Source organism: Mycobacterium sp., assembly GCF_035570115.1.
Taxonomy (GTDB): domain Bacteria; phylum Actinomycetota; class Actinomycetes; order Mycobacteriales; family Mycobacteriaceae; genus Mycobacterium.
In genome coordinates this window covers 1-48,755 of sequence record NZ_DATMLH010000254.1, presented here as the reverse complement: position 1 = coordinate 48,755, position 48,755 = coordinate 1, and the positions used below count along the sequence as shown (strand labels likewise).

General features: G+C 64.9%; 52 protein-coding genes and 3 pseudogenes. 28 read left to right on the top strand and 27 right to left on the bottom strand.

Features of this window, described 5'->3' with window-relative positions; genetic code table 11:
- The 5 genes and pseudogenes from VNW74_RS23840 to VNW74_RS23820 all read left to right on the top strand — a co-directional run.
- Nucleotides 1-226: pseudogene (locus VNW74_RS23840) on the top strand (ACP S-malonyltransferase); the annotation flags it as partial.
- A 100-nt stretch (nt 227-326) separates the two neighbouring features.
- A complete protein-coding gene (gene acpM, locus VNW74_RS23835) occupies nt 327-674 on the top strand; it encodes a meromycolate extension acyl carrier protein AcpM (protein ID WP_325681396.1) in 348 nt (115 codons plus the stop codon).
- A complete protein-coding gene (gene kasA / locus VNW74_RS23830; RefSeq protein ID WP_325681394.1) occupies nt 671-1,921 on the top strand; it encodes a 3-oxoacyl-ACP synthase KasA in 1,251 nt (416 codons plus the stop codon). The genes acpM and kasA overlap by 4 nt, the downstream gene beginning before the upstream one ends.
- Before the next feature lie 35 nt (nt 1,922-1,956).
- Nucleotides 1,957-3,225, top strand: a complete 1,269-nt coding sequence (kasB, locus tag VNW74_RS23825; protein WP_325681392.1) for a 3-oxoacyl-ACP synthase KasB — start codon at nt 1,957-1,959, stop codon at nt 3,223-3,225.
- Between the two features lie 30 nt (nt 3,226-3,255).
- Nucleotides 3,256-4,677 (top strand): acyl-CoA carboxylase subunit beta, encoded by a 1,422-nt coding sequence (locus VNW74_RS23820; RefSeq protein WP_325681390.1) that lies wholly within the window; start codon nt 3,256-3,258, stop codon nt 4,675-4,677.
- A 13-nt stretch (nt 4,678-4,690) separates the two neighbouring features.
- On the opposite strand, the gene VNW74_RS23815 is transcribed toward VNW74_RS23820, so the two are convergent.
- From VNW74_RS23815 to VNW74_RS23785, 7 genes are all read right to left on the bottom strand, one after another.
- A complete protein-coding gene (locus tag VNW74_RS23815) occupies nt 4,691-5,440 on the bottom strand; it encodes an SDR family oxidoreductase (RefSeq protein ID WP_325681388.1) in 750 nt (249 codons plus the stop codon).
- Nucleotides 5,441-5,451: 11 nt separating this feature from the next.
- Nucleotides 5,452-6,561: an amidohydrolase family protein gene (locus tag VNW74_RS23810; RefSeq protein ID WP_325681386.1), complete on the bottom strand. Its 1,110-nt coding sequence runs from the start codon at nt 6,559-6,561 to the stop codon at nt 5,452-5,454.
- Nucleotides 6,558-7,337 carry a class I SAM-dependent methyltransferase gene (locus VNW74_RS23805; RefSeq protein WP_325681384.1) on the bottom strand — a complete coding sequence of 260 codons (780 nt, stop codon included), beginning with the start codon at nt 7,335-7,337 and terminating at the stop codon, nt 6,558-6,560. Before VNW74_RS23805 ends, VNW74_RS23810 begins: the two co-directional genes overlap by 4 nt.
- Nucleotides 7,318-8,046 (bottom strand): helix-turn-helix domain-containing protein, encoded by a 729-nt coding sequence (locus tag VNW74_RS23800; protein WP_325681382.1) that lies wholly within the window; start codon nt 8,044-8,046, stop codon nt 7,318-7,320. The genes VNW74_RS23805 and VNW74_RS23800 overlap by 20 nt, the downstream gene beginning before the upstream one ends.
- A 91-nt stretch (nt 8,047-8,137) precedes the next feature.
- A complete protein-coding gene (locus VNW74_RS23795) occupies nt 8,138-9,754 on the bottom strand; it encodes an FAD-dependent monooxygenase (RefSeq protein ID WP_325681380.1) in 1,617 nt (538 codons plus the stop codon).
- Nucleotides 9,755-9,817: 63 nt separating this feature from the next.
- Nucleotides 9,818-11,359: a glycerol-3-phosphate dehydrogenase/oxidase gene (locus VNW74_RS23790; protein WP_325681378.1), complete on the bottom strand. Its 1,542-nt coding sequence runs from the start codon at nt 11,357-11,359 to the stop codon at nt 9,818-9,820.
- A complete protein-coding gene (locus VNW74_RS23785; RefSeq protein ID WP_325681376.1) occupies nt 11,356-11,925 on the bottom strand; it encodes a helix-turn-helix domain-containing protein in 570 nt (189 codons plus the stop codon). Before VNW74_RS23785 ends, VNW74_RS23790 begins: the two co-directional genes overlap by 4 nt.
- A gap of 41 nt (nt 11,926-11,966) precedes the next feature.
- Between VNW74_RS23785 and VNW74_RS23780 the strand changes: the two genes are divergently transcribed.
- From VNW74_RS23780 to VNW74_RS23775, 3 genes and pseudogenes are all read left to right on the top strand, one after another.
- Nucleotides 11,967-13,556, top strand: coding sequence for an FAD-binding oxidoreductase (locus VNW74_RS23780; RefSeq protein ID WP_325681405.1), 1,590 nt, complete (start codon nt 11,967-11,969; stop codon nt 13,554-13,556).
- Between the two features lies 1 nt (nt 13,557).
- A pseudogene (locus VNW74_RS31970) lies at nt 13,558-13,638 on the top strand (hypothetical protein); the annotation flags it as partial.
- A 3-nt stretch (nt 13,639-13,641) separates the two neighbouring features.
- The gene (locus tag VNW74_RS23775) at nt 13,642-14,562 is read left to right on the top strand and encodes a diacylglycerol kinase (RefSeq protein ID WP_325681374.1); all 921 of its coding nucleotides are present in this window, start codon (nt 13,642-13,644) and stop codon (nt 14,560-14,562) included.
- A gap of 6 nt (nt 14,563-14,568) precedes the next feature.
- Here VNW74_RS23775 and VNW74_RS23770 read toward each other — a convergent pair whose 3' ends face one another.
- A complete protein-coding gene (locus VNW74_RS23770) occupies nt 14,569-15,081 on the bottom strand; it encodes a DUF3145 domain-containing protein (RefSeq protein WP_325681372.1) in 513 nt (170 codons plus the stop codon).
- Between the two features lie 134 nt (nt 15,082-15,215).
- Nucleotides 15,216-16,040 (bottom strand): serine hydrolase domain-containing protein, encoded by an 825-nt coding sequence (locus VNW74_RS23765; protein ID WP_325681371.1) that lies wholly within the window; start codon nt 16,038-16,040, stop codon nt 15,216-15,218.
- A gap of 39 nt (nt 16,041-16,079) precedes the next feature.
- On the opposite strand from VNW74_RS23765, the gene VNW74_RS23760 reads away from it, so the two are divergent.
- Together VNW74_RS23760 and VNW74_RS23755 are read left to right on the top strand one after the other, a co-directional pair.
- Nucleotides 16,080-17,165 carry an S-(hydroxymethyl)mycothiol dehydrogenase gene (locus VNW74_RS23760; RefSeq protein WP_325681369.1) on the top strand — a complete coding sequence of 362 codons (1,086 nt, stop codon included), beginning with the start codon at nt 16,080-16,082 and terminating at the stop codon, nt 17,163-17,165.
- A complete protein-coding gene (locus VNW74_RS23755) occupies nt 17,165-17,788 on the top strand; it encodes an MBL fold metallo-hydrolase (RefSeq protein ID WP_325681367.1) in 624 nt (207 codons plus the stop codon). Before VNW74_RS23760 ends, VNW74_RS23755 begins: the two co-directional genes overlap by 1 nt.
- Before the next feature lie 14 nt (nt 17,789-17,802).
- On the opposite strand, the gene VNW74_RS23750 is transcribed toward VNW74_RS23755, so the two are convergent.
- Nucleotides 17,803-18,576, bottom strand: coding sequence for an SHOCT domain-containing protein (locus VNW74_RS23750; protein ID WP_325681366.1), 774 nt, complete (start codon nt 18,574-18,576; stop codon nt 17,803-17,805).
- Nucleotides 18,577-18,867: 291 nt separating this feature from the next.
- On the opposite strand from VNW74_RS23750, the gene VNW74_RS23745 reads away from it, so the two are divergent.
- Nucleotides 18,868-19,107 carry a hypothetical protein gene (locus VNW74_RS23745; protein ID WP_325681365.1) on the top strand — a complete coding sequence of 80 codons (240 nt, stop codon included), beginning with the start codon at nt 18,868-18,870 and terminating at the stop codon, nt 19,105-19,107.
- Here VNW74_RS23745 and VNW74_RS23740 read toward each other — a convergent pair.
- The 4 genes from VNW74_RS23740 to VNW74_RS23725 form a co-directional block, all read right to left on the bottom strand.
- The gene (locus VNW74_RS23740; RefSeq protein WP_325681364.1) at nt 19,104-20,828 is read right to left on the bottom strand and encodes an Hsp70 family protein; all 1,725 of its coding nucleotides are present in this window, start codon (nt 20,826-20,828) and stop codon (nt 19,104-19,106) included. The genes VNW74_RS23745 and VNW74_RS23740 overlap by 4 nt on opposite strands.
- A gap of 57 nt (nt 20,829-20,885) precedes the next feature.
- Nucleotides 20,886-21,959, bottom strand: coding sequence for a dihydrodipicolinate reductase (locus tag VNW74_RS23735; protein ID WP_325681362.1), 1,074 nt, complete (start codon nt 21,957-21,959; stop codon nt 20,886-20,888).
- Between the two features lie 124 nt (nt 21,960-22,083).
- Nucleotides 22,084-22,653, bottom strand: a complete 570-nt coding sequence (locus VNW74_RS23730) for a cytochrome b (protein ID WP_325681360.1) — start codon at nt 22,651-22,653, stop codon at nt 22,084-22,086.
- The gene (locus tag VNW74_RS23725; protein WP_325681358.1) at nt 22,650-23,738 is read right to left on the bottom strand and encodes a catalase family peroxidase; all 1,089 of its coding nucleotides are present in this window, start codon (nt 23,736-23,738) and stop codon (nt 22,650-22,652) included. The genes VNW74_RS23730 and VNW74_RS23725 overlap by 4 nt, the downstream gene beginning before the upstream one ends.
- Before the next feature lie 123 nt (nt 23,739-23,861).
- On the opposite strand from VNW74_RS23725, the gene VNW74_RS23720 reads away from it, so the two are divergent.
- The gene (locus tag VNW74_RS23720) at nt 23,862-24,242 is read left to right on the top strand and encodes an MmpS family transport accessory protein (RefSeq protein ID WP_325681356.1); all 381 of its coding nucleotides are present in this window, start codon (nt 23,862-23,864) and stop codon (nt 24,240-24,242) included.
- Nucleotides 24,243-24,264: 22 nt separating this feature from the next.
- Here the strand turns inward: VNW74_RS23720 and VNW74_RS23715 are convergent, their stop codons facing one another.
- Both VNW74_RS23715 and VNW74_RS23710 read right to left on the bottom strand, forming a co-directional pair.
- Nucleotides 24,265-24,654 carry a hypothetical protein gene (locus VNW74_RS23715; protein ID WP_325681354.1) on the bottom strand — a complete coding sequence of 130 codons (390 nt, stop codon included), beginning with the start codon at nt 24,652-24,654 and terminating at the stop codon, nt 24,265-24,267.
- Nucleotides 24,651-25,007: a PadR family transcriptional regulator gene (locus VNW74_RS23710; RefSeq protein ID WP_325681352.1), complete on the bottom strand. Its 357-nt coding sequence runs from the start codon at nt 25,005-25,007 to the stop codon at nt 24,651-24,653. Before VNW74_RS23710 ends, VNW74_RS23715 begins: the two co-directional genes overlap by 4 nt.
- Nucleotides 25,008-25,167: 160 nt before the next feature.
- Here VNW74_RS23710 and VNW74_RS23705 point away from each other — a divergent pair, with 160 nt between their 5' ends.
- From VNW74_RS23705 to VNW74_RS23685, 5 genes are read left to right on the top strand one after another with little or no spacing between them, the layout of a single operon-like run.
- A complete protein-coding gene (locus VNW74_RS23705) occupies nt 25,168-26,790 on the top strand; it encodes an FAD-dependent monooxygenase (protein WP_325681350.1) in 1,623 nt (540 codons plus the stop codon).
- Nucleotides 26,787-27,545: an SGNH/GDSL hydrolase family protein gene (locus tag VNW74_RS23700; RefSeq protein ID WP_325681348.1), complete on the top strand. Its 759-nt coding sequence runs from the start codon at nt 26,787-26,789 to the stop codon at nt 27,543-27,545. The genes VNW74_RS23705 and VNW74_RS23700 overlap by 4 nt, the downstream gene beginning before the upstream one ends.
- 40 nt (nt 27,546-27,585) lie before the next feature.
- Nucleotides 27,586-28,869: a cytochrome P450 gene (locus VNW74_RS23695; protein WP_325681346.1), complete on the top strand. Its 1,284-nt coding sequence runs from the start codon at nt 27,586-27,588 to the stop codon at nt 28,867-28,869.
- Between the two features lie 41 nt (nt 28,870-28,910).
- Nucleotides 28,911-29,381 (top strand): hypothetical protein, encoded by a 471-nt coding sequence (locus VNW74_RS23690; RefSeq protein WP_414686757.1) that lies wholly within the window; start codon nt 28,911-28,913, stop codon nt 29,379-29,381.
- Nucleotides 29,382-29,430: 49 nt separating this feature from the next.
- Nucleotides 29,431-29,961 carry a hypothetical protein gene (locus VNW74_RS23685; protein WP_414686756.1) on the top strand — a complete coding sequence of 177 codons (531 nt, stop codon included), beginning with the start codon at nt 29,431-29,433 and terminating at the stop codon, nt 29,959-29,961.
- Nucleotides 29,962-29,983: 22 nt separating this feature from the next.
- Here the strand turns inward: VNW74_RS23685 and VNW74_RS23680 are convergent, their stop codons facing one another.
- A complete protein-coding gene (locus tag VNW74_RS23680; RefSeq protein WP_325681342.1) occupies nt 29,984-30,250 on the bottom strand; it encodes an ANTAR domain-containing protein in 267 nt (88 codons plus the stop codon).
- A gap of 232 nt (nt 30,251-30,482) precedes the next feature.
- Here VNW74_RS23680 and VNW74_RS23675 point away from each other — a divergent pair.
- Together VNW74_RS23675 and VNW74_RS23670 are read left to right on the top strand one after the other, a co-directional pair.
- A pseudogene (locus tag VNW74_RS23675) lies at nt 30,483-30,804 on the top strand (low molecular weight phosphatase family protein); the annotation flags it as partial.
- Nucleotides 30,805-30,861: 57 nt separating this feature from the next.
- Nucleotides 30,862-32,454, top strand: a complete 1,593-nt coding sequence (locus VNW74_RS23670; RefSeq protein ID WP_325681340.1) for a Na+/H+ antiporter — start codon at nt 30,862-30,864, stop codon at nt 32,452-32,454.
- Between the two features lie 14 nt (nt 32,455-32,468).
- On the opposite strand, the gene VNW74_RS23665 is transcribed toward VNW74_RS23670, so the two are convergent.
- On the bottom strand, nt 32,469-33,158 hold the full coding sequence (locus VNW74_RS23665) for a sensor domain-containing protein (RefSeq protein WP_325681338.1): 690 nt from the start codon (nt 33,156-33,158) through the stop codon (nt 32,469-32,471).
- A gap of 223 nt (nt 33,159-33,381) precedes the next feature.
- Here VNW74_RS23665 and VNW74_RS23660 point away from each other — a divergent pair, with 223 nt between their 5' ends.
- Both VNW74_RS23660 and VNW74_RS23655 read left to right on the top strand, forming a co-directional pair.
- On the top strand, nt 33,382-33,894 hold the full coding sequence (locus VNW74_RS23660; protein WP_325681336.1) for a nitroreductase family deazaflavin-dependent oxidoreductase: 513 nt from the start codon (nt 33,382-33,384) through the stop codon (nt 33,892-33,894).
- A 99-nt stretch (nt 33,895-33,993) separates the two neighbouring features.
- On the top strand, nt 33,994-35,139 hold the full coding sequence (locus VNW74_RS23655; protein WP_325681334.1) for a glycosyltransferase: 1,146 nt from the start codon (nt 33,994-33,996) through the stop codon (nt 35,137-35,139).
- 28 nt (nt 35,140-35,167) lie between these two features.
- Here VNW74_RS23655 and VNW74_RS23650 read toward each other — a convergent pair whose 3' ends face one another.
- Together VNW74_RS23650 and VNW74_RS23645 are read right to left on the bottom strand one after the other, a co-directional pair.
- Nucleotides 35,168-35,572 (bottom strand): hypothetical protein, encoded by a 405-nt coding sequence (locus VNW74_RS23650; RefSeq protein WP_325681332.1) that lies wholly within the window; start codon nt 35,570-35,572, stop codon nt 35,168-35,170.
- 112 nt (nt 35,573-35,684) lie between these two features.
- On the bottom strand, nt 35,685-36,446 hold the full coding sequence (locus tag VNW74_RS23645) for an SDR family oxidoreductase (protein ID WP_325681401.1): 762 nt from the start codon (nt 36,444-36,446) through the stop codon (nt 35,685-35,687).
- A 212-nt stretch (nt 36,447-36,658) separates the two neighbouring features.
- On the opposite strand from VNW74_RS23645, the gene VNW74_RS23640 reads away from it, so the two are divergent.
- Nucleotides 36,659-36,940 carry a hypothetical protein gene (locus VNW74_RS23640; protein ID WP_325681330.1) on the top strand — a complete coding sequence of 94 codons (282 nt, stop codon included), beginning with the start codon at nt 36,659-36,661 and terminating at the stop codon, nt 36,938-36,940.
- 30 nt (nt 36,941-36,970) lie between these two features.
- A complete protein-coding gene (locus VNW74_RS23635; protein ID WP_325681328.1) occupies nt 36,971-37,942 on the top strand; it encodes an aldo/keto reductase in 972 nt (323 codons plus the stop codon).
- A gap of 16 nt (nt 37,943-37,958) precedes the next feature.
- On the opposite strand, the gene ngg is transcribed toward VNW74_RS23635, so the two are convergent.
- The 3 genes from ngg to VNW74_RS23620 form a co-directional block, all read right to left on the bottom strand.
- Nucleotides 37,959-39,746 (bottom strand): N-acetylglutaminylglutamine synthetase, encoded by a 1,788-nt coding sequence (gene ngg / locus VNW74_RS23630; protein WP_325681398.1) that lies wholly within the window; start codon nt 39,744-39,746, stop codon nt 37,959-37,961.
- Nucleotides 39,747-39,942: 196 nt separating this feature from the next.
- Nucleotides 39,943-41,031 carry a dihydrodipicolinate reductase gene (locus VNW74_RS23625; protein ID WP_325681326.1) on the bottom strand — a complete coding sequence of 363 codons (1,089 nt, stop codon included), beginning with the start codon at nt 41,029-41,031 and terminating at the stop codon, nt 39,943-39,945.
- A 5-nt stretch (nt 41,032-41,036) separates the two neighbouring features.
- On the bottom strand, nt 41,037-42,089 hold the full coding sequence (locus VNW74_RS23620; RefSeq protein ID WP_325681324.1) for a Rieske 2Fe-2S domain-containing protein: 1,053 nt from the start codon (nt 42,087-42,089) through the stop codon (nt 41,037-41,039).
- Nucleotides 42,090-42,200: 111 nt separating this feature from the next.
- Here VNW74_RS23620 and VNW74_RS23615 point away from each other — a divergent pair, with 111 nt between their 5' ends.
- Nucleotides 42,201-42,836, top strand: coding sequence for a TetR/AcrR family transcriptional regulator (locus VNW74_RS23615; RefSeq protein ID WP_325681322.1), 636 nt, complete (start codon nt 42,201-42,203; stop codon nt 42,834-42,836).
- Nucleotides 42,837-42,955: 119 nt separating this feature from the next.
- On the opposite strand, the gene VNW74_RS23610 is transcribed toward VNW74_RS23615, so the two are convergent.
- Entirely contained in the window at nt 42,956-44,170 is a 1,215-nt protein-coding gene (locus VNW74_RS23610) for a cytochrome P450 (RefSeq protein ID WP_325681319.1), read from the bottom strand.
- Between the two features lie 195 nt (nt 44,171-44,365).
- On the opposite strand from VNW74_RS23610, the gene VNW74_RS23605 reads away from it, so the two are divergent.
- Complete coding sequence (locus tag VNW74_RS23605; protein WP_325681317.1) at nt 44,366-44,920, top strand: helix-turn-helix domain-containing protein; 555 nt, start codon at nt 44,366-44,368, stop codon at nt 44,918-44,920.
- Between the two features lie 309 nt (nt 44,921-45,229).
- Here VNW74_RS23605 and VNW74_RS23600 read toward each other — a convergent pair whose 3' ends face one another.
- Complete coding sequence (locus tag VNW74_RS23600; protein WP_325681315.1) at nt 45,230-45,427, bottom strand: hypothetical protein; 198 nt, start codon at nt 45,425-45,427, stop codon at nt 45,230-45,232.
- Between the two features lie 133 nt (nt 45,428-45,560).
- Here VNW74_RS23600 and VNW74_RS23595 point away from each other — a divergent pair, with 133 nt between their 5' ends.
- Both VNW74_RS23595 and VNW74_RS23590 read left to right on the top strand, forming a co-directional pair.
- Nucleotides 45,561-45,905, top strand: a complete 345-nt coding sequence (locus tag VNW74_RS23595) for a hypothetical protein (RefSeq protein WP_325681313.1) — start codon at nt 45,561-45,563, stop codon at nt 45,903-45,905.
- 48 nt (nt 45,906-45,953) lie between these two features.
- Complete coding sequence (locus tag VNW74_RS23590) at nt 45,954-46,496, top strand: GNAT family N-acetyltransferase (protein ID WP_325681312.1); 543 nt, start codon at nt 45,954-45,956, stop codon at nt 46,494-46,496.
- Nucleotides 46,497-46,628: 132 nt separating this feature from the next.
- Here VNW74_RS23590 and VNW74_RS23585 read toward each other — a convergent pair whose 3' ends face one another.
- Nucleotides 46,629-47,207: a TetR/AcrR family transcriptional regulator gene (locus VNW74_RS23585; protein ID WP_325681310.1), complete on the bottom strand. Its 579-nt coding sequence runs from the start codon at nt 47,205-47,207 to the stop codon at nt 46,629-46,631.
- Nucleotides 47,208-47,288: 81 nt separating this feature from the next.
- Between VNW74_RS23585 and VNW74_RS23580 the strand changes: the two genes are divergently transcribed.
- Nucleotides 47,289-47,714, top strand: coding sequence for a nitroreductase/quinone reductase family protein (locus tag VNW74_RS23580; RefSeq protein ID WP_325681308.1), 426 nt, complete (start codon nt 47,289-47,291; stop codon nt 47,712-47,714).
- 315 nt (nt 47,715-48,029) lie between these two features.
- On the opposite strand, the gene VNW74_RS23575 is transcribed toward VNW74_RS23580, so the two are convergent.
- Entirely contained in the window at nt 48,030-48,512 is a 483-nt protein-coding gene (locus VNW74_RS23575) for a MarR family winged helix-turn-helix transcriptional regulator (protein ID WP_325681306.1), read from the bottom strand.
- Nucleotides 48,513-48,755 lie beyond the last annotated feature (243 nt).

The window sequence follows — 48,755 nt, the reverse complement described above, 5'->3', positions numbered from 1 at the left end:
GCCGGTATCGTCGGCCAGTGATGCGATAGAGAAGGTTGTCGCACAGTTGACTCGCCCGGTGCGCTGGGATTTGTGCAGCGAGACTTTGCGTCAGCGAAATGTCACGGCGATTGTCGAGTTCCCGCCTGCGGGCGCTCTGAGCGGCATCGCCAAGCGTGAACTTCGGGGGGTACCGACGCGTGCCGTCAAGACTCCCGCAGACCTGGATGGTTTGGCAGAGCTGTAAAAACTTGGCCCCAAAGCCAGATCACCAACCCGTCCGCCCTACAACCGCATACCGCACGTCAAATTAACAGTTACACAACACATTACGAAGGGAACTGAACGTGTCTGTCAGTCAGGATGAAATTATCGCCGGTATCGCCGAGATCATCGAAGAGGTCACCGGTATCGAGCCCTCTGAAATCACCCCGGAGAAGTCGTTCGTCGATGACCTCGACATCGACTCGCTGTCGATGGTCGAGATCGCGGTGCAGACCGAGGACAAGTACGGCGTCAAGATCCCCGACGAGGACCTGGCGGGTCTTCGCACCGTGGGTGACGTCGTCAACTACATCCAGAAGCTCGAGGAAGAGAACCCCGAGGCCGCCCAGGCGCTGCGCGCGAAGCTCGAGACCGAGAACCCCGAGGCCGTCGCGCACGTCAAGTCGAGGCTGGAAGCCGACCACCAGTGACCAAACCTTCCACTGCTAACGGCGGTTACCCCAACGTTGTGGTAACCGCCGTCACGGCGACGACCTCGATCGCGCCGGACATCGAGAGCACGTGGAAGGGTCTGCTGGCGGGAGAGAGCGGCATCCGCGTGCTCGAAGACGAGTTCGTGACCAAGTGGGATCTGCCCGTCAAGATCGGCGGGCACCTCAAGGATTCGGTCGACGATCACATGGGTCGACTGGACTTGCGCCGCATGTCCTACGTCCAGCGACTGGCCAAGCTGCTTAGCGGTCAGCTCTGGGAGAACGCAGGTAGCCCCGAGGTCGACCCGGACCGTTTCACGGTCGTTGTCGGCACGGGTCTCGGCGGCGCCGAGAAGATCGTCGAAAGCTACGACCTGATGAACGAGGGCGGCCCCCGCAAGGTGTCGCCGTTGGCCGTACAGATGATCATGCCGAACGGCGCCGCGGCGACCGTGGGCTTGCAGCTTGGAGCCCGTGCCGGGGTGATGACCCCGGTGTCGGCTTGTTCTTCGGGCTCGGAGGCCATCGCCCACGCGTGGCGGCAAATCGTCATGGGCGACGCCGACTTCGCCGTGTGCGGCGGCGTCGAGGGCAACATCGAGGCACTGCCCATCGCGGCGTTCTCGATGATGCGCGCCATGTCGACCCGCAACGACGACCCCGAAGGCGCATCCCGTCCGTTCGACAAGGACCGTGACGGCTTCGTGTTCGGCGAAGCGGGTGCGCTGATGATCATTGAAACCGAAGAGCACGCCAAGGCCCGTGGCGCCAAGCCGCTGGCCCGGTTGATGGGTGCCGGCATCACGTCGGACGCTTTCCACATGGTGGCGCCGGCAGCTGACGGCGTGCGTGCCGGACGGGCGATGGCCCGCTCGCTGGAGTTGGCGGGTCTGTCCCCCAAGGACATCGACCACATCAACGCGCACGCAACCGCCACACCGATCGGCGACACGGCGGAGGCCAACGCCATCCGGGTCGCCGGATGCGAACAGGCCGCGGTCTACGCGCCCAAGGGGGCGCTGGGCCACTCCATCGGCGCGGTGGGTTCCCTGGAATCGATCCTGACGGTGCTTGCCCTGCGCGACGGCGTCATACCGCCGACACTTAACTATCACACGCCCGATCCCGAGATCGACCTCGACGTCGTCGCGGGCGAGCCACGTTATGGCGACTACCAGTACGCCATCAACAACTCGTTCGGCTTTGGCGGACACAACGTCGCGCTGGTCTTCGGGCGGTACTGAACCGGACGAGTAGGAAAGGAACGTTAGCGAGACCCATGTCAACATCATCATCGTTGGCTACGGGGAATGGTTTCCCCAACATCGTCGTCACCGGCACTGCCTTGACGAGCGCCCTCGCAACTGACGCCGAGACCACCTGGAAGTTGCTGCTGGACGGGCAAAGTGGGATCCGTACGCTCGACGACCCGTTCGTGGAGGAGTACGACCTGCCGGTCCGCATCGGTGGACATCTGCTCGAGGAGTTCGACAGCCAGTTGGACCGCGTCGAGAACCGCCGGATGGGATATCTGCAGAAGATGTCCACGGTGCTGAGCCGGCGGCTGTGGGAGAACGCCGGGTCGCCGGAGGTGGATACCAACCGACTGCTGGTGTCCGTCGGCACGGGCATGGGCTCCAGTGAGGAGCTGATTTTCGCCTACGACGGCATGCGCGCACGTGGTTTGAGGGCGGTCTCTCCGCTGGTCGTGCAGATGTACATGCCCAATGGCGCGGCCGCCGCGATCGGGCTGGAACGGCACGCCAAGGCCGGGGTGATGACCGCGGTGTCGGCGTGCGCGTCGGGTTCGGAGGCCATCGCGCATGCCTGGCAACAGATCGCGCTCGGCGAGGCCGACATCGCGATCTGCGGTGGCGTCGAGACCAAGATCGAGGCGGTGCCCATCGCCGGGTTCGCCCAGATGCGCATTGTGATGTCGACCACCAACGACGACCCGGCCGGTGCCTGCCGGCCGTTCGACAAAGACCGCAACGGGTTTGTGTTCGGTGAGGCCGGCGCGTTGATGGTGATCGAGACCGAGGAACACGCCAAGGCGCGTGGCGCCACCATCCTGGCCAGGATCATGGGGGCGAGCATCACTTCGGATGGCTTTCACATGGTGGCGCCGGATCCCAACGGCGAGCGGGCCGGCCATGCCATGACGCGGGCGATCCAGCTCGCGGGCCTCACCCCCGCCGACATCGACCACGTCAACGCCCACGCCACCGGCACCTCCGTCGGCGACTTGGCCGAGGGCAAGGCCATTAACAATGCGCTCGGCGCGCACGGCGGAAACGCGGCGGTGTACGCGCCCAAGTCCGCGCTGGGCCACTCGGTCGGCGCGGTTGGCGCGGTAGAATCGATCCTGACCGTGTTTGCACTGCGGGACCAGGTCGTTCCGGCGACCTTGAACCTGGTGAACCAGGACCCGGAGATCGACCTCGACGTGGTGGCGGGCAAGCCGCGGGCGGGTGACTACAGCTACGCCATCAATAATTCGTTCGGATTTGGCGGTCACAACGTGGCGATCACCTTTGGCCGGTACTAACCCAAGCACGACTGATCTAGGAGAACTGCGATGACGACCCTGGCCCCGGAGGCGGTTGACGAGTCGCTCGATCCGCGCGATCCGCTGCTGCGCCTCAGCAGGTTTTTCGACGACGGCAGCTTGGAGCTGCTGCACGAGCGTGACCGCTCCGGGGTGCTGGCCGCCGCCGGAACCGTGAATGGCGTGCGCAGCATCGCCTTCTGCACCGACGGCACCGTGATGGGCGGTGCGATGGGTCTCGAGGGTTGCACCCATATCGTCCACGCCTACGACACCGCCATCGAAGAGCAGAGCCCGATCGTGGGCATCTGGCACTCTGGCGGCGCGCGGCTGGCCGAGGGCGTGCGGGCGCTGCACGCGGTGGGGCTGGTGTTCGAGGCGATGATCCGGGCGTCCGGCTACGTTCCGCAGATCTCGGTGGTGGTCGGCTTCGCCGCCGGCGGCGCCGCCTACGGGCCGGCACTGACCGACGTGGTCGTGATGGCACCGGAGGGCAGGGTGTTCGTCACCGGGCCCGACGTTGTGCGCAGCGTCACCGGCGAAGACGTGGACATGGCCTCGCTGGGCGGACCGGACACTCACCACAAGAAGTCCGGGGTGTGCCACATCGTCGCCGACGACGAGTCGGACGCGTACGAACGTGGTCGCCGCCTGGTCGGATTATTCTGCCAGCAAGGGCATTTCGATCGCAGCAAAGCCGAGGCACATGACACCGACCTCCATGCGCTGTTGCCTGAATCGCCGCGGCGCGCCTACGACGTGCACCCGCTTGTCGTCGCCTTGCTGGACGACGATGCACCGTTTGACGAGTTCCAGGCCAAGTGGGCACCGTCAATGGTGGTCGGCCTGGGCCGGTTGTCCGGCCGCACGGTCGGCGTGCTGGCCAACAACCCGCTGAGGCTCGGCGGTTGCCTCAACTCGGAAAGCGCCGAGAAGGCAGCGCGTTTCGTGCGTCTCTGCGATGCGTTCGGCATCCCGCTGGTAGTGATCGTCGATGTTCCCGGTTACCTGCCCGGCGTCGACCAGGAATGGGGTGGCGTGGTGCGCCGCGGGGCCAAGCTGCTGCACGCGTTCGGCGAGGCCACCGTCCCCCGGGTCACCCTGGTGACCCGAAAGATCTATGGCGGGGCCTACATCGCGATGAACTCTCGTTCTTTGGGCGCCACCAAGGTGTTCGCCTGGCCCGATGCCGAGGTCGCGGTGATGGGCGCCAAGGCTGCCGTGGGAATTCTGCACAAGAAGAAGCTGGCGGCCGCGCCGGACCACGAGCGCGAGGCGCTGCACGACGAGCTTGCCGCCGAGCACGAGCGGATCGCCGGGGGCGTGGACAACGCCATCGACATCGGCGTCGTCGACGAGAAGATCGACCCGGCGCACACTCGCAGCAGACTCACCGAGGCGCTGGCCCAGGCGCCGGCGCGCCGCGGACGCCACAAGAACATCCCGCTGTAATGATTCGGGCGGCCTACCGCGTCGTGTAGCCGCCGTTGGCGAAGATGGTCTGACCGGTCACCCAGTGACCTTCGTCGGCCAGGAACACCACCAGCGGTGCGATGTCCTCGATCTGCGTCAGCCGGTTGCCCATGGCCTGCGACTTGTGGAACGCGACCCGCTCGGGTGTCTCCTCGCCGTAGAAGAACGGCGTGTCCATCGGCCCGGGTGCCACGTTGTTCACTGAAATACCACGTGCGGCAAACTCTTTCGCCGCAGCACGGGTGAAGTGCTCAACCGGGCTTTTGGCGCCGGCATAGGTGGAGTAGCCGTCGGTGAACGCGGCCAGCAGCGCGGTGACGATGGTGATCACCGAGCCACCGTCGTTCAACCGCTTTCCCGCCTGCTGCAGGAAGAAGTACGCGGCCTTGGCGTTGATGTCGAACATCGAGTCATAGTCGGCCTCGCTGGTTTCGACGATGGGCTTACGCAAGACCTTGCCGACGGTGTTGATCGCGATGTCGACACCACCGAAGGCGTCCACCGCCGCGTCGAACAATGCGTTGACGTTGCCCGGCTTGGTGAGATCGCCCTGCACCTTGATCGCTTTGACTCCGGCATCGTGCACAGCGGCGACGGTTTTGTCGGCATCGGGCTCGGTGGCCGGGCTGTTGTAGTGCACCGCGACGTTGACCCCTTTTTCGGCCAACGACGTGCTGATCAGTCCGCCGAGGTTCTTAGCTCCGGCAGCCACCACCGCTGACTTGCCGACCAGGTTGGTCATGACGGTCCTTCCTATTTGATCAGAGCGGAAATCAATGCCCGGCCGATTTGCGATTTGGCGCGGCTGGTTAGCCGGTACCAAGTATCGCCGACGTCGGCCCGCGAGTGGCTATCGTCGCCGGCCTGAGCGTCGAGCTTCAGCAATTTCGCCGCGGTGCGGTGCGCGAAGCGCTCCTTGTCCTCGACCGAAAGGTCGCACCGTTGCAGGAACTCCATCGCGGCGAAGTTGTCTTGGAACGGGTAGTCGACGGAGAACATCAAGTTATCGAGGCCCAACATCGCTCGAGCACAGTCGAATACCGGCACGTCGAACACCCCGCTGCTGGTGATGAAAACGTTCTCGCGCAGGTAGTAGCCGACGCTGTTGCGCATCGGCGGGTCGTCCGCCTCGGGCGCAAGCAACCACCCGGCCATCGTCAGCCCGACATTGAGCCTGGTGAAACAGAACGGAAGCAGTTCTCCCATGTGTCCGACAATCACCTTTAAATTCGGATGGCGATCGAACACGCCAGCGCAGATCAACCTGAGCAAATGCGTTCCGGTTTCCACCGGCCAGCCCCAGGTGGGTACCAGCGCCGGGTCGAAAGGCGCGTAGTAGCAATCCACCACCGCCCGCGGGGGGTCGATGGGATGGATGTAGATGGGCACGCCCAATGATTCGGCCCGACCGAGCAGCACATCGAACGACGGGTGGTCCAGGTAACGCCCGTTGGTATGTCCGTTGATCAGTGCGCCTTTGAAGCCGAGGTCGCGGACGGAGCGCTCAAGCTCCTCAGCGGCGTCAGCCGGTGACTGGGTCGGCAGCATGGCAAAGCCTGCGAACCGAGCCGGGTGCGCGGCGACCACCTCTGCCAACCAGTCGTTGACTTCGCGGCATACTGCAATCGCCAATTCGGCCTGTTCGTCCGCGAGGATCTGGACACCGGGCCCGACATGTGAGAGCACCTGCACGTCGACCCCCGCGGCGTCCATCAGACGGATGCGCTCGGCTCCGACGTCGCTGAGCCGGGCCCGCACGGGCTGGTATTTCCGTTGCAGCGACTCGGGAAACAAGTCCCACACTCGTGGGTGGAGAAACGCTTCTTCCAACGCCACCACGCGGGAGACCGACTTTGTGCTCACCGCATTGGCCCGGGCTTGGTCGCGGTCACGGCGTGCGTACGGAAGAACGGCAGTCCCCACCAGGCGCGCCAGCCAAGATCTTGACGCCTGACATCAGCCATGCCGGACTGCCGAAACCTGTTGGCATACAGGCGAGTGAAGGCGAGGTCGGCGATCACGACATGACCGCCGGGTCGCAGCACACGCACGGCTTCGTCAAGCGCCGACCGCCGCGCGTCGTCGTCCGGCAGATTGTGAATCGCGAGGTTACTCACGACGAGGTCGAAGGACGCTGAAGGAAACCGAAGATCGGTCATATCCTGGGTGTGCAGTTCGACCCGGTCGGCGACACCCTCGGCAGCGGCGTTCGCCAGTGTCGCCTGCATGGAGTTCCCGGTTTGGTCGGCCCGCCAGATATCCACTCCCACAGCCGTTCCGCGCGGCACCAGCTTGGCCGCGGTCAACAACACCGCGCCACGCCCGCAACCGAGGTCAAGAACCCGTTCGTCGCCTCGCAGGCCTATCCCGTTGAGCAGGCGTGCCCAGACTTCGAACTTTCCTCGCCGGCTGAATCGCCGGACGCCGACGCCGACGGCGATCAACAGGACGGCAACCACGGCGGCCCCGAGTCCCAAGAGCGTTCGGTCGGTCACCAGCCACAGGCCGGCGAAAACCGCTGCGGCAAGGCATAAAAGCAGATAGCCGGCGAAGACTACCGGTGCCGGAATCAACCCGTAGTTCCCGTCCACCCCATACCGCCCCCGCGGGCGGACCAGATCAGTTGCCAGTTCGGTCATCGTGATCGCCTCCGTAGGTTGCCGCCCGGTGGTCTCGGGCGAGTCGCTCAAGAATCGGAAGAGCTTTCGCCGCAGCGCGTTTCATGGTGTCGCCGCTCGGCGGATCGGTTGGCTCGAAAGCCCGTCGGACCGTCTGGGCCAGCTGGTCGGCCTTCTGTTCCAAGGTCAGCCCGATAGCCGGCGAATGAAACGGTTCCGCTGCGAAAAATCCGAACACGATGGTGGGCAAGGTGTAGTCGAGATCCTTCAAGCGCAGGTCCGGCCGCAGCATGGCCTCCGCGGCGAGCACACCCAGATAGTCGCGGTTGACATCGAGCTTGCTCTCTTCCAGCCGATGATGATGCGTCGCGGCGAGAAAAGTGCCAAGGGTGTCGGCGTCGCGTGTATAGAGCGCACGCAGCACGGGACGGTTCATCGCCTCGACGAACAACCGCCGCAGGTAGCGGTGCAGCGCAACCTCGGCTGGATCGGTGCGGATCGCGTCAACAATCGCATCCGCCATCACCGCCGCCTCGCGCGCACTGACCGCGAGGAACACTTCCTCACGAGACCGCCAGTGCAGGTAAATCGTGCCCTTACCGACACCGGCGCGGCGGGCCAATTCGTCGATGGTCACCCGCCGATAGCCCCACAACAGCAGCAACTCCCGGGCGGTATCAAGGATCCGATCGGCCCTCTCTCGCCGATCGACTCCAGAACGTTCCGCCATCACCGACCCCTTCGAAGTCGCACCAGAGCCACTTTATGACCAAAATACTATTTTGGTCAACAGTCATCTCAGGACGATTCAGCGCCCGAGGTCAGCTCCGGGCGACGATGGCCGAAAGCGCGTGGCGAAGTTGCTTTTCGGGGTCAGACGGAAGCTCGTCTGCGCGCCACCCGACGAAATCGTCCGGGCGGACGAGCAGAGCCCCGCTGGGCGCCAGTCCGGTGGCCTGCGCCCAGGCTTCGTCGGGATCGAGGCCATCACCGCTGCGCCCGATCCGACGGACCGAGATCGGGACGCCGAGGTCGGTCGATGCCGCCGCGGCGGCATCGGTCCATGCGGCACCGTCTTCACTGGTGAGCAGGGTGAAGCCGCGGCCAAGCAGGTCGAGGGTGGACACCCGACGGCCGCCGTGTTGCACCCAAACATGCGGCACCCGGGTGCCGGGTTGACCACGCAATTCTTCGACCAAAGACACCGCGTCCGGATCGGCGGGAGCGGACTCGTCGCTCACCACCGCGGCCGACCGGTACTGGTAGCCGACCAGCAAGGAGAACATTGACGCCTCCTCCTCCGGCGGCAATCTCGGTCCGTCGTCTTCCAAATGGAGCAAGCCTGCTGTCGGCCCGGTGAGCGACTGGCGAGCGGCGAACCGCCCGACCGGGTGCCGCTCGGCGTGGAAGGTGGTAAGTAGTGCCTCCCCGGCTAATCCCGTCAAGACCGCGGCCAGCTTCCAGGCCAGGTTATGCGCGCTTTGAATCGCGGTGTTGGCTCCCCCGGCCTTGAATGGCGGCATGGTGTGCGCGGCGTCGCCCACGAGAAAGACTCGCCCACAGCGAAATTGGTCGGCCACCTGCTCGTACGGTTGCCACGCCGCGACTTCGATGATCTCGAGGTCGATCTGCTCACCGATCGCTTTGGTCAACACGTCGCGGCAATATTGCGGGGTAAATTGTGCCGCGGTCTCTCCCTTGCCGGGGAAGTAGGTGGTGATGAACATGCCGAGGTCGTCCTTGACGACCAGGAATATGCCGTCCACGTCGGGATTTTTCACCTGGATGCCGTCACCGTTGCTCAGGTGCGAGACGAACTTCCCCCAGGGTGCGCGGAAGTAGATGAAGACGACATAGATCGGCAGCGCCCCGTGTCCCGAGGTGGTGAGGCCAAGCCTGTTACGGACCGGGCTGTGCACCCCGTCGGCGGCGACGACATAAGCGGCGCGGATCGTCCCGGACTCGCCGGAATCTAGGTCACGCAGTACCGCCGTGACGCCAGTGTCGTCCTGATCGAGGGAGCACAGTTCGGTCCCGTAGCGCACTTCGTTGCCACGCTGGCGGGTTTCGGCGAGCAGCATCGGCTCGAGGCTGCTCTGCGGGCAGTACTGCACGGCCGGCTCCGGGCTCAGCTGATCCAAACCGGCGAAAAAGGCGTCGATGTCGATGGCCAGTTTTTGTTCTGCGCTGTTCAGCGTCGGCTTGACGAGCATGTCTGAGACACGATCCGCGACGGCATGGACCTCGTCGTCCAGACCCAGACCGCGGAGGATCTCCAAGCTGCGAAAGCTCAGATTGCGAGCCTTCGGGTAGATAAAGACCTCCCGCCGCTTTTCGACCAGCAGCGATTCAACCCCGTGTTTGGCCAGCAGAGCCGATGTGGCAAGCCCACCGGCGCCCGCCCCAACGATCAGTACCGGCACATGTGTGACGTTCATGCTGGCCACCGCCTCTCCCGCGGATTAATGAAAATAACAGTAACTACTATATAGTAGTGACTGTCACTTTTGGTCCAGCATCGCGAACATCTCCTGGGCCACGTCGACCACTCGCTGCCGACCGGCGGCCACCAAACCGATCCTGGTGCGACGATCCACGATGTCGTCGACGGTCAGCGCGCCCTCATGGGTGATGGCGTACTCGAACTCCGCCCGGATCACATCGATCCCGTCGCCCACCGGGTCGACCGGACGCTCACACGTGGCAGCAGCGATGACGTGGGCAGCCTCTGCCCCGTAGCGCAGGACCAGCGATTCCGGCAAGCCGGCCATGGGCGCCACGGTCGATCCTGGATTTGCCGGCGCGCCGACCAACGGCAGGTTCCGGGTCCGGCACTCGCCGGCTGTCAGACCCCGCATTTCGATGGCACGGTCGAGGACGTCCTGGGCCATGTGGCGGTACTCGGTCAACTTGCCGCCGACCACGCTGATCACGCCGGAGGGTGACTCGACAACGGCATGGTTGCGCGAGACGTCCGCGGTGCGGCCAGCCCCGGTGTCGATCAGCGGCCGCAGCCCGGCATAGGCGCCGATGACATCGGCAGTTTTCAGCGCAATACCCAGCGCAGTGTTCGCCACATCCAGCAAGAAGCCCACCTCAGTCGAGGTCGGTTGTGGCACATCAGGAATCGGACCGGGGGCTTCCTCGTCGGTCAGTCCAAGGTAGACGCGCCCCAGCTGTTCGGGCATGGCGAACACGAAGCGGTTCAGCTCGCCGGGTATCGGAATCGTCAGCGCCGCTGTGGGGTTGCCGAGCGTTGCGGCATCGAAGACTAGGTGGGTGCCGCGGCTGGGACGCAGCTTCAATGAAGCGTCGATCTCACCTGCCCATACTCCGGTGGCGTTGATGACGGCGCGCGCCGACACATCGAATGATTCGCCGGTGCGCTGGTCGGTCAACCGCAGCGATGTGCCGGTGACCTCGGATGCGGCGGTATAGGTCAGGATTCGGGCACCCTGCTGTGCCGCGGTACGCGCGACGGCGGCGACCAGTCGGGCGTCGTCGATCAACTGTCCGTCGTAGGCGAGTAGACCGCCGTCGAGACCGTCACGCCGAACAGCCGGAGCCAGCTCGCTGACACGCTGTGCGGGAATGCGGCAAGAACGGGGCAGAACGGTCGCCGGTGTGCCTGCCGTCTTGCGCAACACATCGCCGGCAAGGAACCCGGCCCGCACCAATGCCCGTTCCGTTCGACCCATCGACGGCAACAACGGGACCAGTTGGGGCATGGCCCGGACCAGATGAGGAGCGTTGCGCGTCATCAGGATTCCACGCTCGACGGCACTGCGTCTGGCGATGCCGATATTGCCGCTCGCCAGATAGCGCAGCCCGCCGTGTACCAATTTGGAGCTCCACCGGCTGGTGCCGAATGCGAGATCGCGCTTTTCCACCAACGTCACTCGCAGACCACGGGACGCGGCGTCCAGTGCGATGCCGGCGCCGGTAATGCCGCCACCGATCACGACGACGTCGGTCGGCTCGCCATCGGCCAACGCGCTGAGGTCGGCGGTGCGGCGTGCTGCGTCGAGGGCAGTCGACATCATGAGAGGTATCCGTTCAGCGAGTATGCGAGTTCGGCGGCCAGCGCATCAGCGTCGAGGATCGGGCGGACGATCTGGGCGGATTGAATGGTCGATTGGGCGATCAGCAGCACCATCGCGGCGAGCCGGCGCGGATCGCCGGGTCGCACGCTGCCGTCGCGTTGGGCCGCACGCAGATCGTCGGCGAGCGCGTCGATCAGCATCTGCTGGCTGCTGCCGAGGCGTTGGGCGATATAGACGAGCGCGATCTCCGAACGCAACACGGCCATCACCAGGTCGTCGCGGCGCAGCCGTTCGGCCACCGCCACCACCCGGTTGACCACCGCCTCGCGGCCGCTTCCGCCCGCCGGAACTTCACCCAACGCGGCGGTGATATGCCTGGTCAGCAGCGCTGCTAGCACTGAACGGGTGTCCGGCCAACGCCGATAGACGGTCGGCCGGCTCACGCCGGCCCGCCGCGCGATCTCGGCCAGGGTCACGCGCTCGACCCCGAAATCGACCACACAGCTCGCGGCGGCCGCCAATATCCGATCCGCGATCTCCACAGGTGCGTTACTGATTGACAGCATGTGTAATACTGTAACGCATGTCTGAACAGTTGCTGCCTCCGATGAAATGGAACGCGTGGGGTGACGCGCGCCAAGCCAAACCGCTCTCGGCAGGCATCCGCTCGCTGTTGAAGCAGGCGCTGGAGGTGACGGACTCGACCACGGCCGAACTCGACGCGGATCAGGTGAAGCTGCGTCCGTCCCAGCTGGCCGACGACCACCGCGAAGCGTTGGCCGCCATCGTCGGATCGGACTACTGCCGCGTCAGCGACCGCGACCGACTGCTGCATGCCGGCGGCAAGTCCACCCTGGATCTGCTGCGGCGCAGAGATTCCGGCGTGCAGGAGGCGCCCGACGCGGTGTTGTTGCCCGGCGGCCCAAGTGGCGAGGACGACGTTGCGGCGATTCTGCGGTACTGCTCGCAGCATGGCATCGCCGTCGTCCCGTTCGGCGGCGGCACCAGCGTGGTCGGCGGCCTCGATCCGGTCCGCGGTGAGTTCGGCGCTGTGGTGTCGCTGGACCTGCGGCGCTTCGACCAACTGCTGGCTTTCGACGCGGTGTCCGGGGAAGCCGAGTTCGGCGCCGGCGTCACCGGGCCGCGGGCCGAGCAACTGCTCGCAGAGCACCGATTTTCGCTCGGGCATTTTCCGCAGAGCTTTGAATTCGCCAGCCTGGGCGGTTTCGCCGCAACTCGATCGGCGGGCCAGGACTCCGCGGGATACGGCCGTTTCGACGACATGATTCGCGGGCTGCAGGTGGTTACGCCCGCAGGCGTGCTGGATCTGGGCCGCGCGCCGCAATCTGCGGCCGGTCCGGATCTGCGGCAACTGCTGATCGGGTCGGAAGGCGTCTTCGGCATCATTACCCGGGTGCGGGTTCGGGTGCATCCGTCGCCGGACGTCACGCGCTACGAGGCGTGGTCGTTCCCCGACTTCGCCACCGGGACAGCCGCATTGCGCGCCGTCACTCAGACCGGCACCGGCCCGACGGTGATCCGACTCTCCGACGAAGCCGAGACCGGCGTCAACCTGGCCACCACCGAGACGATCGGCGAGACCCAGATCACCGGCGGCTGTCTAGCGATCACCGTGTTCGAGGGCACCGCCGCGCATGCCGAAAGCAGGCACGTCGAAACCCGGGAGCTCATCACGGCTTTGGGCGGCACCTCGCTGGGCGAAGCCCCGGCGCGGGCTTGGGAGCACGGCCGGTTCGGCGCGCCCTACCTGCGCGACTCGTTGCTGGCCGCCGGCGCGCTCTGCGAGACGCTCGAGACGGCCACCGACTGGTCCAATATCCCCGCGCTGAAGGCCGCCGTCACCGACGCGCTGACCACCGCGCTGGCCGAATCCGGTACGCCGGCGCTGGTGCTGTGCCACATTTCGCATGTGTATGCCACCGGCGCCTCGCTGTACTTCACCGTCGTCGCCGGACAACGCGGGAATCCGATTGACCAATGGCGCGCCGCCAAGACCGCTGCTTGCAACGCGATCGTGGCCGCCGGCGGGACGATCACTCATCACCACGCGGTCGGAGCCGATCACCGGCCCTGGATGCGTGACGAGGTGGGTGATTTGGGCGTACGGGTGTTGCGGGCGGTCAAATCGACGCTGGATCCTGCGGGAATTCTCAACCCCGGCAAGCTCATCCCGTGATCACGCGGCGCGAGACGATGCAGTGGGGGCACCCCCAGCCGCGCAGCGGCGAGGGGGACGAAGCGATGAGGAGGAGCGACGCCGTATGACCCGGCGCGAAGTCGGCCGGGTGACCGTGCTGACCAATCCGGCATCGGGACACGGAAACGCGCCACACGCCGCCGAAAAGGCGATCCAGCGGCTGCAAAAGCGTGGCATCGACGTGGTGGCGATCGTCGGCAGCGACGCCGAGCACGCACGTCGGCTGCTGCATGCTGCGGTCGAAAAGGGCACCGATGCCCTGGTGGTCACCGGCGGTGACGGAGTGATCTCCGATGCGCTGCAAGCGCTCGCTTGCACGGATATCCCGCTGGGAATCATTCCCGCCGGTACCGGCAACGATCACGCCCGCGAATTCGGCTTGCCCACAAAGGATCCCGCCGCCGCCGCCGACGTTGTCGCGGACGGCTGGACCGAAACGGTCGACCTGGGCAGGATTCGGGACCGCAAAGGAATTACCACGTGGTTCGGCACCGTTGCCGCCGCAGGATTCGATTCGCTGGTAACCGATCGGGCCAACCGGATGCGCTGGCCGCGCGGTCGAATGCGCTACAACCTGGCGATGCTCGCCGAGCTGTCGGCGCTGAGGCTGCTGCCGTTCCGGCTGGTGCTCGACGGACGCGACGAGATCGTCACCGATCTGACCCTTGCGGCGTTCGGCAACACCCGCAGCTACGGCGGCGGGATGCTGATCTGCCCGAATGCCGATCATGCCGACGGCCAACTCGACATCACCATGGTGCACTCGGCGTCCCGCACCCGGCTGATCCGCCTGTTCCCCACCGTCTACAAAGGCCGCCATGTCGATCTCGACGAGGTGACGACGGCGCGGGCGACGTCCGTCGACGTCGAATCAGCGGGAATCAATGCCTACGCCGACGGCGAATACGTCTGCCCGCTGCCCGCTGAAATCTCGGCGGTGCCTGGCGCGCTGCACATCCTGCGCCCCCGCGGAGCAACACCCTGACCGGGCTTATCCGACTCCACGGCTGAGCCAGGACACCTCGGCGCCGTCACCGCCATCGCGATACACCTCGAGCGCCTCATCCCAGGCGGTACCCAGCGCCGAATCCAGCTCGGCGGCCAGCGCGTCGGCGCCATCGGCCATCATCGCCCGCAGCCGCATCTCGCCGATCATCACGTCGCCGTTGGCACTCATCGCTGCGCTCCACAGGCCCAGCTGGGGGGTGTGGCTGAAGCGCTGCCCGTCCACGCCGGCACTGGGATCCTCGGTGACTTCGAACCGCAGCACCGACCAGGAACGCAAGGCATTGGCCAATCGGGCGCCGGTGCCCACCGGACCCACCCAATTGGTCACCGCACGCAGCTGCCCGGGCATCGCCGGTTGTGGGGTCCACTTGAGGTTGGGCGTGGCTGCCAGCGTGGACGACAACGCCCACTCGACATGCGGACACACCGCGGCGGGCGAGGCGTGGATATACACCACGCCGGTCGTCACGTCGGCGAACTGGTTCGCTGCACCCATCTGTTGCTCCTTCGGCTCCACGAGGGACGTCTTCCCCAACGACCTGGTGAACCCGACGAGCATGGTTCCGGAATAGTGATCCGGATAAAGTTGTGTCGTGCGTGTCTATTGTGCCTCGTGAGACCCCTGTTGCGCTAGTCCGCGTGGCACTCCGATATCACGGCATCAGCGAGCTCCGGCCAGATCGGCAGCGCCCACTTGCCGAAATCGCGATCGGTGAGCACCACCAACGCGAGCTTCGCCTCCGGATCTGCCCAGATGAACGTGCCCGTTTGACCGAAATGGCCGAAGGTGTGCGCCGAATTCTTCGCGCCGGTCCAGTGCGGGGTTTTGCCGTCTCTGATCTCGAAACCCAGCCCCCAGTCGTTGGGGCGCTGCACCCCGTATCCGGGTAACACCCCGTCCAGGCCGGGAAACTGCACGGCGGTCGCCTCGGCGTGCATCCCCGGCGACACCGTCGTCGGACACAGCAGGTCGCCGGCGAAGGCTGCCAGGTCTGCGACCGTCGATGTCACCCCGAAGCCGGCCTCCTGGGCGCCGCCGTCGAGCCGGGTGGCTGTCATTGCCAGCGGTTCGAAAACCGCCTCGGCCAGGTAGCGGCCGAATTCGATCCCGGACGCCTGCTGGACGGTCTCGGCCAGCACCGCGAAGCCATAGTTGGAATACACCCGGCGGGTGCCGGGCCAGGCAAGCGTGTCAGCGGACTGCATCGCCAACCCCGAGGCATGGGCCAACAAGTGCCGGACCGTCGATCCGGGTGGTCCGGCGGCGGTATCCAATTCCACGGCGCCCTCTTCGATCGCGATCTGCGCGGCCCGCGCCACCAGGAGCTTGGTCACCGACGCCAGCGCGAACTGCCGTCCGGTGTCGCCGTGGCTGGCCAGCACCCCCGAGGGTCCGACTACCGCGGCAGCCGCCGCTGCAACCGGCCAGTCGTCGAGTACGTCAAGTGCGGCCATCGCGCAGGAGCCTACCGACCAAGCACTACGTTGGTGCGCATGAGTCAGTTAGTGCGCGGCGTGATTTCACGAAAGAAGGCCGAGCCGGTCGAGGTGGTCGACATCGTCATCCCCGACCCCGGCCCCGGCGAGGTGGTGGTGGACGTAACAGCCTGCGGGGTGTGCCACACCGACCTCACCTACCGAGAGGGCGGCATCAACGACGAGTACCCATTCCTGCTTGGCCATGAAGCGGCCGGCACCGTCGAATCGGTTGGAAACGGGGTGACCGCGGTGCAGCCGGGCGACTTCGTGATTCTGAATTGGCGTGCGGTCTGCGGTCAGTGCCGCGCCTGCAAACGCGGCAGGCCGCAGTATTGCTTCGACACCTTCAACGCTGAGCAGAAGATGACCCTCACCGACGGCACCGAGCTCACACCGGCGCTGGGCATCGGGGCATTTGCCGACAAGACACTGGTGGCTGTCGGGCAGTGCACCAAGGTCGATCCCGAGGCCGACCCGGCGGTGGCCGGTCTGCTGGGCTGCGGGGTGATGGCCGGCCTGGGTGCTGCCATCAATACCGGGGCGGTCACCCGCGACGACACGGTCGCGGTGATCGGTTGTGGCGGCGTGGGCGACGCCGCGATCGCCGGGGCCGCGCTGGTCGGCGCCAAGCGGATCATCGCCGTGGACACCGACAACAGCAAACTGGATTGGGCCCGCAAATTCGGCGCCACCCACACCGTCAACGCGCGCGAATTCGACGTCGTCAAAACCATCCAGGACCTCACCGACGGGTTCGGCGCCAACGTGGTGATCGACGCCGTCGGCCGACCGGAAACCTGGGAGCAGGCCTTCTATGCCCGCGATCTTGCCGGAACCGTTGTGCTGGTAGGTGTTCCGACGCCGGATATGCGTATCGACATGCCGCTGGTGGACTTCTTCTCCCGCGGCGGCGCGCTCAAGTCGTCGTGGTACGGCGACTGCCTGCCCGAACGCGACTTCCCCACCCTGATCGACCTCTATCTGCAGGGCCGGTTACCGCTGGAGAAGTTCGTCTCCGAACGCATCGGTCTCGACGACATCGAAGAGGCATTCGACAAAATGCATGACGGCAAAGTGCTGCGCTCGGTGGTGATGCTGTGATGGCCCCCATCCAGCGCGTCGTTACCCATGGCACGTTCGAACTCGACGGCGGCAGTTGGGAAGTCGACAACAACATCTGGCTGATCGGCGACGATTCCGACGTCGTGGTGTTCGACGCCGCGCACAGCGCGGAGCCGATCGTGGCCGCCGTCGGCGGGCGCAATGTGGTGGCGGTGGTATGCACCCACGGCCACAATGACCACGTGACGGTGGCGCCGGAGCTCGGCGATACGCTCGACGCGCCAGTACTGCTCCACCCCGGCGATGACGTGTTATGGCGGATGACCCACCCGGACAGGAACTTTCGCGCGGTGTCCGACGCCGACACGCTGGCCGTCGCGGGCACCGAGCTGCGAGCGCTGCACACCCCCGGACACTCCCCCGGGTCGGTCTGCTGGTATGCCCCGGACCTGGGCGCCGTGTTCAGCGGCGACACCCTGTTTTCCGGTGGACCCGGCGCCACCGGGCGGTCGTTTTCGGACTTTCCGACGATCCTGCAGTCGATCTCGGGTCGTCTCGGCAAGCTTCCAGCCGACACCATCGTCTACACCGGCCATGGCGACACCACCAGCATCGGCGACGAGATCGTGCACTACGACGAATGGGTGGCCCGCGGCCACTAGGGACCGACCGCAGGCTAACGGCCGTCGAGGATCCTGCGTTTCTCGGTCTCGAACTCCGCTTCGGTCAACGCTCCGGAATCCCGCAGCGATGCAAGTGTTTTCAGCTGCTCCAGTTTTATCGCCTCGCCGGTCGGAGCATGCGACGGCAGTGCTGGCTCCGGTGCGCTCACCGACAAATCCGCGTCGATGGGGTCGGTGGGGCTGTACGACGGGAAGGGTTGCCCCGTGGTTGCGAACGATCGCGTCACCCGCCGGATTCGCGCCAACCACAACGTCGAGCCGACCAGCCCAAGGGTACCGATGGTGAACAGCCCGACAGACGGCCATACCGACCAGCCGTAGGGACTCTCCTTACCGAACGCCAGGCTTGGGCTGATGAATCCGTTGACCTGACCTTCGGTCTTGATCGCGTACATGCCGTCGGCCGGAACCTGAACGACCCAGACCCGCCGGTGCGCGTCGTTGTTGATTGTCGTTGTACCACCATAGCTTTCGGTGACCGCCGGATCTGGGACACCCTGGGGTGGGTCGATATCTATCCCAAGTTGCGGCACCGGCAATCCACCGCCGCTGGGTCCGGAGATGACCTCGGTGTGAAAGCTGACGGTGACTTTGCCGGCCGGCAGGTGCAGGCTGGCTGATCCGGGGATGGGGACCTCACCGTAGGCGTTGTACTTGTCCATCACGAACGCGTTGAGGATCGGCAGGACGATGAAGCCGATTCCCCCGACAATCATCGCCAGGATCGCCAGTGCCAGCGAAATCTTCGCGAGCCGTCCGCTATTCATTCACGCAGTGTGTCACTGCGAGGTGGGTGGCGCCAGCGAAACCACACCGCCCGGTTTCGCTGAAACGAGGCGGGCTGGGGCGTCCTCTCCGATGCTGGTAACGATGCCGATTGCCGGCGCCTATGGGATATCTCCGAGAAACTAGCCGGCGTCAGTTACCCAAAACCGCACTGACTGCCGTTTGTGCTGCCGGCCATGCCCCGGCAGCACAGTTTGGACCCATCACCACAGTGGGTAGTCGTCGAGCAGCGCCGTCGGCAGGCGATAAGTCTCGTCAGGACGGAATGGTTCATGAACGAACACGACAACAAGCAAAAGACCTCCTCGGAAACGCCCGAACTGAGCGAGGAAGGTAAAGAAAAAGTCCGCCAGATGCAGGAAGCCTACGACGATGATCGCCCGACGGTAGTGCTGCCCGGCACCGGGGGCACGATCACAGGCGTCGCGATCAACGAATGGCTGGACGACGACGGCAACCCGAAGTTCGGCAAGGACAAGCCGCAAGAGGTGAGCGAAGAGTCGTCGACTTAGCGAAAGCCCGGTTCCGGTTCAGGCAAGCCCCGCGGCCCGCGGGGGAATCTCGGAAAACGCGGTGGCTCCGGCCCCTGAGTCGTCGTCGGCGCCTCGCTGGTTGTCGGCGCCGAAGTCGTTGTTGTGGCGGGCGCTTCGGTGGTGGTCGTTGTCGTCGGCGCTTGGGTGGTGGTGGACGGGGGTGTCGCGGTGTCCGACTCGGTCGATGACGGCGGGCTGGTCGCCGGCGCCTGACTGTCCGTCGCACCCGACGGAGCCGGGCCTTGGTTAGACGGCGCGGGTGCGGTGCTCACGCTGGGTGCCGGTGTGGTCGGTGCGCTGCCGGAGGTGTGACGCAGGGTGATCATGACCGCGGCGGCGACCGCCAGCACCGCAAGCACGGTGCCGACCATGACCACCACCGGCCGGCGATACCAGGCGTCGGCAACCGCGCGGGTCACGATGGGCTGCAAGTCGCGATCGACACCAAGCTGCGACCGCGCGGCCGTCGGCCCGGTGGTGCTGCTGCCTTGTTCGGGGTACTCGCCGGGCCGGATCGGCATGATGTCGGAGTCGTCGTCGGCCTCCGACCAGGCCAGCGCGGGAACCGGCCTGGGTTCTACCGGAATATTCGAGATCGTCGTGGTATCGACGACCGTTCCGGCCGCCGTCGGCGCGACCGCTGTCTCGCTATCGGCGGGACCACGTGCGGCCAGTAACGCCGCACCAATAGCCGGCGTCAGGTACGGCCGCGGTGCCGTGATGATCGGTACGCCCAGCTGTTGCGACAGGGTAGTGGTGACCGCTGGAATGCTCGCACCCCCGCCCACCGACGCGATCGCAGCCACATCTTCCGTGCGAATTCCATTGCGCTGCAAAGTTTCGTGGACGACTGTGATGAACCCGTCCAGCGGCTGGCGGATCGCGTCGCCGAGTTCGTCCCGGGTGACCCGGATATCGCCACGAAAGCCGGGCACGTCAGCGGCCAGCGTGGTCGCGATGGTCGACGAGAGTTCTTCTTTGGCGCGTCGGCAGTAGCCCCGCAGCTGAGCCAGCGAGCCGATCGCCGAGGTCGCCGACGTGTCGAACGCGCCGGCCGAGGACAGATCGGCGACGACGTGGGTCAGCAACGCCTGGTCGATCTGATCGCCGGAGAATTCACGATGCCGCACGGCAGGAACGACCACCTGGTATCCGTTGGTGGCGTCGACCAGGGCCAGGGTGGTTCCGGTGCCTCCGAAATCACACACGGCGATGATTCCGCGGCTGGGCACCCCCGGGTTCGCCTGCAGCGCGATCAGCGCTGCCACGAAGTCCGGTACCAGCGCCAACCGCCCGTCCGACCATTCGGAGACTCTGCTCAACGCCACCCGCACCGCGTCGACTGCCCCCGGCCCCCAATGCGCGGGATGGGTGACCGTGACCGCATCCGGCAGTGCTCGTCCATCTGTCACGGCGTAGGACAGTGCCCGCAGCGCATCGGCGAGCAGCGTCTCGCTGCGGTGGGTCGTACCGTCGGCTGCCACGATGGCGGCCGGGTCGCCCACCCGGTCGACGAAGTCGGTGAGCACCAGCCCGGGTTCGTCGATCTTCGGGTTCTCGGCTGGCAGACCGACTTCGGCTGAGCGCTGCCGATACAGCGTCAACACCGGCCTGCGGACCACCGCCCGGTCGGCGGTCACCGCCGCCAAGTTGGTGGCCCCAATCGAGAGGCCTAACGCCGACCGTGCTCCGTCAGCCATTTCGTCCAATCCCCGCGCAGGTCACAGTGCCGGTCTCGGCGGTCCGCAGCTCGGCCTTCATCGGATCGTGCCGACCCCCGCGATCAGCGGCAGATCCAGCGGGGTGACCCAGCCCGGCGAGAGTTCGTTGACGGCCGGCACCGCGTTGAGCGCACGCATCCCGGTCGCCAGACAACCGGCTGCGGCCGCGTCGCGTCCGGAGCCGTCGGTGAATCGAAATGCGGTCTCCTGGTAGATGCTCGGCGTGCCTTCGATGTCAACCCGATAGACGTCGTCTTTGACGCCCGCCGGCCAGTCCGGGGCGGCGTCAAGGCCGATCCGGTTCACGTGCTCGAGCTGGATGCGGGTCTGGCCGTTGTACACGCCGTTGATGGTGAACCGGACCGCGGCCACGTGTCCCGGCGGGATGACCCCCTTTGCCGTCTTGCGCTCGTTGGGCGTCACCCACTTGTCCCACGTGGTGGTGATCTCGTCGAGCGTGATGCCGGCGGCGTGCGCGATCATCGGCACGGTAGCGCCCCACGCGAAGATCAGCACATCGCGGTTCTCCAGGATCGGGCGGAATTCGGGCTCACGCCCGATACCCATCTCGTTCTCGTAGTCGCCCTCGTAATTGGTGTAGTCCAGCAGCTCGGAGGCCCGTACCGTGCGCACCTCCGAGCAGACCCCCATCAGCGTCATCGGAAACAGGTCGTTGGCGAAGCCCGGGTCGATGCCGGTGGTGAAACACGACGCCTCGCCCAACTCGCAGGCCTCGGTGATCGGCCGGATCCAGTTGGGCGGATTCAGATGCATGGTCGGCCAAACCCACGGCGTCATCGCCGTCGAGCAGACGTCGATCCCGGCCCGCAGGAACCGCGTGATCAGCGCGATGTTGTCGTCGGCGTGCGCCGCGGTCGGGCCGTAATGCACCAGCGCATCGGGTTTCAGCGCGATGAGCGCATCGACATCGTCGGTGGCGGTAATGCCGACCGGTTGGGCCAGCCCACAGATCTCGCCGACGTCGCGACCCACTTTCTTCGGATTGCTCACGCCGACGCCGACCAGCTCGAACAGCGGATGATTGACGATTTCGGCGATCACCATCCTGCCGACGAAACCGGTACCCCAGATCACGACCCGCTTAGCCATGCGCCACCTTTCGATCGACGAGTTTTTCTCATCGCGGCGATCCTAGAACCGTACGGTCTTTCCTCGCTGCGGTCTCGGTGGCTATGCGGCGAGTTTGTCTGGCCAAGCACTGGGAAGGCACACCTTAGGAGCGGCTGTGGGCGCGCCGGCTACGGGCCAACCGGAACGTCATCCTCTCGATCATCCGGTCGCGCAACGTCAAGGTGTGCAGCAGAACCGCGGAAATGTGCGCGGCGATTGCGGCCATCAGTGCATACGCGACGACCGAATGAGCCTGCCGCAGCAGCCAAAACAACTGCGCATCGAACGGTGCGATGCGTGGGAGCCGTAATGAGCCGAACACGACGACCGGTCCACCGGCGGCCGAAACCATCGCCCAGCCGATCAGCGGCTGGAGCAACAACAGCGCATACAGCGACACTTCCGACAGCACGACGATCTTGCGTTCCAGCGCGCCGACCGTGGACGGTAACGGCGGAGCGCGATGGGCCAACCGGTTGACCAGACGTACCAGCACCACCACGAGGATGGTCACGCCCAGCGTCCGGTGCATCATGATCAGCGTGGAGTAGTCGCCTACCGAGTTCACCATCACGAAACCGATGAACAGCGCGCAGAACACCAGCGCGGCCGTCAACCAGTGCAGGACCCTGGTCAACGCCGTGTATTGGCCGGGTTCGGGCGCCGCGGTCATAACTCGACCTTGTCGACCTGTACCGCGGGCGGGCTTCCGGTCTCGCCGGCGCGACGCCGGTACGACGCGGCGTAGACGGCCGATCGCGCGCTGAGCAGCGGATCGTCGGACGGCTCGATGCCGGCGGGCAGCACCAGCGGATCGAAGTTGATGTCCCGCGCGTTGCCCGGCGCATCGGTTTTGATCGAGTCGAGCGTCAGCACCCCAGCGTCAACGTTGCGCCGATCGGCGGGCCAGGGCAGCGTCGCGTCGTGCGTCGGATCGGACGCCGCGCCCACGGTCAGCACGAAACGCCAGCGCAGCGGGCCGGCCCGCAACTGCCGGACCAGCGCGTCGAACAGCGCATTCGGCCCCGACGAGGGCGGCAGCGCCTGTTGCAGCGGCGACAGCGACCATCGCACCGGCGCCCGCGCGCCGGATTCGTTGACGAAGTAGAAGGCGTTCAACCCGCTGTAGACACTGTCGGCGAAGCCCGGTGTCGGCGGATGCTGCTTGACGATGGCCGTGGCCCGCGCCGTCTCCGGGTGTGCGGCCAGGAATCGCGCCATCGCCGTCGGATCGGGCTTGCCGGTTCCGGGAACCGCGGCTGAAGCGATCAGCCGGTCGTAGAACCCTTGCGGTGAATTATCCAGGAAGACGGGAAGATTTAGTGTCGCCATCCGCCACTGCTCCCGACCGGGGAAGCCGAACACCAGTCCCAGTCCGCGCGCGGTCGACGACGCGTCAGCGGCGTGCGGATTGCCGCCGGCCAACGAAAACCGCCCGATCACCGGGGTGCGACCCGTCGCGAACACCGCTGCCTTCGACAGCGTACTGCCGTTGCCGTTGCTGTCGAAGTACCCGGTAACGGCGACTCCCTTGGCATGGTTCTTGCGAAACCCGGGTTGTCGGCCGAACACCTTGGCAAAGCCGTCGAGGAAGGTCCTCGGCGTCAGCCGCGCGGGACCGATCCACTTGTTTGCGTACAGCAGCGCACCCAGGTCGACCGCCAGGAAGGCTCCGACCACCGCGGCACCGCGCAGCACGTCACGCCTGCCGGGACGCGCGGTGCCCCATCGTCCGACGTCCTGCGGCGGTTCAGTCATCACTCGCCTTTACGACGATCACCTGACATTGGTTCAAGCATGGCCGCGAAATGGTGGGCCTTGCGATGAAAGACACGAAAACGTCCCCAAGTGTTCGGCCGGAGTGACACCATGTCGCCTGAGATGACCATGATCACACGCCCGGGCAAGGCCCGCACAGGGCCGTCGATACTGCTTACGGTGCTGACCGCTTTCGCTGCCACGGCAGGGGTTTGCGGGGTGGCAAACGCAGACCCGCCTGCCCAGGTGACCTATCAGCTGACTGGCAGCGCCCCGGTGGCGGACTACATCTCGTATCAGACCGACACCGGTCAGGCCGGCCAGACTCAGCAGGCACACGTGCCATTGCCCTGGCAGATCCAGTTCAATGCCCGCGGCACGAACGTGTTCGTGATCAGCGCGCAAAGCCCCGGCTCGATCACCTGCACAATCCTTATCGACGGCAAGACGGTCAGCCAGGCGACCGCGAACGGGGCGCCCGCCCGCACCGTCTGCTCGAACTGACGATTCGACCGCGCGGGCGAAATCAGCGTCCGATGTCGACCGGCCTGCGTGGTTTCGGTGGCGGGTACACGACCCGTGCGATGCTCGCCGACAGCCAACCGATGGCCCACCCGCCGAAGAACACCGCAAAAGTGTGCCGGGTGGCATCACCGGCGTGAGTCCACACCGCTGCGAGGATGACGGCCCAGACAACGGCACAGCCGATACTGTAGCCGATGTATGTGCGAGAATACTTGCGCAACAATCGGATTCGCTCAATCAGGCCCGATCGAAACAGCGACATCCGGACACGCGGCGGAAGCTTTTGGTCACCGTAGGTGTCGTCCAGCATGGCGATCAACTCCTCCCCGTAGCGGCGGCGCCAAGCCCGCGGGTACCAGCGCATGATGCCGCTGGCATCGCGGGGATTCATTGCGCCCACCCCGGGTTAGGTGCATGCAATGTGATGCCGAGCCGGCGCGCACCCTCGGCCGCAAGTGCCCCCAGGCTCCGCACCGCCGTGGTCAGTTCGGCTCGTCCCGCGGCGGTCAACCGATACGGGCGCCTGCGCTCGTCGTGGCCCGCCGGTTCGATCAGGCCGTGCTCCTCCAGTGCGGTGATCGCTCCATAGAGCGTTCCCGGCCCAAGCGTCACGCCGGCGAATTTCTCGATATCGCGCGCCAGCGCGTAGCCGTGTTTAGCGCCCGAAGCCAGGCTGGTCATGATCAGCACGCCCGGGTCATTTCGCCTGCCGAGCTTGCGGGCCGGTCGGGAACCGCGTGCCATACCGGCCAACATTAGTACGTGCCACGTATTACGGCAAGCGTAGTATGGCCCGATGGCCCGGCGGCCATATCGGTGGCCACTGGACTCTTCTCGACTTAGTCGATAGCGTCTATCACTTGACAGTGGCTATCGCTTTTGCCAATTGCAGGGTGAGGTGACCATGCCCGCACACCGCTCATCGGTCGTGATCGCCGGCGCTGGGATCGGCGGTCTTTCGATGTCCGCCATGCTTGGCCGCCGAGGCGTTGACTCGCTCTTGGTCGAAAAGCGCCGTGCGACTTTCATATACCCAAAGGCCCGCAACCTCAACTTCCGCAGCTTGGAGATATTGCGACGTCTGGGCGTCGGAGATGCGGTAGACGCTGTCGCCGAACATATTTCGACGATGGTCTGCAAAGAGACGCTCAGCAGCCCCGAACAGAGCGGGGTATTCGATGCGGCGTCGATGCTTTCCAGCGCCGAGGGCCTCAGCCCCGAGGCGTATGGAAGATATTGTCCGCAAAGCCGACTGGAACCGATCTTGCTGGATGAAAGCCGTCGGCTGGGCGGCGAGGTGCGATACCGCACAGAACTGAAGTCGTTCGAACAGGACGATTCGGGCATCGTCGCGACGATCAAAGACCTTGACACCGGTATGACGTCGGACGTGTTCGCCGACTACCTAGTGGCCGCCGACGGGACCCATAGCCCGATTCGGGAGAAGCTGGGCATCAGCACATCGGGCTTCGGCCTGCTGCCGATCTTCGTTGTCTTTATGTATTTTCGCGCGCCGTGGCGTCAATTCGTCCCCGACTTGGGCGACGGCGACGGTATCCAGATCGCCAATCCGGACGTCAACGGAATATTCATTGTGGCCAAAGACGACCTCGGTGTTTTCGCGGCCACCTACTTTCCGAGTCGGGGTGAAACCGTTGACCAGTTCACACCGCAGCGCTGCCGCCAGATGCTGCTCGCGGCCATCGGGTCGCCAATCGACGTGGAAATTGTGGACGTCGGACCTTGGCAACCCTCCGAACAAGTCGCCGATCAATTCCGTTGCGGGAAAATCTTTCTCGTTGGCGACTCGGCGCATACCATGCCCCCGTTGAAGGGCGGCGGGGCGAACAGCGCGATCGAGAGCGCGCACAACCTGGCATGGAAACTCGCAGCGGTGCTGAAGGGGACCGCGGGTCCCGAGCTGCTCGACACCTACCATGTCGAGCGCCATCCCGTCGGACGTTTCGCGGCGCGGCAGTCACTGACCGGGCCGGCCACGTCCTTTCTTTCGTTGGAGGACGACCGGCCAAAGCTGCCCGCCGAAGAAGATCTGCCGTTGTTTTACATGATCGCCGGATACAAGTACCGCTCGTCTGCGGTGGTGAGCGACCAGGCGACGCCGGCGGACCCCGACGCGGTGCAGCTGGTCGAAACCGAGGAACTGCGGGGCGAACCCGGCACCAGGGTGCCGCATGCCTGGGTGCAAGGCGACAAGGGTCCCCGCGTGTCCACACTGGATCTGCTCGGCCCGGGCTTCACGCTGTTCGTCGGTTCAGCCGGAACGCCATGGACGAAAGCAGCCGACGCGGTGTGCAGATCGCTCGGTGTCTCGGTTGACGTCCGCAGTGTCGGCGCCGACGCCGACTTCCGAGACGTCGATGGCCGATGGGCCGCGCTCACCGGGCTCGGCCCGGATGCGGCGCTGCTCGTGCGCCCCGATGATTTCGTCGCCTGGCGCGCTGACACTCTCCCTGGTTCGCCGGCAAATGCACTCAACCAGGCGCTGTCCCGCATTCTGGGCCGATGACCGAGTCGGAAATCGTCGCCTGTCTGGGCTCGAGCACGACCGCCGCGAAGGGGACCTATAACTGGATCGATGAACTGGCCGACCGACCGCAAAACAGCCGGTTTCGATTCGTCAACTTCGGCGTGGGCGGTGACCAATCGTTCGACATCACCAGGCGGCTCGACCCGGTAATCCGCGTAGCGCCGGACCGGGTCATCGTGCTGATCGGGACCAACGACATCCTGGCGAGCGTCTTTCCGAATTTCCGACGATTCACCCGCGCCTGGAAACGGATCGCTCAAGATCCCTCGCCGGCACACTTCAAAGACAACCTCGAGCTGATCACCCACCGCCTGCAGCAGGCAACCCACGCCAGAATCGCGCTGAGTTCGGTCGCGCCCGTCGGAGAAGCTCTTCGATCAAGCGACGCCGTTCAGTCGCGGCTCAACGATCAGGTTGCCGCCTACAACGGCATCATCGCCGACGTATCACGCAGCAGCGGCAGCTACTACATCCCGTTTTACGAGTGCTTCCGTGATCAACTGGCCCGCTCAATGATCGCCAAACCGTTTACCCGGTTCTCCTTCGCTGCCTTCTACCGCGACTACCTATTCCGCGAAATGATTCTGCGACGAAGTTTCGATCAGATCTCGCAGAGAAACGGCTGGGAACTCCACATCGACGGCATTCACCTCAACACCAAGGGTGGCCGCATCCTCACCGACGTCGTTCAGCAGTTCCTCGACTCGCCTTCAAGATCGGCGGGGGCGGTTTAGGCTCGCGCCTGTAGCCCGCTCAACGACGAGGACGGTCGACATGAGCATTGCGACTCGAGCTAACGGCACGGCGCCGCCCGAGGTGCCGCTCGCCGATGTCGACCTGGGCACGTGGGACTTCTGGGCACTCGACGACGATCTGCGCGACGGGGCGTTCGCCACCCTACGGCGCGAGGCGCCGATCTCGTTCTGGCCTGAGCCCGTCCAAGAAGGCTTCCAGGCAGGCGGCGGGCATTGGGCGCTGACCGGACTCGACGACGTTTTCTACGCCAGCCGCCATCCCGAGATCTTCAGCTCCAGCCCGAACATCACCATCAACGACCAGACGCCGGAGGTGTCCGAGTACTTCGGCTCGATGATCGTGCTCGACGACCCTCGGCACCAGCGGCTGCGATCGATCGTCAGCAGGGCTTTCACCCCGAAAGTCGTGGCCCGCATCGAGCAATCGGTGCGCGAGCGGGCGCACCGGCTGGTCGCCTCGATGATCGCCGCTCATCCCGACGGCAATGGTGAAGCGGTCAGCGAGCTAGCCGGACCGCTGCCGCTGCAGGTCATCTGCGACATGATGGGGATTCCCGAGGAGGACCATCAGCGGATTTTCCACTGGACCAACGTTATCCTCGGCTTCGGCGACCCGGATCTGACTACCGAATTCGATGAGTTCGTTCGGGTTTCGATGGAAATCGGCGCCTACGCCAGCGCGTTGGCGGAGGATCGTCGCGTCAATCACCATGACGATCTGACGACGAGCCTGGTGGAAGCCGAGGTCGACGGCGAGGGGTTGACCTCGGCCGAGGTCGCGTCGTTCTTCATCCTGCTGGCAGTCGCCGGCAACGAGACGACGCGCAACGCGATCAGCCACGGCTTGCTCGCCCTGACCCGTTACCCGGAGCAACGACAGACGTGGTGGTCCGACTTCGACGGTGTATCGCACACGGCGGTCGAAGAAGTTGTGCGGTGGGCGTCACCGGTGATCTACATGCGACGCACCCTTACCCGCGACTTCGAGCTGAGCGGGACGAAGATGTCCGCCGGCGACAAGGCGACGCTGTGGTACTGCTCGGCCAATCGCGACGAGTCGAAGTTCGCCGATCCGTGGAAGTTCGATGTCACCCGCAACCCGAATCCGCATGTCGGCTTCGGCGGCGGGGGCGCACATTTCTGTCTTGGCGCCAACTTGGCTCGTCGCGAGATCCGAGTCATGTTCGAGGAACTGCACCGCGAGATACCCGATATCGTCGCGACCGAGGAGCCCACACGGTTGCTGTCGGCGTTCATCCACGGCATCAAGACACTCCCGATCGCCTGGACGCCGCCGGGCTGATTTCAGCCCATTGCGGAACGTCAGAACCGTATAGTCGGCGCATGCCGCCGGGCGGCGAGGAACGGAGGAAACCCGTGAAGATCCCGAAGACAGTGGTAGTCGGCGTCGCGCTCACCGCGGCCGGGCTGGCGCTCGCGCCGAGCGCCGCAGCCGGGATGCTGATCGGCAACTATGAAGTCGAGACCACGCGGGATCCGAGTCACTCCTGGCTCTGGAATGTCAGAAAATGCCGGGTTGAGGCTCCGGACTGTGTCCACGTCAATGCCCAACCAAGGCCCAACGGGCAAGCGGAGCCTTGGAACGCAGATGGACATCTCGCCAATGGGCGGTACACGATGGTCGTCGACGTGCCCGATGGTGTGCGCTGCACCGTGTACTTCCTGCCGTCGCACGACACCTATTCCTGGGATGCGGTGACGCTGGCCGGGTCGGTGGATTCCACTTTTGACGCCGGCTGCGGCGGTGCTCCCGGTGGGACAGTGTCATACCCATTTACGCTCCAGCGTTACTAAAGCCACACCGGGTCGAGGGGCCCGCCCATCGCGATACGGTATGGCAACATTGAAACTTCCTCTCTTACAATCTAAGTGCGGCTTGGCCGCTTCACTCGCCCTGCTGACCGCGCTCCCTGCCTGCCACCCGAGCGATCTTAAATCTGGTCATGCATCGACAACGACGGCCCCGACATCGGTGACCACGACAACCGCCGTCGCTGCCCCGCCCACGACACGAAATCCCCGCAGCGCTAAGTGGATTGACTTGCAGGTCGGTGATTGTCTGGCTGAGCTTCCACCGAGCGACCCCAGCGTGGTCACTGTCACCGTTGTCGACTGTGCGACCGTTCACGCGGCAGAGGTTTATCTTCGCGGGCCGCTGGCGGTGAATGCCGCCGTCGCCGATGTCGCCAACCGGGAGTGCGCTTCAGGGTTTCCCGGATACACCGGGCAATCCGTCGACGGCAGCTCATTCACGGTGACCTACCTCATCGACTCCGATCAGGATCGGACATCGGACAATCCCGCCCCAAGTACGGTCATCTGTCTGCTGCATGCGGCCGACGGTCGACCTCTGACCGAATCCGCACGGCGGTGAATCCCGATCTTCGCGGTCATTCTCAACCGACGGACACCGCCGCGCTCGCGAAGAGTTGACCCCATTCGTCACGAGCCGCCAACTGCGCGTCGGCAGCGGTGTGGGCTGAGTTTTCGCCACCGTTCGCGAGATGCACTAGCGCCCAGGCGATTGCGAACACTGGCATATTGTGACGTCGCGCCGCGCTGAGCAATTCGCGGAAAGCGGTCTCGGAAGGACACCGACGAAGGCCAATGAGAATGCCCTTCGCCGTGTCAAGGATGCGACCACCGTGCGCTTCCACCGTCATGCTGTGCCTACCTCCCGTTGAGCATGCGAATATCCGGTCGCCCAGATAGCCCCAGTGGCGAGGCGAACCGTTGTCGATGTGGATATTTCGCGGGCGTGATCCGCAATGGAGCACTGTGCCATGATTTGCGCATGCAGCCGAACGCGCCAGATCACCGGCTGGATCGGTACGCACCCGTGATCATCCTGGTACACAGCGCCGTGGATGGGCGCGCGGTGACGCCAGTGCACGTTTTCAGGTCATCGCGGCGGCGAGCGCCATGTGCCCTTCGAAGCCGAGCGAATTAGCTGCCGTCACGGTCATGGCTGAGCGGCATCGATATCTCTGGCGAATATCCCAAGCCGTGGACCGGTGAGATCGTCGCGGCCGCAGACGTGATTGTCAGCATGGGCTGCGGCGACACCGTCCCCGCCCGGCCCGGCCGTCGATACGAAGACTGGGACCTCGACGATCCGGCCGGCAAAGACGTGGCCGAGGTGCGGCTGATCCGCGACGAGATCGAACGCCGCATGTGCGAGTTGCTCGACGGCCTGCGGATTCCCTACCGGTCCTGAACGAGGCCCTCGAACCGAAGATGTGAAAGTTGACGGTTGGTACAGGATGATGTGCTGATGTTTGGCCTCGTCGTAATCGTCGCGCTGTTCGCCACGGTGATCGTGGGGACGGTAGTGGGCCGGCGCTATCGCGTGGGCCCCCCGGTTCTGCTCATCCTGCTCGGCGCGCTGTTGGGATTGATCCCTCGGCTCAGCGGCGTGCGACTCGACGGGGAGATCGTGCTGCTGCTGTTCTTACCGGCGATTCTCTATTGGGAAGGTCTGAACACCAGCTTCCGCGAGATCCGCAAGAACCTACGGTTGATCGCTTTCCTCAGCGTCGGCCTGGTGATTGCGACAGCGATAACGGTGACGTGGACTGCACGGGCGCTTGGCATGGAGTCACACGCGGCGTCGGTCCTGGGCGCCGTGCTCTCCCCCACCGACGCCGCCGCCGTGGCCGGCCTGGCGAAACAGCTACCGCGCCGCACGGTGACCGTGTTGAAGGCGGAAAGCATCATCAACGACGGGACCGCGCTGGTCCTCTTCACGGTGGCCGTGTCCGTTGCCGTCGGCGGCCACCCGGTCAGCCCGGCCGCCCTGACCGCCCGTTTCGTCGGCTCCTACCTCGGTGGCATCTGCGCCGGACTGCTGGTCGGGCTGGCCTCGACCCTGGTGCGCCGCCGAATCGACGCACCGCAGGAGGAAGGAGCCCTGAGCCTGCTGACGCCGTTCGCGGCGTTCTTGCTCGCCCAATCGATTCACTGCAGCGGCGTCGTGGCAGTTCTGGTGTCGGCCCTGGTAATGGCCTACGCCTCGCCGTACGTGATCAGGGCTCGGTCCCGCCTCCAGACATTCGCGTTCTGGGATCTGGCGACATTTCTGATCAACGGCTCGCTATGGGTGTTCGTCGGCGTGCAAATGCCCAAGGCGGTGCGCGGTATCGCGGGCGTCGACGGCGGAGTTCGGCACGCCGCTTTGCTGGCCCTTGCCGTCACCGGTGTGGTCGTTGTGACTCGGTTTATCTTTTCGGACCTTTTCACCTTCTTCCTTCGTGCTGTTGACAGGCGCGCGGTGCAGCGCACCCGTCGCGTCGACTGGCGCCAGCGGATGGTGTCCCGCTGGGCGGGCTTCCGCGGCGCAGTGTCGCTGGCCGCGGCGCTGGCGGTCCCGCTGACCACGCACAGCGGCGCCCCATTTCCGGACCGCAACCTGATCATCTTCGTCGTCTGCGTCGTGATTCTGGTGACCGTCCTCGTCCAGGGCGGCACGTTGCCCGACGTCGTTCGCTGGGCACGGCTGCCCGAAGATGTAAGTCGGGCACACGAATTGCAACTGGCCCGTTGTCGCGGCGCCCAGGCCGCCCTTGAAGCCCTGCCCGTGGTCGCCGGCGAAGTCGGCGCCGGCGACGAGCTAGTGCGGCGCCTGCGGAAGGAATACGAAGAACACGCGGCGCTCGTTGAAGCCGGCGGGGACGATGAGGGACCTAACGAGGTAGCTGAGCGCAATGATCTGCTTCGACGACTGCGGCTTGGCGTGCTCGAACACAAACGCCGGGCCATCACCGAGCTTCGAGACCAGAACCGGATCGACGACATCATTCTGCGCGAGTTGCAGTCGGTGATGGACCTCGAGGAGGTACGCCTGCTCGAGTCGGCCGACACCGAGTGAAGACGCGAAAGACCCTACTGTGCACCGACTTTAGCGGCGATTTGGTTGGCGATGTCGACGGCCGAGTTCTTCGGGTCGGGGCTGCAGGTGTTGACGTCGACGATGACATTGTTCTTGATCGCCAACGCCCGACCGCAGGCCCAACCGCCGGCCCGAGCCTGCTGTTGCGTCGCGATCGTGCTCAGCGCGCCGTCGGTATCGGATATCGGCCCGACGATCCATTCCGTCCCAGATTGGATATGGGTATATCCGTGGCAGGCCGGCCAGCGTAGGGCGGACGCGATTAAAAATAGACCGGCTTGTTTGGCGGTGGGAAATAACACCACCGCCTGCTCGGCGTAATGCGTGAAGTTATCGCCATCGTTGAGCGCCCGATCGCGCACGGCGGTGAAGCCGCTATCGGCGTAGACATCAGCCTGCGCCGACCCGTCGATGGCGAGGCATTCCCTGGGCTTCATCGTGGCGCTGTCGTCAGACATCGCGTCGTGCCTCCTGGTGACCGCCATTTGTGCCGCGCCCATTATGGGGCTGATCTGCTCAGGACTGAGCAGCAAATCATCGAGTTCACGCTCCACAACAGGGCGCGGAATGAGCGATCTGATGGTGGTCGTCGACGTGACAGCGGCGTGGTTGCTACCGGCGCCACAACCGGCGCTGAGAATGCAGATGCCGACAACGGCGAACGCTGCCGTGAAAAAGCGCATCCTTCGTCATCCCCATTCCCCGAAACCCCAAGCCTACCGTGGGCTTCGGCGGGTAATACCAACGAATTAAGCCAATTTTAGACTCCACTCAGTGATTCCAAATAGGGCGCGGATCGCTTGCGGAATTCGCCGGGGCCGCAGCGCGTAGCGACCACGTTGACGTGATCAGCGACGGATCGTCAAACGACTCATGGGCAAACCGTGCATTCGGTACCGTCAACCCGTGTCCCTCAGGCGGGAAAGCCCAATTCGGGGCCGGCGGCTGCGGCTCGATGAGGCGGTGATCGAGCGCGCGCTCATGAGCCCGGCCGGCTACCGGTACCTACTCCATCTGGCACCCCGCATCGACAAGGTGGTGATCCCCCGGACCCGCGGTCGGCTGAGTTCGGCCGGGATCGACAGGGTGGGACTCGTCAGCACCACCGGTGCGAAGTCCGGGCTGCCGCGCACCCATCCGCTGGTAGTCATCGACGACTCGGACGGGCTGCTTGCGATCGGGTCCAACTATGGCCGCCCGCCGCACCCGGCGTGGAGCACCAACTTGCTGGCGCACCCCGAATGCACGGTCGAGTTCAAGGGTCCGCCCAGGCAATACCGAGCCGAGCTGCTCACCGGCGACGCCCGCGCCTCGGCATGGGCCGTGGCCACCGACTTTTACGCTGGTTACGAGCGCTACCGAGCCAAATGCGCGCCGCGCGAGATCAGGGTCTTCCGCCTGCGGCCCATTGCCGGCTGACGCGCGTCAGCCTCTTCGGTACGCGGAGTTCATGGCCTGTTCAACCAACCGTCGATGTCAGATCGTTGACCGCACACGAGCAGCGGCTCTGCTGGCTATATGCGTGTCGTTCAGGTCGCCAACTTCTACGGACCTCGTTCCGGCGGCCTTCGCACCGCCGTGGACCGGCTCGGCGCGGAATACTGCGCCGTCGGCCACGAGGTGTTTCTGATTGTTCCCGGTCGGCACGCCGCCCATACCCGGCTGTCCACGGGTGTGGTGCGAATAACCGTGCCCGCCAGGTTGATTCCCTTCACCGGCGGGTACCGCGCGGTGTTGCCGGGACCCGTCCGGGCACTCCTGGAATCACTGGGACCCGATACGTTGGAGGTCTCTGACCGGCTCACGCTGAGGTCACTGGGCCGCTGGGGGCGCGAGCACGGCGCCATCACGGTGATGATCTCCCACGAGCGCCTCGATCGCCTTGCGGGCCAAATACTTCCGCGTCGAACCGCACGGAAGTTCGCCGACTTCGCCAACAGGCGAACGGCCGCAGACTACGACACCGTGGTGTGCACCACCGGGTTTGCCCGCGAAGAATTCGATCGCATCGGGGCGACGAATACCGTCACCGTCCCACTGGGCGTGGACCTGGAGACCTTCCATCCGTCTCGGCGCTCCGAGCTGGTACGGCAGCGCTGGGCAGCCCCGTCGCAGATCCTGCTGGTGCACTGCGGCCGCTTGTCGGTGGAAAAACGGGCCGACCGCAGCATCGACGCGGTCGCCGAGTTGTGTCGTGCCGGTATCGAGGCCCGACTTGTCGTCGTGGGCGACGGCCCGTTGCGGGCCAGGTTGCAACGGCAGGCCGCTGGACTGCCGATCGATTTCACCGGTTTCATTTCCGACCGGCATACCGTCGCCGCGTTGCTGGCTTCGGCTGACGTCGCGCTCGCGCCCGGTCCGCACGAAACTTTCGGGCTGGCTGCGCTGGAATCGCTCGCGTGTGGCACGCCGGTCGTGGTTTCCCGCACCTCGGCGCTGGGCGAAATCATCACCGCAGAGAGCGGCGCCTTGGCTGACAACGACCCCGCGGCCATCGCGCAAGCGGTCGGCGCGGTCGTCAGCCGGCCAGAAGACGACCGACGCGCCTGTGCGAGACGCCGTGCGGAGATGTTCACCTGGCAGCGCGCGGCAATCGGAATGCTGACGACGCTCGGCGCCGTGCCAGTCGCCGACGACTGCGACGACTCCGAGAACACCGCATAGCGCCCCGCGCCGAGGCGCCTAGCCGGGGTTAGCTCTGCGGACTGGAGTTGGCGGGTCCCACCTGACCGGTGAGCGGATTGACTTGTACCGTCATCGGCCCCCGCTGTCCAGCCGCGTTTCCCTTTCCGCGCTGCTGGGCTTGGGCGAGCGCGTTGATCACCGGGTTGTCCTTCAAGAGTTGCTTCCGGTCTTCATCGGACAGCTCGTAAAACGCCCACAGGCCCCAGGCGGCGGGCCGCACGTACAGCGTCACTTTCTGATGTCGACGTTTGTTTTGCGACAGCACCGCAGGAATGGGCACCACTCGATCCAGCGTCGCGGAACTCACCAGTTCCTGCGCGATCTTGTCCACATCCACCGCGTCCTGAAGCTCGTAGACCAACGACTGATGGGGTGTGTGGGATGTGCCCTGAAGGGCCAGGAACCACGCCATCCGGCGTCTCCTTCGCTCGTCGTTATCAGCGCAACTGTAAAGGACGCGGTCGCGTCGAGCGGCCAGAACTCAGCTCTCCCTCAACAGGTTCGCCGGTCCCCGCGTTCCACGACTAACGGGAATCGGGAAACGCCGCGGTGCCGGCGGGCGCGCCTCTCGCAACCACAACTGGCATCGACGTCGACGCATCGGTGCGCAGAATGGTGTGCACCACGTCGATCAGATCGTCGATCGGCATCAACTTGCCCGGCATGCAGCCACGCGACGACCAGAGCGGGACGGCCTTCATCGCGAGCTCCATGTCCCAGCCGGTGTTCATTCCGGTTTGGCCGTCGCCGTCCCCGCCCGCGCACTCCCCGACGATCAAGCACGTGAAGCCGATGTCCGGGTGTTCGGCCCGCCACGCGTCGACGAGTCTTTCCAGCGCCGCCTTGCTGACGCCGTACGCACCGAGGCCCGGCCAGGGCGGCCCGAAGGAGCCTGCGTCAGAAGAGAGGTAGACCGCCTTGCCCGCGGAGCTCGTCAGGTGTGGCACCGCCGCCGCCGTAACCAGCGCCGCACCGATGACATTGGTATCGAAGATCTGCCGCCAGGTTTGGGCATCCGTGTCGACCATCCGGACCAGAGGGCCAACCGCGGGGGTGTACACCAGGTTGTCGATGCCGCCGAGCGCCTCGGCGGCATCGTTGATGGCCGCTCGACAGGATCCCTCGTCGGTGACATCGCATTCGATGGCGATGGTGCCCGAGCCTGCTTCCTTGGCGGCAGCCTCGATGCGCGCGAGACGTCGGGCAAGCAACGCGACCTGAGCGCCACGCCGCGCGAGGCCGACACCGATGCAACGCCCAAGTCCGCTTGAGGCGCCGACCACCACTGTCCTTGACATATTCGCCCTCTCCTGTAACGAGCCCGCTGCAGGCAACAGCGTATCGGCCGCCAACCGAGCTGGTAACTCCCGGCTATCGCCGAGGTATCGAACGCCGATTCCAGGGACTTAGATGTAGCGTCCGGATAGTCGGTGACCTGGGATTTGTGAGTTTAGACACATCAACAACGGGCTAACCCCGGCACGCAATTGAGGATTTGGTGCGCAAACCGCACCTGGCTTCCGGGAGTGTGATCCAGATGGGCATGACCTCTTTCGCCGTAGCGGAAATGCGGTCCGATGACCGCGACTACGACAATTGGCTCGCCACCCTGACCCAAGCGTCTGCGCGCCTGGACATTTTGCAGACCGTGGTCACCGAACTATGCCAGCTATGCGAAAGCGAGGACGTGGTCAAAAGCCGACAAGTCCTGGCGATACTCGAAAGGCAAGGGGCGATCACCAAGGCCGCTGATACAAGCTCCGCCGCCCGACCGATGTAGAACGTCAGTCTGCTCAGTACGGTGAGCAGTATGAAGTATCTGGACGTCGACGGAATCGGACGAGTGAGCCGGATCGGGCTGGGCACCTGGCAGTTCGGGTCGCGGGAGTGGGGCTACGGGGACAATTACGCCTCGGGACCCGCCCGCGACATCGTGCGTCGCGCCCTCGCCCTAGGGGTCACCCTGTTCGATACCGCCGAGGCATACGGACTCGGCAAAAGCGAGCGCATCCTCGGTGAGGCACTTGGCGACGAGCGCACCGAGGTAGCGGTGGCCAGCAAGATCTTCCCGGTCGCCCCCTTTCCTGCCGTGGTCAAACAGCGCGAGCGCGCCAGTGCACGACGGCTGCGGCTAGACCGCATCCCGCTTTACCAAATCCACCAGCCCAACCCGGTAGTTCCGGACTCGGTGATCATGCCGGGCATGCGCGACCTGCTGGACAGCGGCGCCATCGGCGCAGCCGGCGTCTCGAACTATTCGCTGTCACGTTGGCAGAAGGCCGATGCCGCGCTCGGCCGGCCGGTCATCAGCAACCAGGTGCATTTCTCGCTCGCCCACCTTGGTCCGCTTGACGACCTCGTTCCGTTCGCCGAGCGCGAGAACCGCGTCGTGATCGCCTACAGCCCACTGGCACAAGGGCTTTTGGGCGGCAAGTACGGCGTCAACAACCGTCCTGGTGGGGTTCGCGCGATTAACCGGCTTTTCGGCACCGAGAACCTACGTCGTGTCGAGCCGCTGCTGCAGACGTTGCGCGACGTCGCGACGGAAGTCGGCGCCAAGCCGGCACAGGTCGCGCTGTCCTGGCTGATCAGCCTGCCTAACGTGGTCGCCATTCCCGGCGCGTCCAGTGTTGAGCAGCTCGAGTTCAACGTCGCCGCGGCCGATATCGAGCTGGGCGCAGACTCCCGCGACGCGCTCACCGAGGCGGCACGCAACTTCCGGCCGGTGTCGACGCGGCAATTCCTCGCCGAGACCGTCCGCGAGAAACTCGGCCGTCACTGATCCGGGTTGCTCTGCGCTAGGGCCGCGACTCCTCGGGAGTCCAGGCCAGGGGCTGGCCGGGCTGACCGGGAAATAGATAGTCGACGAAAGCCGCAGCGGTGGGTTGTGGTTCGTGATTGGCCAAGCCTGGTCGCTCGTTGGCTTCAATGAAGGCGTAGTCGGAGCCGGTGATATCTGGCACCAGCAGGTCGATGCCGGTCACCCGGATGCCGATCGCGTCGGCAGCAGCCACCGCAACCTCGCAGAGTTCCGGGTTCACCTCAAGGGTGACATCGTGGATCGTGCCGCCTTGGTGCAGGTTGGCGGTGTGGCGAACGCGGAGCCGAATTCCTTGCGGCAAGACGTCGTCCAGCATCCAGCCGGCTTCCGCGACCGTCGCCTCGGTGATGTCGTCCAGTGGGATGCGTGACTCACCACCGGTAGCCGCCGAGCGTCGTCGGCTCTCGGCGGCGATCAAGTCGCGGACGGTGTGCTCACCGGTGCCGATGATCTCCGGAGGCAACCTCAGCGCGGCGGCCACAACGCGACCATCGATCACCACCAACCGCAGGTCGCTGCCGGCGACCCGCTGCTCGATGAGTACCTCCGGATACTGCTCGCGCGCGCGTGCCACGGCGGCTGCGAGTTCTTCAGGCCCGTGGTCGGCGACAACGCCCACGGTGATGCCCTTCCCCTGCTCACCCCGGGTGGGTTTGACGACGACCTCGCCGACTTCTTTCAGAAACGCGTAGTCCCCATCGTTCAAGGTGGCCAGGCGGGCCCGAGGCACGGTGATGCCGGCTTCGGAGACCAGCCGGCGGGTCAGCCGTTTGTCGTCGCACCGGCACATGGCGATCGCGGAGGTGAACTCGGACAACGACTCACGGGTGATCACACTGCGACCACCGTGCGTCAGCCGCATCTCGCCGGTCTCGGCGTCCAGGACCTCCACCCAGATGCCGCGGCGCATCGCTTCGTCGGCGATGATCCGCGCGTAGGGATTGAGGTCGTCGACCGTCTCCGGCAGCGGGGTGAACAGCGGCTCGTTGATCGCGTTCTTGCGTTTGATCGCCAGCACCGGAACGCGGCGAAAGCCCAGTTTTTCGTAGAGCCCGATAGCCGCGACGTTGTCGTGCGCGACCGAAAGGTCCATGTAGGCGCGGCCCAGACCGTGGAAGTGTTGCGCCAGTGCCCGGGTCAGCGCCACTCCAATGCCCGGAAGTGCCGCGGCGGGGTCGACTGCCAGGGTCCACAGGCTGGATCCGTGCTCGGGGTCGGAGAACAGCAACTCGTGGTCCACGCCGGTCACGGTGCCGACCACGGCATCGTCGCCGTCGCGCACCGCAAGCAGATACGTGACCGCTTCCACATGCTGATGGTTGTGCCAGATCGTCTCGATTGGTGAAGGGACCATTCCGCACCGCACGAACACGCGGTTCATCGCATCGGCGTCGGCCGGGTCGTTCAGGCTGCGCACGGTGATCCCGATCGGCGATGGAGCCAGGTCTTCCTGGGTGGTCTCATCGGTAAAGCGCAGTCGATAGGTGTGGCTGGGATCGATGAAGAGCTCAGTCGGGGCCCCGGCGACCACCACGTGGGACTCGCGCGCGTAGATACAGATATCGCGGCGCCCGGGCGCTTCGCGTCGCAGCGCCTCGGTCAGCGTGGCGACATCGGCGAAGGTTTGACCGAAGATTAGTTTGCCCCAACCTAATTCGAGCTCCACATCTTTGGCCATCGCGTCCACGAGATGGGGCGGCGACGCGTCATGCAGGCCCAGCGTGATTGCTTCGGGATGGTCCTCTGACGGATCGATAACTGTCACGCCGCCGGACCTGTCCCGTCGCGGCGCCGCGGCCACGGCGGTTCCCACGTCATCGCCATGTTGTCTACCCAACTCAACAGTTCGTCTATCAACTTCCCTGTCGTATTCCAGGCCGCAGCACTAACCCCTAGTCTGGCACCGCCGGAATCTCCGCGCAGCCCCGGTCACGACGCGGCGGTTGGCAGGGTGTCGACTCCTATCGCCGGAAACGCCCCGCGAACCCGCGCAACGGCAGGTCGGCGCTGGTGATGAGTCCGGGCCGCGCAGCGACTACCGACGTGATCGCATTGAGGGCAGGCAGGCCGGTCACAGTCATGCCGATGGAGGCGAAATTCGCCGGATTGGACAGGTCGACGCCCGGCTTGGGGAAGATCATGTGCTTGTTGTAGACGCACGGGTCACCCGCGATTTGGGTGATGTAGCAGCCTTTGATGTTCCAGCTCGGATCGGTGTGCGGGGTCATCTGCCACTCCAGATGCGTCTCGACCCGAGGAACCCCGTCCACGATGCCCTGGTATTTGATGTAGTTACCACCCAGCGAGCCCTTGGGCAGCGTGTACCAGCCCAGGTCCACGTCCTTGGTGCACGCGCCCAGCTCGTAGGTGAATTTGACTTCGTCAAGCGGCAGATCGAAGCAGTCGGCCATCATCAGCACGCTGTCGGCAAAGACCCGGGTGTATTTCTCCAGCTTCGCCGGGATCTGCGGATCGTCGACCGGCAGGCCGTAGCCGACCTCGATCCAGGTGTCTTTGGAGTGATGACACGACACATCCACCGATTCGATGGTGGTGATGTTCTCGATCTCGGCGACGTCCGCCGAACACACCACGCCCAAAATCTGATTCAGCCCTGGATTCATCCCGGTGCCGTAGAACGTGGCGCCGCCCCTCTCACACGCCTCCTGAAGAAGCTGGGTTACCGGCTTGCCCGACGGATGCGGGTGATTCTTGTCGCGGTGCCACCCGGTGATCCAGTCGGCCGTCGTGACGATGTTGATTCCAGCCTCAAGGACTTTGACGTAGAGGTCCTCGTCGGGGAACACCCCGTGGAAGGTGACGACGTCCGGCTTGGCCGCGATGATCTCCTCGATGCTGCCGGTCGCCTTGACCCCGTTGGGAGCCAGGCCGACCAACTCGCCGGTGTCCTTGCCGATCTTTTCCGATGAGTAGCAGTGCACGCCAACGAGCTCCAGGTCAGGCTGTGCGGCAATCCGTTTGATCATCTCCGAGCCGACGTTTCCGGTGGCTACCTGAAACACGCGAATCGGTCGAGCGGGTGCATTCATTCGGTTCAGCCTTTCTCGGATGCGGCGGCGGTGTTACCACCAATGTTGTCGGCGGCGCTGCCGCCAACCCCGTCGGGATAGAACTGCTTGGCCCACTTGCGAATTGCGGTGAAGCCCTCGTACTCGGCGGTGGCCAGCGCGGGTGGATCCGAATATCGCTGGTGCCCCCAGATGTGGACATCCTGCTCGAACTGCCGGATCACTTCCTGCCCGAAGGCTCGCGCCTTGGTTTGGGCCTTTTCCAGGCCAATGGCGGATTCCTTGCCCGGTGTCCGGCCGATGTACACCATGAACCGGACGTCGGAGGTGCACTCGTCAACCGGGGTGATCGCGGAGATGGTGCGGTTGTCGACCATGCCCCAACTCTTGGTCACCGCGATGCCCAAACCCCCGTTGACGGCCTCCACGCGGCTTTTGATGTCTTCGATCTTCTGGTTGTCGTCACCTTCGAAGGTGATGGTGAAGTCGACAAAGGACACCGGCTCGTCGAAGTCGTGGCGGGTGAACACCGGGACGATCGGGGTGCTGTGCACGTACTTGAAATGGGCGAAGTCCACGCCGTTTTCGAGCACATACTGTGGGTGCAACTCCAGGCGTTCCCGGTACAACCGCTGCTGCGGGTAGTAGTCGTCGGCGCTGCTGCCGTCGTTGAATCCGGCGAATACGTCCGGCGCGTCGAAGTACGGCTGACGACCGCCGACGTCGTGCCAGATGTAGACCGACTCGTTGCGCTCTATCACCGGATAGGTGCGGATCCGTCGGCCGCGATTGGGGCGATCTTGGTAGGGGATACAGACGTTGCGGCCCTGCTGGCTCCACTGCCATCCGTGAAACGGGCACTGCAATACCTCGCCGACGACCTTGCCGCCGTAACCGAGGTGTGCGCCGAGATGTTCGCAGTAAGCGTTCATCACGGTGAGCTGGCCGGACTCGTTCCGCCAGGCGACCATCTCCTGGTCGAAGTACTTCATCGCGTGGACATCGCCGATGCCGATCTCGTCGGACCAGGCAACTTGGAACCAGCCGGTCGGTTTCATCGACAACGGCGGCTTGGCCATATCACTTGTCCCTCCTGCCATCTCGGGGCGCCGTCAGGAATCATAGTCGGCCCAACGAAAGAATCCTAGTGGGCACTATGAAAGTGCGGCAAACCCGCTACCATTCAGGTAATGACGCAAGCAGACGTGCATCAACGGCGCAGCAACAAGCGCGGACTCGCGACCCGCCAGACGATGCTGGACGCCGCGGTGCGCTCGCTGGCCTCCGGCGACCCCGGCGCGGTGTCGGCCACCCGAATTGCCAGGGAGAGCGGCGCCACCTGGGGCGCGGTGCAGTATCAGTTCGGCGACGTGGACGGGTTCTGGGCAGCCGTGCTGCATGGCACCGCCGAGCGCCGTGATGCGACGTTTTCGGCGTGGGCCAGCGTCAAACCGGGCGCACCCCTGCGTGAGCGGGTTGGTGCGATCATCGACACCCTCTACCGCGGGCTGGCGTCGGAGGATTCCCGCGCAATCGAGAATCTGCGGGCGGCGCTGCCCCGTGACCATCACGAGCTGGAACGTCTCTATCCGCGTACCGCTGCTGAATTGTTCTCCTGGGGTAAGAGCTGGCAGGAAACCTGCCAAAGCGCCTTCGCTGGTCTCGGTGTCGACCCACAGCGAGTCCGCGAGGTGGCCGCTCTGATCCCCGGTGCGATGCGCGGGCTGGTCTCCGAGCGCCAGCTCGGCTCTTACGCCGACCTTGACGAAGCCCGGCGAGGCTTGACGAACGCGCTCGCGGCCTACCTGGAGAACTCCCGCCCATAGTCGGCTCGACCGTCGTGCCGGTTCGGCCGTCCACCGCACCGGCTCCGGGAGGCCGGCATTCGGGTGCCAGCCTCCAAAATCCCCCACGCGCCAACGAACTTCACGCTCGCCAGCAGTAATCACGAGACGGCGAGCTGCAGCCGCTCTCGGCGCCGGACCAGGATGCTGGGTAGCCAGTCCCCGACGTCGGCGGCCTCGATCCAGCTCGTGCGCTCGAGTAGCATGCCCAACACGATGCGAGCTTCCAGACGCGCCAGCGCGGCTCCCACACAAAAGTGCACCCCCTTGCCGAACGTCAGGTGAGCTTTTGCGATGCTGCGGTCGAGGCGGAAATCGTTGGGCGCATCGAAGTGATCCGGGTCGCGGTTGGCCGCTCCCCAGAGCAGTAGCAAATGAGAATCGGCGGGCACGTCAACCCCGGCTAAGGTGGTGTTGCGCAGCACATGTCGATAGTGTCCGCGAAACGGCGACTCGAAGCGCAACGCCTCTTCGATGAAAACACCAAGTAATTCGGGATTTTCACGAACCTGCTGTTGGATGTCGGGGCGATCGGTGAGAATCCCGGCCGCGCTGCCCAACAGCGAAGCGGTCGATTCGCCGGCCGCGCCAAAGAGCGTGAGCATGATCGACAGCGCCGGGATTTGCTCCAACTCGCCCGCCGCACAACGGGCGGCCACGTCACCGATCAGGCCGTGTTCAGCGTTGGCGCTGGCTTTGTCAAAATATTTCAAGACGTAGCTGGACAGTTCCATGGCTGCCATTCCGGCCGCTTGGAGCTGGTCAGCGGTGACGATCCCGTCGAGCAGCGTGGTGGCGGCGTATCCGAGCTGAATGAGTTTGTCGACGTCGTCATCGGCCAGGCCCAATAGCCTCGCAACCACCATCATGGGCAGCCGATTCGCCATGGCGCTCATCCACTCGATCTGCCCGTCGTGCAGATTCTCCTCCCACAACCGGTCGGCGGTGTCGGCCGCGAACTCTTCGATGATCCGGATCCGCTTCGCCGACAAGTGCGGCAACAAGATTTTGCGGTGCATCGCATGCGCCGGATCATCAGCGGTGGCCAAGGCGTGAGAGGGGTCCCCGGGCGGGCCCATGTGGAATGGGGTGACGGTGCCGTCATCGTGGTAGACCATCGTCGCGGTGAGATTCGACGAAAAATCCTCGACCCGTTCGACGGCCTCCCTCAATGCATTCCAACCGCACACGACGTAGAACGCCGAATTACCGATACGGTGCACGGCCGCCTCGGCACGCATGCGCTCATATAGCGGATACGGATTCTGTAACGCCTCGGCGCTGAAGAGCTGGGTCGAATCATCCACGACCGTCATGGGTTCAGGCTGAATGCCAACAGGGGGCTGGGTCAACGGGGCGCGGCAAAGTTGAGAAGCGGCTCCCCCGCGAGCCGAGTACACCCGAAATTGCCGATATGGCGCAACCTGGGCTTTATCGTGAGAAAAATGAACTGAAAATCCTCAAGGTGAGAGAACTATTTCACCGGACTGCGACCGAGGGAGCTCAGTGGGATGCCTCGCCATGACTGGCTGGTCGGACGGGATCGCCAAAGCGAAGCTGCTGATCGGATCTACGCCGCGGCCGCCGATTTGATTGCCCGCCGGGGATATGAGGCCTTCACCATCGAGACCTTGGCAGCGCAGGTGCACTGCTCGCCCGCGACGATCTACCGTCATGCCGGCGGCAAGGCTGCGATCCGCGACGCCGTCATCGCTATTCAAGCGGCGCGCATCGTCGACACGGCGCGCCAAGCCATCAAAGACCTCACCGGCCCGGACCGGGTAGTGACCGCCACCATTGTCGCCCTGCAGGGTCTGCAATCGGATCCGCTGGCCCACTTGATGCAGTCGATGCACGCGACTCCCATCAGCGAATGGATCACCAGCTCATCCGCCGTCACCGGGTTTGCCAGCGAAATGCTGGGCCTCGAGAACGACGATCCACTTGCCGCGCAATGGCTCATCCGGGTGTTCTTGGCTCTGTGGTGCTGGCCGCTCAAAGACCCCGCTGCGCAACGCATCATGCTGCAACGCTTCCTCGGGCCGCCCTACCGCGCCGACATCTGAACGACGGAGCCGGCACCATTTGTTAAACGGAACCGGTGTCTGCGTTCATACAATCGTGGGGTGGTTGTTCATTTTCAAATTTATTGCATCCGTGGCGGATTCGGCGATAAATTGTCGGTCATGACTAAGACCAGCACCGTGAAGATCATCATCGGCGGCGGCGGCGGCGGCCGCCGGGGTGGCGGCGGGGGTGGCGGCCGCCGTGGTGGCGGCGGGGGCGGCGGCCGGTAAGGCCGAAACCGCTCCTCCCTTACGATTCGCCCCTGAGCTACCACCTGGGGAGCTAGGGCGTGCTGGCGGCACGGCGCCCTAAATTCCGACGGTGCAGTCGATTTCGTTGCGCTTCGGCTCGGAGCTGTTCTCCTTGTCGTCGGCAGGCTCGTAGATGAAGCTGCGCGACGTCGCGCCGACGAGCAGGGTGATGGCAGTGGCGATTATGGCGTCGATAGTCGCCTTTCTTGACAGCACCGTTGTGAACTTGGCGCTGCCGGCTACCGAACGCGCCATCGGCGATCCTGATCACCGGGCGCGTTATCCAAGGATTGGGCGGCGCGTATTTGGTGCCCGGGTCGCTGGCGCTGATCGACTCCGCATTCGACCGCGCGAACCGACCCGCAGCCATCGGTTCACCAGCACACCGTTGACCGCACTGAATTTGTCATCCGTCGCGCCCGAGCACGGAGGAATCGCCTCAGCGATCCAAAACGCGGCGGGCCGCCTTTCTGCGCTGATCGCGACGGCCTGCGTGGGGCTGATCGCCGCCAGCACACTGACCGATGCCAGCTTCGGACGGGTGCTGCAAGTCGCCGCGGTGTTGTTCTTCATCGCCGCCGTCGTCGGCGCCTTCATCAACCCGACCGTTCCCGTTGAGCCGGTTTCCTGTGAAGTCGCCGCGCTATGCCACGACCGCCACGACGCCCGCCCCCAGCTCGCCCATGCGTCTGTCGACGGCGGCCGCCTCGCCGCTGAGGATCAGGGTTCCTGAAATCGGCGATGCCCACGCGAAGCCGTCGGCGGCTGGAAGACTACTGGCATGCAGGCGATTAGCAGCATCGTGCGTCAGGCTGTCCCCGAGGATGCGAACGCCTGCGTGGCGATTTACCGCCCCTATGTCGAAGACACCGCGATCAGTTGGGAAATCGCAGTACCGCCGGTGGACGAGATGGCTGCGCGTATCGCCGGGTTGCGCGCCACCCACGAATGGCTCGTCCTGGAACGCAAGGATCAACTCGTCGGCTTCGCCTACGGGCAGCCGCTGAAACGCCTGGGTACCTTCCAATGGTCAACCGAGACGGGCATCTATATGCGCGCGGACCATCATCGCACCGGCGGCGGCCGCGAACTCTACGCGCAACTACTGCGCCGACTCACCGAACGTGGTTATCGCCAAGCCTTCGCCGGCATTACCCAACCGAACGCGGCCAGCAACGGTTTTCATCGATCCTTCGGATTTCAGGATGTCGGCCTCTACCGGCACGCGGAATGGAAACACGGCAGCTGGCACGACATCGCATGGATGCAACTCGACCTGCTCGACGCTGCCGAGCGGCACCGACCGCCTGGGCCAATCGTCTGACCGGCGCTGATTGATAGGGTCCGGTCATGACAGTCCTGAGTGGACGCCTGGCGGATTTCGTGGCCTGATTACCTTTAGCCGCAGGCAGGCCCGGCTCGTCGACTAGACCCCATGGCCGTGTATCTGAACGAACTACGAGTCCCTTTGCACCACAGGCAGGTGCAGCTTGATGACTTCAGTCAGGTGACGCCCGACATCGTCCAGCGCAGCTGTCGACTGCGCTGCGACCGAGAGGATGACAGCACCTTCGATGGCGGCGACGGTCAAGGCCGCCAACGAGCGTGCGTTGTCACGATCGGCGCCGGATCTGGCCAGTCGATCGGCGAGGAGCGTCTGCCACTCACCGACGGCCGCGGAAGCCACCTGCGCGGCTGCCGGCGCTTCGGAACGACCGAGGATCGCTGCCACAATCGGGCAACCTGCTTGCATCTCCGTCGCACTCAGCTGCGCCTTCCATTCATCGATGAAAGTCTGGACCGCCTGCGCGGGATCGCCGCCGTCGTCGGCTGACTGGATCACCGCGGTCAAGGCTTCCCCGGCGAGGCGGGTGGCTTCAGCAACGAGTTCCGCCTTGCCGCCGGGAAAGTTCAGGTACACGGTTCTGCGGGCGACTCCGCTGTCCTCAAGTAGCGCGTTGAGGCCGGTCCCGGCGACACCCCGCCGTCGCACCAATCCCGTCACACTGGCGATGAGCGCATCCCGCGCGGACATCTTTTGCCACCTCCGCCTGTCCCCAAGCTTTCCTTGCCTCGGGGTTGTACTATACCAATCGGTCTACTAGCGTCGAGAGCTATGACGAGCGCCAACGGAGACAAGACGCTGCGAAAGTTTCGCAGAGAACGTGCGATCGGACGCCTGCTCAACCCTGCGGTGCAGGGGCTGAGCAGACTGGGGGTGCGCACCGCCATGGCGACCGAACTGGAGACCATCGGGCGCAAGACCGGCCAGGCACGCCGGGTTCCCGTGTCGGCTCAATTCGACAACGACGGTGCCTGGCTGATCAGCCAGCACGGCACCCGCTCGGGTTGGGGCAGAAATATCGCCGATAATCCGAATATCCGTGTGCGACAGGGGAATCAATGGCGCTCCGGAGTCGCGGCATTCAGGCCGGACGACGATGTGGTCGCACGCGGCCGCAAGTTCGGACGACTGGGAGCCAAGGTGGCAAAGGCGCTGGAAACGACTCCCGTGTCGGTTCGGATCGACTTCACGGACTAGTCGGTTCTCTTCGACCGGTGCTAACCGGGCGTTTGAGTGGCGCCGGCGGTATGGCCGTCGACTCGCGACGCACCAGTGAACTGACCGTGTTCGAACCTTCCGGACCCCACCTGTAGCGGCTCACGCTGGATGCTGCTTATCGAGGCGACGACAACCGACGGATCGAACAGGGTTTAGCCGAACTCCAGCAGTGCCAGGGTTCGACGCAGCGGGCTGAGGGCTCGTATCCGGTAGGCGCTCGACATCAAGCCGTTGAACAGCAGCCTGCGAGTGACCACACCCTCAAGACCTAATTAGCGCTCCCGACAACCAAGCTTAGATCCTGGGGGCGGGGACCCCGAGCCCTGGGGCTTCGCGGGTTTCAGCCGAGAGCAACGCCAACAACGTCTCGCGCAGCTCTCCGAATCGGTGTTCTCCCAAAGCATCGCGCCAACCCTTCTCCACGTCGAGCGCGGTGGAACGCATCACGCGCAGTGCGTGCCGGCCCCGGGGCGTCAGCTCGATGATCCGCGCACGGGCGTCGGAGGGGTGAGGCCCTCGAAGGACGTAGTCGTGACGTTCCAGCGCGACCACCGCCTGAGCCACCGCCTGTCGGCTGACCCTGAGCCGGTCAGCCAGATCTGATGCGTGCAACCCGCCGGCTGCCAGCGGCACCAGGGCAACCGCCTGCGCGGGCCGGATCCCGTCGAGCCCGGCGGCCGCGAAAGCCGCCCTCAATCGGGGCGCTCCGGACCTGGCCACCTGATTCACCAGTGCCGGCACCGTGGGCTCCCACTTGGCATCTCGAACAGTTCGCATGGCCTACGAGTGTGCCACTCCTATCACAATTGACAAGTTGCTTGTCAAATATCGGTACGGCTGTCACGATGGGGACATGCGGTCTCGATACTTTCGCGCACCTGTCGTGTGTCTCGTCGGAGCCTTGGTCGTGGCACTCGGCGGGTGCATCGGTGGCGGTCGCGCACTCGGAATACCGGGTGCGCAGTCGATCCCGGTCGGGCAGTCCACACAAACCATCGACGTCGGCGGGGTCAGCCGAAC

Excerpts from the sequence above, each read along its gene's own strand:
- kasB (WP_325681392.1), top strand. The coding sequence starts at position 1,957 with ATGTCAACATCATCATCGTTGGCTACGGGGAATGGTTTCCCCAACATC.
- VNW74_RS23820 (WP_325681390.1), top strand. The coding sequence starts at position 3,256 with ATGACGACCCTGGCCCCGGAGGCGGTTGACGAGTCGCTCGATCCGCGC.
- VNW74_RS23815 (WP_325681388.1), bottom strand. The coding sequence starts at position 5,440 with ATGACCAACCTGGTCGGCAAGTCAGCGGTGGTGGCTGCCGGAGCTAAG.
- VNW74_RS23805 (WP_325681384.1), bottom strand. The coding sequence starts at position 7,337 with ATGACCGAACTGGCAACTGATCTGGTCCGCCCGCGGGGGCGGTATGGG.
- VNW74_RS23800 (WP_325681382.1), bottom strand. The coding sequence starts at position 8,046 with ATGGCGGAACGTTCTGGAGTCGATCGGCGAGAGAGGGCCGATCGGATC.
- VNW74_RS23795 (WP_325681380.1), bottom strand. The coding sequence starts at position 9,754 with ATGAACGTCACACATGTGCCGGTACTGATCGTTGGGGCGGGCGCCGGT.
- VNW74_RS23790 (WP_325681378.1), bottom strand. The coding sequence starts at position 11,359 with ATGATGTCGACTGCCCTCGACGCAGCACGCCGCACCGCCGACCTCAGC.
- VNW74_RS23785 (WP_325681376.1), bottom strand. The coding sequence starts at position 11,925 with ATGCTGTCAATCAGTAACGCACCTGTGGAGATCGCGGATCGGATATTG.
- VNW74_RS23780 (WP_325681405.1), top strand. The coding sequence starts at position 11,967 with ATGAAATGGAACGCGTGGGGTGACGCGCGCCAAGCCAAACCGCTCTCG.
- VNW74_RS23775 (WP_325681374.1), top strand. The coding sequence starts at position 13,642 with ATGACCCGGCGCGAAGTCGGCCGGGTGACCGTGCTGACCAATCCGGCA.
- VNW74_RS23770 (WP_325681372.1), bottom strand. The coding sequence starts at position 15,081 with ATGGGTGCAGCGAACCAGTTCGCCGACGTGACGACCGGCGTGGTGTAT.
- VNW74_RS23765 (WP_325681371.1), bottom strand. The coding sequence starts at position 16,040 with ATGGCCGCACTTGACGTACTCGACGACTGGCCGGTTGCAGCGGCGGCT.
- VNW74_RS23760 (WP_325681369.1), top strand. The coding sequence starts at position 16,080 with ATGAGTCAGTTAGTGCGCGGCGTGATTTCACGAAAGAAGGCCGAGCCG.
- VNW74_RS23755 (WP_325681367.1), top strand. The coding sequence starts at position 17,165 with ATGGCCCCCATCCAGCGCGTCGTTACCCATGGCACGTTCGAACTCGAC.
- VNW74_RS23750 (WP_325681366.1), bottom strand. The coding sequence starts at position 18,576 with ATGAATAGCGGACGGCTCGCGAAGATTTCGCTGGCACTGGCGATCCTG.
- VNW74_RS23745 (WP_325681365.1), top strand. The coding sequence starts at position 18,868 with ATGAACGAACACGACAACAAGCAAAAGACCTCCTCGGAAACGCCCGAA.
- VNW74_RS23740 (WP_325681364.1), bottom strand. The coding sequence starts at position 20,828 with ATGGCTGACGGAGCACGGTCGGCGTTAGGCCTCTCGATTGGGGCCACC.
- VNW74_RS23735 (WP_325681362.1), bottom strand. The coding sequence starts at position 21,959 with ATGGCTAAGCGGGTCGTGATCTGGGGTACCGGTTTCGTCGGCAGGATG.
- VNW74_RS23730 (WP_325681360.1), bottom strand. The coding sequence starts at position 22,653 with ATGACCGCGGCGCCCGAACCCGGCCAATACACGGCGTTGACCAGGGTC.
- VNW74_RS23725 (WP_325681358.1), bottom strand. The coding sequence starts at position 23,738 with ATGACTGAACCGCCGCAGGACGTCGGACGATGGGGCACCGCGCGTCCC.
- VNW74_RS23720 (WP_325681356.1), top strand. The coding sequence starts at position 23,862 with ATGACCATGATCACACGCCCGGGCAAGGCCCGCACAGGGCCGTCGATA.
- VNW74_RS23715 (WP_325681354.1), bottom strand. The coding sequence starts at position 24,654 with ATGAATCCCCGCGATGCCAGCGGCATCATGCGCTGGTACCCGCGGGCT.
- VNW74_RS23710 (WP_325681352.1), bottom strand. The coding sequence starts at position 25,007 with ATGGCACGCGGTTCCCGACCGGCCCGCAAGCTCGGCAGGCGAAATGAC.
- VNW74_RS23705 (WP_325681350.1), top strand. The coding sequence starts at position 25,168 with ATGCCCGCACACCGCTCATCGGTCGTGATCGCCGGCGCTGGGATCGGC.
- VNW74_RS23700 (WP_325681348.1), top strand. The coding sequence starts at position 26,787 with ATGACCGAGTCGGAAATCGTCGCCTGTCTGGGCTCGAGCACGACCGCC.
- VNW74_RS23695 (WP_325681346.1), top strand. The coding sequence starts at position 27,586 with ATGAGCATTGCGACTCGAGCTAACGGCACGGCGCCGCCCGAGGTGCCG.
- VNW74_RS23690 (WP_414686757.1), top strand. The coding sequence starts at position 28,911 with ATGCCGCCGGGCGGCGAGGAACGGAGGAAACCCGTGAAGATCCCGAAG.
- VNW74_RS23680 (WP_325681342.1), bottom strand. The coding sequence starts at position 30,250 with ATGACGGTGGAAGCGCACGGTGGTCGCATCCTTGACACGGCGAAGGGC.
- VNW74_RS23670 (WP_325681340.1), top strand. The coding sequence starts at position 30,862 with ATGTTTGGCCTCGTCGTAATCGTCGCGCTGTTCGCCACGGTGATCGTG.
- VNW74_RS23665 (WP_325681338.1), bottom strand. The coding sequence starts at position 33,158 with ATGCGCTTTTTCACGGCAGCGTTCGCCGTTGTCGGCATCTGCATTCTC.
- VNW74_RS23655 (WP_325681334.1), top strand. The coding sequence starts at position 33,994 with ATGCGTGTCGTTCAGGTCGCCAACTTCTACGGACCTCGTTCCGGCGGC.
- VNW74_RS23650 (WP_325681332.1), bottom strand. The coding sequence starts at position 35,572 with ATGGCGTGGTTCCTGGCCCTTCAGGGCACATCCCACACACCCCATCAG.
- VNW74_RS23635 (WP_325681328.1), top strand. The coding sequence starts at position 36,971 with ATGAAGTATCTGGACGTCGACGGAATCGGACGAGTGAGCCGGATCGGG.
- VNW74_RS23625 (WP_325681326.1), bottom strand. The coding sequence starts at position 41,031 with ATGAATGCACCCGCTCGACCGATTCGCGTGTTTCAGGTAGCCACCGGA.
- VNW74_RS23620 (WP_325681324.1), bottom strand. The coding sequence starts at position 42,089 with ATGGCCAAGCCGCCGTTGTCGATGAAACCGACCGGCTGGTTCCAAGTT.
- VNW74_RS23615 (WP_325681322.1), top strand. The coding sequence starts at position 42,201 with ATGACGCAAGCAGACGTGCATCAACGGCGCAGCAACAAGCGCGGACTC.
- VNW74_RS23610 (WP_325681319.1), bottom strand. The coding sequence starts at position 44,170 with ATGACGGTCGTGGATGATTCGACCCAGCTCTTCAGCGCCGAGGCGTTA.
- VNW74_RS23605 (WP_325681317.1), top strand. The coding sequence starts at position 44,366 with ATGCCTCGCCATGACTGGCTGGTCGGACGGGATCGCCAAAGCGAAGCT.
- VNW74_RS23600 (WP_325681315.1), bottom strand. The coding sequence starts at position 45,427 with ATGGCGCGTTCGGTAGCCGGCAGCGCCAAGTTCACAACGGTGCTGTCA.
- VNW74_RS23590 (WP_325681312.1), top strand. The coding sequence starts at position 45,954 with ATGCAGGCGATTAGCAGCATCGTGCGTCAGGCTGTCCCCGAGGATGCG.
- VNW74_RS23585 (WP_325681310.1), bottom strand. The coding sequence starts at position 47,207 with ATGTCCGCGCGGGATGCGCTCATCGCCAGTGTGACGGGATTGGTGCGA.
- VNW74_RS23580 (WP_325681308.1), top strand. The coding sequence starts at position 47,289 with ATGACGAGCGCCAACGGAGACAAGACGCTGCGAAAGTTTCGCAGAGAA.
- VNW74_RS23575 (WP_325681306.1), bottom strand. The coding sequence starts at position 48,512 with ATGCGAACTGTTCGAGATGCCAAGTGGGAGCCCACGGTGCCGGCACTG.